Here is a 56797-nt window from a genome sequence, read left to right on the forward strand (position 1 = left end):
ACCTGGGGAGAGGAACAAACCCCCCCCCGCACCAAACCCCCCCTCCCTCCACCCCCCCCCGCCACCCCCCCCCGCCACCCCGGCGGCGTCCCCCTCGCCTGTCCGGCACCGGCGATTCCGGGCCGGCGCCCCGGGACGCCGAGGGGGAGCCGGGGACCGCCCCCGGGGGCTCGGCCGGTCAGGCCAGTCGTGCGGTCCGGTGGGCGCAGCCCCAGGAGACCGTGACGCCGGCGCCGCCGTGGCCGTAGTTGTGCACCAGACGCGCACCGTCCGGCAGTTGTTCGGCCTCCAGCCGTACCCGGGCACGGGCCGGGCGCAGACCCACCCGGTGGGCCAGTATCCGGGCGTTCGCCACCCCCGGGTGGATCCGGGCACAGCGGGCGACGATCGCCTCGGCCGTCGCCGGATCCGGCTCCAGCCCCCAGGCGTGCTCGCGCGCGGTGCCCCCGAGCACCAGCCCGTACGGCTGCGGCAGCGCGTACATCGTGTCCGACGCCTCGCCGTCCGCGGCCACCAGCCACTCCTCCACACCCGGGTTCTCCACCACCACCAACTGCCCCTGCACCGGATGCACCCCGGTGTCCGGCACCAGCTCCCGTGCGCCCAGACCCGTGCAGTTGACCACGAGCGGGGCGGAGCGTCCGGCCTCGGCCGGGGAGGTCACCACGCGCTCCTCGACCGTGCCGCCCGCCGCCTCCAGACGGCGCCTCAGATAGCCGAGGTAGACCGGCATATCGATCAGCGGAACGCGCGCCCGCAGTCCCACCGGGAAGCCCTCGGGCAGCTCCTCGGGGCGCGCCGGGCGCAGCTCCGGCACCTCCGCCGCCCAGGGCCCCAGCTCCTCGACGCGGACACCGGTGTGCGTCCCCCCGGCCAGCCGGACCCCGGTCTCCTCCGGCCGGTCGGCCAGCGCGACCAGGGCGCGCAGCGTGTCGACCGACCAGTCGGCCACCTGCTCCTCCGGTTCGATGCGGTACGGCCACCACAGTCCACCGGCCACCGCCGAAGTGGTGCGCCCGGCCGGGTCGCGGCTCCACACCGCGACCCGGCGGCCCCCTTCGGCCAGCACGATGGCGCTGGTCAGACCGATGACCCCACCGCCGATGACAATCGCGTCGCACGTCATCCCCGGAGGCTATCCCCGGGGAGGGGGTCCGGCGCCAGACCCGTCCGCGCACCGGATGCGCAGCGCACGCGCACCCGGTGCGCACATCGGATTTGTCCCCGATCGACCGTGATACAGGCGCGTCGCGGTATGCGTGCGCCGATGAGTGAATACTTGGGCCATGACCTCCGAGTACGTGACCTTCGGGCTGACACCGGCCGTCCGCGCCGGCGATGTGCCGGCCCACGGTACGTATCAGAAGCACCGTGAGTTCTGGGACTTCGTCGTGGACGGCGGCCCGCTGCTGCCGCGTCTCGCCGACCTCGACGCGGTCTCACCCCTCGCCACCGACCTCGACCCCGCCGTCTTCGCCGAGCAGGTCCGCGGACTGCTGCTGGAGACGGACGCACCGCTCGACGGCGGCCGGTTCGTGCTCTACGGCTGTCCGGAGTGCCCGGGGCTGGAGTGCGGCGCGGTGACCGCCGTCGTCGAAGCGGACGGGCCGGACGTGGTGTGGCGGGACCTCGCCTGGCAGACCGGCCCCACCACCCCGGACCCCGAGCGTGACGGTGTCCTCGGCCTCGGCCCCTACCGCTTCCACGGCGACCAGTACCGCACCGAGCTGAAGCGGCTGCTCACCGAGGACGGCGGCCCGGACGCGCGCCGGGCGCCCCGGGCGCTGCTCATCGGCCGCCGGGCCGCCGTCCTCGCCGAGCTGGCCGCCGCCCTGCGGCGGATCGGCATCGGCGCGGAGATCACCCTCGACGCGGCGGGCGCGCACCCGGACGAGCTGCGCCGGTACGGCGCCGTGGTCTTCGGCCGTACCGTGCCGCAGAGCGAGCGCGACGCCGTACGGGATGCCTTCGCCGGGGCCCGCTCCGACGCGGTCTTCGTCACCGATCCCGGGCCCGTCGTCCGCCTCCTCGTCGCCCAGGTCGAACAGGCCCTGGACCGCACGCCCCGGCAGCACCGCAGACTGCTCCGCCTCACCGTGCGCGGCGGGGAGGCGCTGGTCGAGGTCGCCTCCGAGTGCCGCGTCCGGCTGGTGTCCCACCGCGTGGACCGGCTCACCCGCCCCCACAGCCACGACCTCTTCGACGGCGTACTGGCCCCGGGCCGTCACCGGTTCGCGCTGCCCGCCCGCGCGGTACGGGGCACGGCGTTCGTCGTGGCCCGCACCGGCGACGCGGTCCTGACGGCTCCGGTGGACCACCAGGCGTGACCGTGAGCGACGTCCCCCACGGGATATCCCGTGGGGGACGGACCCGCAGGGCCATTAGGATCGGGCGTCTGATGACTGCCACTCTCGTCGCCAAGGACCTCGCCGCGGGCCACGGCGACCGCACTCTCTTCTCCGGCCTCGACCTCGTCGTCGCCCCCGGCGAGGTCATCGGCCTCGTCGGGGTCAACGGCGCGGGGAAGTCCACCCTGCTACGGCTGCTTGCGGGGCTGTCCGACCCCGAGCACGGCGCGGTCCGGCTCAGTCCGCCGCACGCCACCGTGGGCCATCTTCCGCAGGAGCCCGAGCGGCGCCCGGGGGAGACCGTACGGGCCTTCCTCGCCCGCCGCACCGGTGTGGCCGCCGCACAGGCCGAACTCGACGCCACCACCCAGGCACTGGCGGACGGTGCGCCCGGCGCGGACGACGCGTACGCCGTCGCCCTGGAGCGCTGGCTCGCGCTCGGCGCCGCCGACCTCGACGAGCGCGCGGACGAGGTCGCCGCCTCGCTCGGACTGGACATCTCGCTCGAGCGGCCCATGACCGCCCTCTCGGGCGGGCAGGCCGCCCGGGCCGGACTCGCCTCGCTGCTGCTCAGCCGCTACGACGTCTTCCTGCTCGACGAGCCGACGAACGACCTCGACCTCGACGGCCTCACGCGGCTGGAGGATTTCGTCACCGGGCTGCGCGCCGGGACGGTGCTGGTCAGCCATGACCGTGAGTTCCTCACCCGTACCGTCGACAAGGTGCTCGAACTCGACCTCGCCCAGCAGCGGGTGAACCTCTTCGGCGGTGGCTACACCGCCTATCTGGAGGAGCGCGAGACCGCCCGGCGGCACGCCCGCGAGCGCTATGAGGAGTACGCGGACACCCGCTCCTCGCTGGAGGCACGGGCCCGCACCCAGCGCGCCTGGATGGAGAAGGGCGTCAAGAACGCCCGCCGCAAGGCCCCCGACGGCGACAAGATCGGGCGGAACGCCCGGGTCGAGGCCACCGAGAAGCAGGCCGCCAAGGCGCGGCAGACCGACCGGCTCATCGAGCGGCTGGAGGCGGTCGAGGAGCCGCGCAAGGAGTGGGAGCTGCGGATGGAGATCGCCGCGGCACCGCGCGCGGGCGCGGTCGTGGCGACCCTGCGCGGGGCCGAAGTCCGGCGCGGGGAGTTCCACTTCGGTCCGGTCGACCTCCAGATCGACTGGGCCGACCGGGTCGCGGTGACCGGCCCGAACGGTTCCGGGAAGTCCACCCTGCTGGCCGCGCTGCTCGGCCGGCTCCCGCTGGACGCGGGGGCGGCGGCGCTCGGCCCCGGTGTGGTGGTCGGCGAGGTCGACCAGGCCCGTGCGCTCTTCTTCGGCGGGGAGCCGCTGCTGGACGCGTTCGGCGCGGCGGTGCCGGAGCTGGAGCCCGCGGCGGTGCGGACCCTGCTGGCCAAGTTCGGGCTGAAGGCGGCCCATGTGCTGCGGCCCGCCTCCACCCTGTCCCCGGGGGAGCGGACACGTTCGGCGCTGGCCCTGCTCCAGGCGCGCGGGGTCAACCTGCTGGTGCTGGACGAGCCCACCAACCACCTGGACCTGGCCGCGATCGAACAGCTGGAGTCGGCGCTGGCCTCGTACTCCGGCACCCTGCTGCTGGTCACCCATGACCGCCGGATGCTGGACGCGGTCCACACCACCCGCCGCGTCCAGGTGGCGGAGGGCCGGATCACCGAGGCGTAGCGGGACAGGGCCCGGGCCCGGCGGCCGCCCGACGGTACGCCCTGGACCCGGTGTTGCCCGCCTCGCCCTCCGCGGCCGCGCCGCGATCAGCGCGCCGCACGACCGCACGGCACGGCCCGGCGCCGGAACGGCCGTGGCCCGGCGAGCCGTGCTCACCGGGCCACCTGTCGTCCGCCGTGTCGCGCCGCGTCCGTCAGCGTCGCTTGGGGTCCAGCAGACCCGCCCGCCGCAGCGCGTCGGCCATCGCGCCGTTCGCCGGGGCGGCGTCACGGCCGCCGCCGCGGCCGCCCTGGCGCTGCTGCGGGGCGCCCCGGCGGCCACCGCCGCGCGGTCCGCGCCCGTTGTCGGAACGGCCCTTGTCCGAGCGGCCGTTGTCGGACCGGCCGTTGTCGGACCGGCCCCGGTCCCGGTCGCGGCCACCGCCGCCACCGGAGCCGCCGCCCGCCTCGTCGTCGAGCCGCAGCGTCAGCGAGATCCGCTTGCGCGGGATGTCCACGTCCAGCACCTTCACCCGCACGATGTCACCCGGCTTCACCACGTCCCGCGGGTCCTTGACGAACGTCTTGGACATCGCGGAGACATGGACCAGACCGTCCTGGTGCACCCCCACGTCCACGAACGCGCCGAACGCGGCCACGTTGGTGACCACGCCCTCCAGGACCATCCCGGACGTCAGGTCGCCGATCTTCTCGACGCCCTCCTTGAACGTGGCGGTCTTGAACGCGGGACGCGGGTCGCGGCCCGGCTTCTCCAGCTCCTTGAGGATGTCCGTGACCGTCGGCAGACCGAAGGCGTCATCGACGAACTCGTCGGGGCGCAGACCGCGCAGCACCGCCGTGTTGCCGATCAGCGAGGTGACCTCGCCGCCCGCCGAGCCGACCATCCGGCGCACCACCGGATACGCCTCGGGGTGCACGCTGGAGGCGTCCAGCGGATCGTCGCCGCCGCGGATCCGCAGGAAGCCCGCGCACTGCTCGTAGGCCTTGGGGCCGAGCCGGGACACGCCCTTGAGCGCGGTGCGGCTGCGGAAGGGGCCGTTGGCGTCGCGGTGGGAGACGATGTTCTCGGCGAGCCCGGCGCCGATCCCGGAGACCCGGCTGAGCAGCGGGGCCGAGGCGGTGTTGACGTCCACCCCGACGCCGTTCACACAGTCCTCGACCACCGCGTCCAGCGAGCGCGAGAGCTTCACCTCGGACAGGTCGTGCTGGTACTGGCCGACACCGATCGACTTGGGGTCGATCTTCACCAGCTCGGCCAGCGGGTCCTGGAGCCGCCGTGCGATCGACACCGCGCCGCGCAGCGAGACATCCAGGTCCGGCAGCTCCTGGGAGGCGAAGGCCGAGGCCGAGTACACCGAGGCGCCCGCCTCGGAGACCATGACCTTGGTGAGCCCCAGCTCCGGGTGGTTGGCGCACAGGTCGCCCGCCAGCTTGTCGGTCTCGCGGGACGCGGTGCCGTTGCCGATCGCGATCAGTTCGACGCCGTGCTCACGCGCCAGCCGGGCCAGGGTGGCCAGGGACGCGTCCCACTGGTTGCGGGGGACGTGCGGGTAGATGGTGTCGGTGGCGGCCACCTTGCCGGTGGCGTCCACGACGGCCACCTTCACACCGGTGCGGAAGCCGGGGTCGAGGCCCATCGTGGCGCGGGTGCCCGCCGGTGCGGCGAGCAGCAGATCGCGCAGATTGGCGGCGAAGACGCGCACCGCCTCGTCCTCGGCGGCCTGCCGCAGCCGCAGCCGCAGATCGATGCCGAGGTGGACCAGGACCCGGGTGCGCCAGGCCCAGCGGACCGTGTCCAGCAGCCACGGGTCGGCGGGGCGGCCGCGGTCCGCGATACCGAACCGCCGGGCGATGGCCTGCTCGTAGGAGGTGCGGCCGTCCTCGGGTTCGTCACCCGGACCGGCGGGCTCCAGGGCGAGGTCGAGGACCTCCTCCTTCTCACCGCGGAACATCGCCAGCACCCGGTGCGAGGGCAGCTCGGTGAACGGCTCGGAGAAGTCGAAGTAGTCGGCGAACTTGGCGCCCGACTCCTCCTTGCCCTCCCGCACCTTGGTGGCCACCCGGCCGCGCTCCCACATCCGCTCGCGCAGCTCGCCGATGAGGTCCGCGTCCTCCCCGAACCGCTCGGTGAGGACGGCCCGTGCGCCCTCCAGCGCGGCGGCGGGGTCCGCGACGCCCTTGTCGGCGTCCACGAAGGCGGCCGCGGCGGCGGTGGGCTCCACGGAGGGATCGCCCAGCAGCCCGTCGGCCAGCGGCTCCAGACCCGCCTCACGGGCGATCTGCGCCTTGGTACGGCGCTTCGGCTTGAAGGGGAGGTAGATGTCCTCCAACCGCGCCTTGGAGTCGGCGCCGCGGATCTGGGCCTCCAGGGCCTCGTCCAGCTTGCCCTGGGACCGCACCGATTCCAGGATCGCGGCGCGCCGCTCCTCCAGCTCGCGCAGGTAGCGCAGCCGCTCCTCGAGGGAGCGCAGCTGCGCGTCGTCGAGCATCTCCGTCGCTTCCTTGCGGTAGCGCGCGATGAACGGCACGGTAGAGCCGCCGTCGAGCAGCTCGACGGCGGCTTTGACCTGCCGTTCCCGTACGCCGAGTTCTTCGGCGATCCTGCCTTCGATGGACGTCGTCACGATCACGCTCCGCTTTCGGTCTGCACTGCCTCTGCATTGTGGCAGGTGGCACCGACGAAGCGGTCACGGCCGACGGATTACGGCGGGGCGGACGACTGGTCAGACGTGACGGCGGCGTCCGCCGCGCACCGTGTCCGAGGCACCGCCGAAGAGGCGGGCCACGGCCCGGAAGGGGAGCGTCACCACGGCGGCGAGGGTGGAACCGATGGCGCGGAGCACGTCGGCGATGGCGCGGAACACGAGGATCTCCAATCAGTCGCTGGCGTCGGATCGGCAACCGCCGCCGGGCGCCGCACGTACGCGGGGCACGGGCACTCGCCGGCGTGCGCGGCGCGCGGTTGAGCACCCGGTTCAGGGCGGCCGATCGCGCACATTCATCGGGTATCCCGACCCGGGCGCGACAAACCCCGGCCGTCCGCGACCGGGGTCACGGACGGCCGGGGCAGGGTCGCCGAGGGCGGTCAGCGCTTGCCGATGAGGTCGGCGGGGAAGGCGCCGCGCTCCAGGGCGGTCGTGGTGAGGGCCCCGGCCAGTTCGGTCAGCCGGGCCACGCCCGCCGCGCCGAGGTGCTCGTACGGCGCCGCGTCCAGGCGGTCCGTCTCGTTCTCCAGGGCGGCGCGCAGCTCGGTGCCCGCGTCGGTCAGCTCGTTGTCCGCGGTCAGCAGCCCGCGGTCGCGCAGCCGGCCCTGGGCGGCGGTCCACTCGTCCTCGTTCCAGCCGCGGGTGCGCAGGATCCACTTGGGGGACATGCCCTTGCCGGACGCGGCGTGGCTGGCCAGCGCCTCCACCCCGTCGAGTCCGGCGCCGACCAGTGTCATCAGGTGGCCGTCGCCGCGGTGTTCGCGCAGCAGCGTGGCGGCGTGCCAGAACGCCAGATGGGGTTCGTCCGGGGTGGGCAGGTCGGCGTGCGCCGCGTACAGCGGGCGGGCGGCGCGGGAACACGCCTCGGTGGCGCGCAGGGCCAGCTCGGCCGCCTCGGCCATCTCCTTGGACGCGACGGTCTCGTCGCCCAGCACCCGCCGCAGCACCGAGTCGGCCGCGCGCAGCCGGGCCTCGAGGGCGGCCTCGGGGGAGATCACGTCCCACACCTTGGGCAGATGACGGGCGATGAGCTCGTGTTTGAAGTTGTAGAAGGTGGCGGTGACGACCCCCGCGCCGACCCGCCCGAACGCCGCCGCACGGCTCACGAAGTAGACGGCCCCGCGCTCCTCCATGCCCAGCCGGGCGAGCTCATGGCCGTAGTCCGGGGCGAAGTAGACGGCCGAGTGGAGCGGGTTGACGACGGTGTGGCAGCGGCGTGCGGCGCGCTCGGGGAGTGAGGTCATACGCCGCACGTTACCGGCAGGTAGGGAGCGCCGGAAGGCCGGGTTTCGACGCGGTCGGCGCGGCGCTCAGCCCGCCGGGGGCGTCCAGCGGAACCGGGGAGTCCGGCGGGCGAGGAACGCGGCCACGCCCTCCTCGGCCTCACCGCTCGTCCGCGCCTGCTCCCGCCAGTGGGCCACCCGCTCCGGATCCGCCGGACCGGCCGTGAACTCCTTCGCCGCGGCCTGGGTGAGCGGGGACCGCGCGACCAGCACCCGGGTGAACTCGGTCACCCGCCGGTCCAGACCGCCCGCCGGGAGGACCTCGTCCACCAGCCCGGTGCGCAGCGCCCGCCCGGTGTCGATCAGCTCCCCGGAGAACAGCAGGTACTTCGCGGTCGCCGGTCCGACCAGCTCCGCCAGCCGCCGGGTGGAGCCGGGGGGATAGACGATCCCCAGCTTGGCGGGGGTGATCCCGAACCGGGCGCCCTCCTCCGCGAACCGCAGGTCACAGGCGGCCGCCAGCTGGCAGCCGCCACCCACGCAGGAGCCGCGCACCGCGGCGAGGGTCGGCCTGGGGAAGGCGGCGAGGGCCTCCTCGGCGGGCAGCGCGGCCCCGGTGGTCTCCTCGAAGCTGGTGCTCAGCGCCCCGATGTCGGCACCCGCACAGAAGGTGTCCCCGTCGCCGGTGAGCACCAGCGCGCGGACGGCCGGGTCGGCGGCGAGCCGGGTCAGCAGCGGGGGCAGGGCGTGCCACATGCCGGGAGTCATCGCGTTGCGCTTGGCGGGGTTGCTGATGACGACGGTCGCTATGCCGTCGGCGATCCGGTGGTGCAGGCAGGGCTCCATGCGGCGGATCGTATCCGGGCCGGTCGGCGGGGTTCCGGCGCCCGGGGGCGGCCCCGCGCCGCCCCGTCCGTCCACCGTCCGGATCACCGGATGCCCCGGGTTTCCCGTGATGTCGGGGACGCCCGGACATCCCGGACTAGGGATGTTCACCAGGGTTGGCCCCAGGTGGGCGGGAATGATCCTTCGCGTGACGCTGGCATACGCCAACGATCAAAAGCAGTCGATAGGCGTTAACTTCTATTCAGTTCGCCGGTCCGTACCAACGGATTCCCAACACTCGACGGGAGTGGTGGTCGGGCCGCGGCGATGGGTGGGTATCGGACATGGAGATCGTCGGAAGAATCCCCTCGGAGCAGGGACACGCGCCGCCGCGCAGACCTCCCGTCTACGACGGGGTGTGGCGGTTCACGGCGCCCGCCCTGGACTCCTCCGTACCGCAGGCCCGGCACGCCGTGCGCGACCTGCTGATCCGTCAGCGGGTCCCGGTCCACGGCGAGCTGGTGCCCAATCTGCTGCTGATCGTCTCCGAGCTGGTGACCAACGCGGTGCGGCACGCCGCCCTGCTCTCCCCGGAGATCGCCGTCGAGGTGTCCATCGGCCCGGACTGGATCCGGGTGGCCGTCGAGGACAACCACCCCTACCGCCCGGTGGCGCTGGCCGCCGACCAGGGCGGCACCGGCGGGCGCGGGCTGCTGCTGGTCCAGGCGATCACCGAGGAGACCGGCGGGACCTACGACGTGGACCATACGGCGGACGGCGGCAAGGCGGTCTGGGCCGCCCTGCCGCTGGGCCCCGCGGCGGCTCCTACCAGCCCGCCGACGCCCCGGTGAGCTCACGGATCGCCGGCCGGGCCGCGTCCAGCACCGTCGGGAACCAGGCCGAGAACGGATGGTCCGCGCGCAGCCGTGCCAGCTCCTGAGGGGTGACGAAGGCGGTCTCGCCGATCTCCAGCGGATCCGGGGCGGGTGTCGCCCGGACCACCCCCGCGAAGAGGTGGTTGTACTCCTGCTCCACCAGCCCGGAGGCCGGGTCCGGATGGTTGTAGCGGACCGTGCCCGCCTCGCGCATCAGCGCGGGCGCCACACCCAGCTCCTCACCGGTGCGCCGGGCCGCCGCCACGAACGGCGGCTCACCCGGGTAGGGGTGGCCGCAGCAGGTGTTGGACCACACGCCGGGGGAGTGGTACTTGCCCAGCGCCCGCCGCTGCAGCAGCAGCCGTCCGGCCTCGTCGAAGAGGAAGACGGAGAACGCCCGGTGCAGCCGTCCGGGGGCGAGGTGCGCGGAGAGCTTCTCCGCGGTGCCGATCGTCCTGCCGTCCTCGTCGACCAGCTCAAGCATGATCGGTTCGGTGGAACCGTTCGGCGCGGGGGGCGCTGCGGACTCGGCGGAGCGGCCGTTGGGCGGTGTGATCGGCATGAGCATCCTCGTCGTTGCGACTCTTGAGCGTTCAAGTCTGCCGCACATGTGCCCCGGGTGAGCGTCAGTGGCGCAGCGTCAGTGGCACAGCTTGGCTTCGTGATCAGCATGCCCACCCGGTTCCAGCTGGAACGTGCAGTGTGCGACGTCGAAATGACGTCCCAGACAGCCCTGGAGGGCGTGCAGCATCTCCTCGTGGCCCACCTCGCCCAACGCCCCACGGTCGACGACCACATGGGCGGAGAGCACCGGCATACCGGAAGTGATCGTCCACACATGCAGATCGTGCAGCCCCTCCACACCGGGGAGGGCGAGGATATGGGCGCGGACCGCGTCCATGTCGACGTCCTTGGGCGCCGCCTCCAGCAGCACGTTCAGCGTCTCCCGCAGCAGTCTGAAGGTACGCGGCACGATCATGAGTGCGATCAGCAGCGAGGCGATCGGATCGGCCGTCCGCCACCCGGTGGTCAGGATGATCACCGCGGACACCAGTACCGCCACCGAGCCCAGCGCGTCCGCCAGGACCTCCAGATAGGCGCCGCGGACGTTCAGGCTCTCCCGCCGGCCGCCGACCAGCAGCACCAGTGAGACCGCGTTCGCGGCCAGGCCGATGGCGCCGAAGACGACCGTCAGCCCGCCGTCGGTGGGCGGGGGGTGCAGAAACCGCAGTACCGCCTCGTAGAGGATGTAGCCGCCGACGCCGAACAGCAGCAGACAGTTGCCGAGCGCGGCCAGAATCTCCGCGCGGGCATAGCCGTAGGTGCGGCGCGGGCTGGGCGGACGACCCGCGAAGTGGATCGCCAGCAGTGCCATCGCCAGCCCGAGTGCGTCGGTCGCCATATGCCCGGCGTCCGCCAGCAGCGCCAGTGAGTCCGCGAGCAGTCCGCCGACGACCTCCACGGCCATCACCGCCAGGGTGATCGCCAGTGCGATCCGCAGCCGCCACCGGTGGGCGGCGCCCGCGGTGGCCAGACCGCGGCCGTGGTCGTGACCCGCACCCATGCCTCTACGGCCCTCCTCCCGCACCGCCGTCCCCTGTCACCAGTGAACTACGGCCGGGGGCGGGACCGGCGGTCAGCCGCGCCGCACGGGTCAGCCGCGCGCCTCCGGGTGGTGCAGGCACCAGCCCTCCCACGCCGACTCCACCATCGCGCGGACCCCGTGGCGGGCGTACCACCCCAGTTCCTTGGCGATCAGCTCGGTGGACCCCACGACCGCGGCCGGATCGCCCGCCCGCCGCGGCTCCACCACCGGGCTGAGCTCCGGACGTCCGGTGATCTCCCCGATGAGATCCGCCATCTCGCGCACCGAGACACCCTGACCGGTGCCGATGTTCACGGTCAGATCGCCCGGCTCCGGCCGGGTGGCCAGCCGCCTGGCCACCGCCAGATGGGCCGAGGCCAGATCCTCGACGTGGATGTAGTCCCGGACACAGGTGCCGTCGGGAGTGGCGTAGTCATCGCCGAAGATCCGCGGGGCCTCACCCTGGGTGATCCGCTCGAACATCATCGGGATGATGTTGAACACCCCGGTGTCCGCCAGCTCCGGCCGGGCGGCACCGGCCACATTGAAGTAGCGCAGACAGCCGGTGGACAGCCCATGAGCCCGGCTCACCGCTCTGACCAGCCATTCCCCGGCCAGTTTGGTCTCCCCATAGGGATTGATCGGCGCACAGGGCAGGTCCTCGGTGACCAGTTCCACATCCGGCGTGCCGTAGACGGCGGCGGAGGAGGAGAAGAGGAAGCTGCCGACCCCGGCCGCGACCACCGCCTCCAGCAGCACCGTGAGGCCGTGCACGTTCTCGCGGTAGTAGCGCAGCGGCTGCTCCACGGACTCCCCGACCTGCTTCCTGGCCGCGAGGTGCACCACACCGGTCACCTCCAGCTCGGCGAAGGTGCGGTCCAGCAGCTCGCGGTCGAGCGTGGTCCCGTGTACCAATGGCACCCCGGCGGGCAGCCGGTCCCGGACCCCGCTGGACAGGTCGTCGAGCACGGCCACGGACTCACCCGCCTCGGCCATGGCCCGCACGACATGCGAACCGATGTATCCGGCGCCACCTGTGATCAGCCATGTCATGACCGCACCCTATCCACCGTCGCCGGGGCTCGGGGTTTGTCGTGGACAGCCGCCATCCACCATGATGATCGACGGCGGGGTGGAAGCGATCGTTCCCCCGATCGGGCGATGAATGTGCGGTGAACGGGCGCTTCCCTCGATCCGATAGCCTCTGCCGACGTGCCGCCCGCCCCGCCCGGGGCCGGGGCGTGCGATGTCCGTTGCCCGGAGGGCCCCCGGCCTGTGCCAGACGGCACGGCCACCTCGTCAGCTGCCAAGGAGTGAGTTCGTCTGCCGACCGCGATTCTCACCGGTGACCCGGTCGCGGGCTCGTCCCTCGAGGACGACCTGCGGTCGCTGGGCTTCGATGTGCGCAGGACGACCGACGCGGCCGGAGCGGCGGCGGAGCTCGCCGCCGTCCCGGCGCGCGAGCGGGTCGCCCTCGTCGACGCCCGTTTCGTGGGCCACGTCCACGCGCTGCGCCTGGCGCTGACCGACCCCCGCTTCCCCGCCGCCGCCGTACCCGGTGCGCTCGGCGTCCAGCCCGAGGCCCGCGCCGCGCTCGGCCGGGTGGTGACAACCGCCACTCCCGCCCCGGAGACGGCCGCCGTACCGGCCCTGGAGCCAGCGGCCCCCGGCCCGGCCCCCGCCGACGGTGAGCTCCATGCCGCCGGTGTGACGACGGCCACCGGCGCGGTGCTGCCCGACGACCTCGCCACCGCGCTCGGCGCCGAGGGTGTCACCCCGCACCGGCCCGAGCTCGGTGTGCTCGTCGCCGCGGTGCCGGGGGACGCCCTGGAACGCGCCCGGACCCGGGACGCCGTCGACGCGGTCGATGACGAGCGCGTCCGGCTGCGCACCGCGGTGAAGTCGCGCGACGGCTTCTTCACCACCTTCTGCATCAGCCCCTATTCGCGCTACATCGCCCGCTGGTGCGCCCGGCGCGGACTGACCCCCAATCAGGTCACCACCGCCTCCCTGCTCACCGCCCTCATCGCGGCGGCCTGCGCGGCCACCGGCACCCGGCCCGGCTTCATCTCGGCCGGGGTGCTGCTGCTCGCCTCGTTCGTCCTCGACTGCACCGACGGCCAGCTGGCCCGCTACTCGCTCCAGTACTCCACGCTCGGCGCCTGGCTGGACGCGACGTTCGACCGGGCCAAGGAGTACGCGTACTACGCGGGGCTCGCCCTCGGCGCCGCCCGCGGCGGCGGCCATGACGACGTCTGGGCGCTCGCGCTCGGCGCGATGGTCCTCCAGACCTGCCGTCATGTCGTGGACTTCTCCTTCAACGAGGCCAACCACGACGCCACCGGCAACAGCAGCCCCACCGCCGCCCTCTCCGACCGCCTCGACAGCGTCGGCTGGACGGTCTGGCTGCGCCGGATGATCGTGCTGCCGATCGGTGAGCGCTGGGCGATGATCGCCGTGCTCACCGCGTGCACCACGCCCCGCATCACCTTCTGGGTCCTGATCGTCGGCTGTGCGCTGGCGGCCTGCTACACCACCGCGGGCCGGGTGCTGCGCTCGCTCACCCGCCGTGCCGAGCGCACCGAGCGCGCGGCGCGGGCGCTGGCGGAGCTGGCGGACTCCGGACCCGTGGCCGAACTGATCGCCAAGGTGGCCGCCCGCCGCCCGCGCGGCTTCCTGGCCCCGCTGCTCGCGGCCCTCGGCGCCGCGCTGCTGGTGTCCTGCGCCGCCGCCGCTCCCGGCGGCTGGCTGCCGGTGGCCGCGGCCGGCGGATACGCGCTGTGCGCGGGCCTCTCCGTGGCCGCGCCGCTGACCGGTCCGCTGGACTGGCTGGTGCCGCCGGTCTTCCGCGCCGCCGAATACGGCACCATCCTGGTCCTGGCCGCCCGCTCCGAGGTGAACGGTGCCTTGCCGGCGGCTTTCGGCCTGGTGGCCGCGGTCGCCTACCATCACTACGACACGGTGTACCGCATCCGCGGCGGCACCGGGGCGCCGCCGCACTGGCTGGTACGGGCGATCGGCGGGCACGAGGGGCGGATCCTGGCGGTCACGGTCGCCGCCGCCCTGCTGCACGACCAGAACCACGGTTTCACCCTCGCGCTGACCGCGCTCGCGGCGGCCCTCGCGCTGGCGGTGCTCATCGAGAGCGTCCGCTTCTGGGTGTCCTCCGGAGCACCCGCAGTACACGACGAAACAGGAGAACCCGCATGATCGGCCTCGTGCTGGCCGCCGGCGCCGGACGGCGTCTGCGCCCCTACACCGACACCCTGCCGAAGGCCCTGGTGCCGGTCGACGGGGACACCACCATCCTCGACCTGACCCTCGGCAACTTCGCCGAGATCGGCCTGACCGAGGTCGCGATCATCGTCGGCTACCGCAAGGAGGCCGTCTACGAGCGCAAGGAGGCCCTGGAGCAGAAGTACGGCCTCAAGCTCACCCTCATCGACAACGACAAGGCCGAGGAGTGGAACAACGCCTACTCCCTGTGGTGCGGCCGTGACTCGATCAAGCACACCGTGATCCTCGCCAACGGCGACACCGTGCACCCGGTCTCCGTCGAGAAGACCCTGCTCGCCGCGCGCGGCAACGGCCAGAAGATCATCCTCGCGCTGGACACGGTGAAGCAGCTCGCCGACGAGGAGATGAAGGTCGTCGTGGACCCCGCCAAGGGCGTCCAGAAGATCACCAAGCTGATGGACCCCGCCGAGGCGACCGGTGAGTACATCGGCGTCACCCTCATCGAGGGCGAAGCTGCCGCCGACCTGGCCGACGCGCTGAAGACCACCTTCGAGCGCGACCCCGACCTCTACTACGAGGACGGCTACCAGGAACTGGTCAACCGCGGCTTCAAGGTCGACGTGGCCCCGATCGGCGATGTGAAGTGGGTCGAGATCGACAACCATGACGATCTGGCGAAGGGCCGTGAGATCGCGTGCCAGTACTGACGAGGCTCATCCCCTCGCCGCTTGTCGTCGACATCCGCCGGGGCGCTCTGGACGACCTGGCGGGCGTCCTCGCGGACCAGCGGATCTCGTCCTCCGGCAAGCTGGCCGTCGCGATCAGCGGCGGCTCCGGAGCCGTGCTGCGTGAGCGGCTGACCCCGGCCCTTCCCGGCGCGAGCTGGTACGAGGTCGGGGGCGGCACCCTGGATGACGCGATCAAGCTGGCCGACGCCATGAAGTCCGGCCACTACGACGCGGTCGTGGGGCTCGGCGGCGGCAAGATCATCGACTGTGCGAAGTTCGCCGCGGCGCGCATCGGCCTCCCGCTGGTCGCCGTCGCCACCAACCTCTCGCACGACGGTCTGTGCTCACCGGTCGCGACCCTCGACAACGACGCGGGCCGCGGCTCGTACGGGGTGCCCAACCCGATCGCCGTGGTCATCGACCTCGATGTGATCCGCGAGGCCCCCGTGCGCTTCGTGCGCTCCGGTATCGGCGACGCCCTGTCCAACATCTCCGCGGTCGCGGACTGGGAGCTGGCCCACCGCGAGACGGGCGAGCAGATCGACGGCCTCGCGGCCGCGATGGCGCGCCAGGCGGGCGAGGCCGTGCTGCGGCACCCGGGTGGCGTCGGCGACGACGGCTTCCTCCAGGTGCTGGCTGAGGGTCTGGTGCTCACCGGTATCTCGATGTCGGTCGCTGGGGACTCCCGTCCGGCCTCCGGTGCCTGCCACGAGATCAACCACGCCTTCGACCTCCTCTTCCCCAAGCGCGCGGCGAGCCACGGCGAGCAGTGCGGACTGGGGGGTGCCTTCGCGATGCACCTGCGCGGTGCGCACGAGGAGTCGGCGTACATGGCCCAGGTGCTGCGCCGGCACGGACTGCCGGTGCTGCCCGAGGAAATCGGCTTCACCGTCGATGAGTTCGTACAGGTGGTGGAGTTCGCTCCGAAGACCCGCCCCGGGCGCTACACCATCCTCGAGCACCTCGACCTCTCATCCGACGCGATCAGGGACGCATACGCCGACTATGCCAAAGCAGTCAGTCAAGCCATCAGTGGCTGAACTCCGTCCGGTCGTTCACCCCGCGGGGGTGAAGGACCGGCGGAGTGGTGAGCACTGGGCCGGGCGCCTCTACATGCGCGAGATCTCGCTGCGCTGCGACCGGCACCTGGTGAACACACGGGTCACGCCCAACCAGCTGACCTATCTGATGACCGTCTTCGGCGTCCTCGCCGCCCCGGCCCTGCTGGTGCCCGGGGTCGCGGGCGCCGTGCTCGGTGTGCTGATGGTCCAGCTCTACCTGCTGCTGGACTGCGTCGACGGCGAGATAGCCCGCTGGAAGAAGCAGTTCTCGCTGAGCGGTGTGTATCTGGACCGCGTCGGCGCCTATCTGTGCGACGCCGCGGTGCTCGTCGGCTTCGGTCTGCGCGCGGCCGATCTGTGGGGCTCCGGGCGGATCGACTGGCTGTGGGCCTTCCTCGGCACCCTCGCCGCCCTCGGCGCCATCCTGATCAAGGCCGAGACCGACCTCGTCGGTGTGGCCCGGCACCAGGGCGGTCTCCCGCCGGTCAAGGAGGCGGCCTCCGAGCCGCGTTCGTCCGGTATGGCGCTGGCCCGCAAGGCGGCCGCGGCGCTGAAGTTCCACCGGCTGGTGCTCGGCGTCGAGGCGTCGCTGGTCATCCTCGCGGCCGCGGTCGCGGACCAGGTGCGCGGCGACCTGTTCTTCACCCGGCTGGGCGTTGCCGTACTGGCGGGTATCGCCGTACTGCAAACCCTTCTTCACCTCGTGTCCATCCTCGCGTCGAGCAGGCTCAAGTGAGCGGCGCCACGATGACGGTCGGCGCGGTTGTCCTGACCATGGGCAACCGCCCCGAGGAGCTGCGCGCCCTGCTCGATTCGGTCGCCAAGCAGGACGGCGATCCGATCGAGGTGGTCGTGGTGGGCAACGGTTCGCCGCTGCCCGAGCTCCCCGAAGGCGTACGGACCGTCGAGCTGCCCGAGAACGTGGGCATCCCGGCGGGCCGCAATGTCGGTATCGAGGCGTTCGGACCGGGCGGATCAGAAGTCGATGTACTGCTCTTCCTCGACGACGACGGGCTGCTGCCCGGAGTCGACACGGCCGAACTGTGCCGTCAGGCGTTCAGCGCGGATCCGAAGCTGGGGATCATCTCCTTCCGGATCGCCGATCCCGAGACCGGTGTCACCCAGCGTCGCCACGTACCCCGGCTGCGCGCCTCGGACCCGATGCGGTCCTCCCGGGTCACCACCTTCCTGGGCGGTGCCAATGCGGTCCGCACCACGGTGTTCCAGCAGGTCGGCGGATTGCCGGATGAGTTCTTCTACGCCCATGAGGAGACCGACCTCGCCTGGCGGGCGCTGGATGCCGGCTGGATGATCGACTACCGGTCCGACATGGTGCTCCACCACCCGACCACCGCCCCGAGCAGGCACGCGGTCTACCACCGCATGGTGGCCCGCAACCGGGTCTGGCTGGCCCGGCGCAACCTCCCCGCCCTGCTGCTACCGGTCTACCTGGGTGTCTGGCTGCTGCTCACGCTGGCCAGGCGTCCCTCGAAGACCGCGCTCCGTGCCTGGCTGGGCGGGTTCCGTGAGGGCTGGAGGACCCCGTGCGGTCCCCGCCGGCCCATGAAGTGGCGTACGGTATGGCGCCTGACCCGACTGGGCCGCCCTCCGGTCATCTGACAAGCTCGTAACTGATACGCATCGGGCGCGACCCGGGGCGCCGCCCCTGTCAGCGCACCCTGAGGACGAAAGTGTCAACTGTGAGCGAGATTACGCACGACAGTGCGGTCGCCGTGAGTCCCACCTCACCCGACGACGGCCTGTCCCCGGCCGAGCTGGCCCGTAAGCACGGGCTGGAGGTCAGCGGTGCCCGGGTGGGGCTGGGCGACTACGTCCGGCAGATGTGGGGCCGGCGTCACTTCATCCTGGCCTTCTCGCAGGCCAAGCTCACGGCCCAGTACAGCCAGGCCAAGCTGGGTCAGCTCTGGCAGGTGGCGACCCCGCTGCTGAACGCCGCGGTGTACTTCTTCATCTTCGGTCTGCTGCTGGGCGGCAGGGGCGGGCTGAAGAACGAGCAGTACATCCCGTTCCTGGTGACGGGTGTGTTCGTCTTCACCTTCACCCAGAACTCGGCGATGGCCGGGGTGCGGGCGATCTCGGGGAACCTGGGCCTGGTGCGGGCGCTGCACTTCCCGCGGGCCTCGCTCCCGATCTCCTTCTCGCTCCAGCAGCTCCAGCAGCTGATGTTCTCGATGATCGTGCTGCTGGTGGTGCTGCTGGGCTTCGGGCACTTCCCGGACCTGTCCTGGCTGCTGATCGTCCCGGTGCTGCTGCTGCAGTTCGTCTTCAACACCGGTGTGGCGCTCATCATGGCGCGGATGGGCTCCAAGACGCCCGACCTGGCGCAGCTGCTGCCGTTCATCCTGCGTACCTGGATGTACGCGTCCGGTGTGATGTACCCCCTGGAGCACATGCTCGAGAAGGCCGGGGCGCACTCCTGGGTCTCGGACGTGCTGCTGGCGAACCCGGCGGCGGTCTACATGGACCTGATGCGGGTCGCGCTGATCGACGGCCTGCCCGAGGCCCTGCCCCCGCACGTCTGGGCGCTGGCCCTGGGCTGGGCGGTGCTGGTCGGTGTCGGTGGCTTCGTGTACTTCTGGAAGGCAGAGGAGCAGTACGGCCGTGGCTGAGCAGATTCTCGACAAGGCCGCCAAGGACGGTCCGGCGGACAAGGTGGGCGCAGTGAGCGAGGTCTCTTCGACGACCGCCGCGGGGGAGCGCATCCCCACGGTCATCGCCGATGACGTGCACATCGTCTACCGGGTCAACGGCGGCCCGCGCGGCAAGGGCAGCGCCACCGCCGCCCTGAGCCGGATGGTCCGCCGGAAGAGCGCCCCGGGGATGCGCGAGGTGCACGCGGTGCGCGGGGTCACCTTCGTCGCCTACCGCGGTGAGTCGATCGGTCTGATCGGCTCCAACGGCTCCGGGAAGTCGACCCTCCTCAAGGCCGTCGCGGGGCTGCTGCCCACCGAGCGCGGCAAGGTCTACACCGATGGCCAGCCGTCGCTGCTCGGTGTGAACGCGGCGCTGATGAGCGATCTGACCGGTGAGCGCAACGTGATACTCGGCGGTCTGGCCATGGGGATGTCGCGGGAGCAGATCCGCGAGCGCTACCAGGGCATCGTCGACTTCTCCGGTATCAACGAGAAGGGTGACTTCATCACCCTGCCGATGCGTACCTACTCCTCCGGTATGGCGGCCCGGCTGCGCTTCTCGATCGCCGCGGCCAAGGACCACGATGTGCTGATGATCGACGAGGCGCTGGCCACCGGTGACCGGAAGTTCCAGAAGCGCTCCGAGGCCCGGATCCGCGAGCTGCGCAAGGACGCGGGGACGGTGTTCCTCGTCAGCCACAACAACAAGTCCATCCGGGACACTTGTGACCGGGTGCTGTGGCTGGAGAAGGGGGAGCTGCTGATGGACGGCCCGACCGACGAGGTCATCAAGGCGTATGAGAAGGAGACGGGCAAGTAGCCCCGTCCGCCCGCGGTGTACGACGAGGCCCCGCCGGAATGATCCGGCGGGGCCTCGTCATACGGTCCCCGTCACCCGAACGGCTGAGCCGTGTATCCACGGCGTCACCTGGCGTATCTGTAGGGATGACCCGGACGGGAGGGTGGGCAGTATGACGAGAACGGCAGTACGCCGCAATATGAGTCACGACAACTCAACCAGCTGGTAAAGACGTTGATACACAATGGTGAAGCTGAATGAGTTGTTGTAGATTGAACCGCTGAGATCAGAGGCCGACGGATGTGGTATGGGACGTGCCCACCGTCGTGCAGTTGGGAGCCCTAGCGATGGATCATGAGCAAGCGGAATTGTTGGGACGACTGTCCGATGCTCTCGGTCCGGTGCCCCGTGAGGTGATCGAGAATGCGCAGGCGCTTTTCAGAGAAGGCGCGGCTCGTCGTGATGCGGACGAGAATGCGGGAGACGGGACGGAGGACCTGAAGGACGAGGTCCACGAGAGCCGTTCGGCCCGAGTTTCTCAGGCGTAGTCCGGCGGCTCACCGCATAGGCGCGCAGACCGGCTGCCCGGATGTGGGAGACCAGGGCGGAATCGCTTTTCTCCACCCGGCTCTGCTCTTGGAGGATCTTCTTCAGATGGGCCAGACAGCGCGACCTGATCGGTCCGATGGAACCGCGCGGCATGGCGAGGGTCTCGCTGATCTCGTCGTAGGACATCGGCGGATCCGTCACCAACAGGCCCAGGAGCGCCTGGCACTTCGGTGTGAGTGAGCAGAAGGCCGCTAAGACCTCGTCGTCCCGCTCCCGGGCGAGGGCGGCGTCCTCCGGCTGGGGTGCCGAGGTCTCGGGGCGGTCGAACGCCTCGGCCCCGCCGACCGGAATGTTCCGCCCCGACTTCTCCAGGTGCTTGAGGCTCTCCCGGCGTGCCGAGGTGGAGATCCATTGCGCCAGCCGCTCGGGCGAGCGCAGCTTGTCCAGATGTTGTACGACCCGCATCCAGGTCGCCTGGCTGACGTCCGAGCAGTCGGCCGGACTGAGTCGATGTGATCGGGCGATGGCCCAGATGAGTGGCGCATACCGTTCGACGATCCGGTTCCAGCAGTCCTGATCCCCATCAAGGCAGCCGTCTACCAGATCGTTCAATGACCGTGCGTGCACGTATCCCCCCGCGTCTTCATTTTACTCCTGGCGCAACAGCGCGGAACGAATTTGGAATCCCCGGTTCCGTCCGTTCGTCAGGTGTCGCTAGGTGAGCAAAACTCAAATTCACCTCAGCTACGAGTGTTCACTATAGAGCGGCGACAATGGCGCCTGTCAACTGTTTCATGGCCGGTCACACACGTTGACTGGCGGGTAGCCAGTCTTCCGCTGGTGAACCGGGGGAGGGAACCTCTGAACACATGTCCAGGATGTGGATTTCCTCTCTCGAACTGATTGACGGGGGACGGATGTTGGGGTTCCCGGAGGTGTCGCGGAGCCGTCCGACCAGCCGCCCGGCGGGCCGTGCGGCCGGCCCCGGACGGCCGCCGGGGCGCGGCCGCCCCCATGTGTGAACCAGAGGCACCGCCGCTGCTGCTGTTCACTAAACAGAGGCGCTGTATCGTGTGCCTGTACGCCGGGTTGCCGAGCGGCGGGGGATCAGGGAGGGGGACGCGTGTCGCCAGGGGAAGCGCACGTCGCACCGTATTCACGGCGCGAACGGCTGCGCATCGCGACCATCCGCGAGATCAAGGACGTGGCCCGGACGCTCCTGGTCCAGGAGGGCCCGGAGAACGTCACCATCCGGGCCATCGCGCGCGAGATGGGCATGACCGCGCCGGCCGTCTACCGCTACTTCAGTAGCCGTGATGCGCTCATCCTCCAACTGCGGGTGGACATCTTCGAGGAGATGGCCCGCTTCATGCGCGGTGTCCTCGGCAAGCTCCCGGAGGACGAGCCCGGCCGCAGACTGATCAGCGGCTCCCGGGCGCTGCGGATCTGGGCGATCAAGCACCCCCATGAGTTCGGGCTCATCCTGGGGCCGTGGGCCCCCGGGCTCGGCCGTGAGGAGACCAAGCCCGAGCGCCATATGGGCCTGGTCCTCGGCTCCGTCTTCTCCGATCTGGTCTCCGACCTGTGGCGGCTGCGCGGGTTCCCCGCGCCCGAGGGCTCCGAGCTCGACGCCGGGCTCACCCGTCAGCTGGCCACCCTCAGCGAGGACCAGGACGTGGACATGCCGCCCGGCGCCATCGCGGTCATGCTCCGCTGCTGGGTGCGGCTGTACGGGGTGATCTCCATGGAGGCGCTCGGCCATATGTCCTTCGCCCTGGCCGAGGGGCAGTCCTTCTTCGAGTTCGAGCTGCGCAGCCTGTGCACGGTGCTCGACATCGAGGAGTTCTACGAGAAGGTCGGCTGACGGCCGAACCCCCCCGCGTACCGGGCCCGGCACCGGATCCCGGCCGCGTCCCCGCAACGGGGCGCGAAGGGGGCACATGGGGGTGTACCCCCGTACATCCGTACACCGCGAGGCGTAAGCTGGAGCAATGCCCATCCGGATCATGTCGGCACCGGACCGTTGTCCCCTGATCGGGGGCTCCGGGCCGGACGCCCTTGACGTGGCGGAGCGGCGTGTCCGGATCGTGCCGACCCTGCCAACCGGTGTAGAACGGGGGATGTGACGGCATTGGCTACACGGCCCCTCTCCAGCGCTCCCACGGGCCCCGGTCGCCGGGACCCGCACGGCGTCCTGGGCCTCGCCCGTAACGCTGGCTGTCCACGGTGACCGTCGAGGACGAGCGCAGCCGTTCCTTTACCATGTCGAGCCCCCCGAGCGGCGAGCAGCAGGCCGCCCGCGCCGTGCTCGCCAAGGCCGCGCACGAGAACTTCCCCGTCGCCCCCTTCTTCCTGCCGCGCGCCTGGCGCACCGACCTGATGGCCGTCTACGGCTACGCCCGGCTGGTGGACGACATCGGCGACGGCGACCTCGCACCCGGCGGGGCCGACGCGGAGCTGCTCGGCCTCGACCGGGCCGACGCGGACGACACCCCGGCCCTGCTCGACGCCTTCGAGGCCGATCTGCGCCGGGTCTTCGATCCCGCCGCCACCCCGCGCCATCCGCTGCTGCGCGCGCTGCGCCCCACCGTCCGCGCCCACGGCCTCACCCCGGGCCCCTTCCTCGGCCTGATCGAGGCCAACCGCCAGGACCAGCGGGTCCGGCGGTACGCCACCCACCAGGAGCTCCTGGACTACTGCGAACTGTCGGCCAACCCGGTGGGGCGGCTCGTCCTCGGGATCACCGGCACCGCGAGCCCCGAGCGGATCCGGCGCTCCGACGCGATCTGCACCGCCCTCCAGATCGTCGAGCACCTCCAGGACGTGGCCGAGGACCTGCGCAGGGACCGCGTCTACCTCCCCGCCGAGGACATGAAACGCTTCGGGGTGACCGAGTCCGATCTCACCGCTCCCACCGCGGGCGCATCGGTGCGTGCCCTGGTCGCGTTCGAGGCGGAACGCGCCTGGGACCTGCTGAATGAAGGCACCCCGCTGGTGGGTAGCGTCCACGGCAGACTGAGGGTGCTGCTGGCCGGATTCGTGGCCGGGGGGAGGGCCGCCCTGCGGGCGGTCGCGGCCGCGGGACACGACGTACTCCCTGGACCGCCCAGGCCCACCAAGCTCAGCCTGCTGCGCGAGGTGGGGGCGACACTGCGAAGAGAGGGGTGAGCCGGACCGTGGACGGATCTCCGCACGCGTCCGCGCCAGTGCTCGCGGCGTACCGCTACTGCGAGGCCGTGACCGGGCACCAGGCCCGCAACTTCGCCTACGGCATCCGGCTGCTGCCCACCGAGAAGCGTCACGCGATGTCCGCGCTGTACGCCTTCTCCCGCCGGATCGACGACATCGGCGACGGAGCCCTCGACGCCGACGCCAAGCGCGCCCGGCTCGTGAGCACCCGCACCCTGCTCGGCCGGATCCAGAGCGGCGGGATCGACGAGGACGACACCGATCCGGTCGCCGTCGCGCTCGCCCACGCCGCACACCGCTTCCCGATCCCGCTCGGCGGGCTCGAGGAGCTGATCGACGGCGTGCTGATGGACGTGGCCGGGCGGACCTACGAGACCTGGGACGACCTCAAGGTCTACTGCCGCTGCGTGGCCGGTGCCATCGGACGGCTCTCCCTCGGCGTCTTCGGGACCGTGCCCGCCGCCGGGCACAGCGAGGACGAGCTCGGCCGCGCCCCCGAGTACGCCGACACCCTCGGCCTCGCCCTCCAGCTGACCAACATCCTGCGGGACGTCCGGGAGGACGCGGCCGCCGGGCGGACCTATCTGCCGGCCGAGGACCTGGCCAAGTTCGGCTGCTCCGCCGCGTTCCGCCGTTCCACCGCCCCGCCCGACGCCGACTTCTCCGGGCTGGTCCACTTCGAGGTGCGGCGGGCCCGCGCGCTGTTCGACGAGGGCTTCCGGCTGCTGCCGCTGCTGGACCGCCGCAGCGGGGCGTGTGTGGCCGCCATGGCGGGCATCTACCGCCGGCTGCTGGACCGCATCGCCCGGGACCCGGCGGCCGTCCTGCGTGGCCGTGTGTCGCTGCCCGCCCACGAGAAGGCGTATGTCGCGGTGCGCGGCCTCGCCGGACTCGACGCCCGCGCGGTCGCGCGCCGCAGGACCGGGGGGACGCATCGATGACGGCTCCCCTCATCCGGCCCGGCCACCGGGGCGCGCCCCGGCCGGAGGGCGCCGCGCGCGGCCGTACCGCCCTGGTGATCGGCGGCGGTCTCGCCGGTACCACGGCGGCGCTCGCCCTCGCCGACGCCGGGATGCGGGTGACGCTCCTGGAGGGAAGGCCCCGGCTGGGCGGCCTCGTCTTCTCCTTCCGCCGCTCCTCGGCCGCGGGCGAGCTGACCGTCGACAACGGCCAGCATGTCCATCTGCGCTGCTGCACCGCCTACCAGGGGTTGCTCGACCGGCTGGGCGCGGCCCGACTCGCCCCGGTCCAGAGCCGGTTGGACGTTCCCGTGCTGGACGCCGAAGGCCGCCCCGGGCGGCGTCTCGGCCGGCTGCGCCGCACCGCCCTGCCGGTGCCGCTGCACCTGGCCGCGAGTCTGGCCGGCTATCCGCACCTCTCCCTCGCCGAGCGGGCCCGGGTGGGCCGTGCCGCGCTCGCCCTGGGGCGGCTGGATCCCGAGGACCCGGCCCTGGACGGCGAGGACTTCGCGAGCTGGCTGCACCGCCACGGCCAGTCGCCGCGCGCCGTCGAGGCCCTGTGGGACCTGGTCGGCGTGGCCACGCTGAACGCCACCGCGGCCCATGCCTCGCTCGGTCTGGCCGCGATGGTCTTCAAGACCGGGCTGCTCTCCGAGGCGGGCGCCGCCGACATCGGCTGGGCCCGCGCCCCGCTCGGCGAGCTGCACGACACCCTCGCCCGCGCCGCGCTGGACACCGCGGGCGTCCGCACCGAGCTGCGCACCCGGGTGACCGCCGTCTCCCGCACCCCCGAGGGCCGCTGGCGTCCGCACCCCGCCGAGGGGGCCGCCGCCACCCGGCCGCTGGACGACGCCGACGCCGTGGTGCTCGCCGTACCGCAGCACGACGCCCACGCCCTGCTGCCCGACGGCGCCCTCGACGACCCCGGCCGGCTGCTGCGCATCGGCACCGCGCCCATCCTCAATCTGCATGTGATCTACGACCGCACCGTGCTGCGCCGCCCGTTCTTCGCCGCCCTCGGCAGCCCCGTCCAGTGGGTCTTCGACCGTACGGGCGCCTCCGGGCTGCGGCAGACCCCCGGCGCCGGGCGCAGCCAGTACCTCGCGGTGTCGCAGTCCGCCGCCCATGAGGACATCGACCGTCCGGTGGCCGAGCTGCGCGCCCGCTATCTGCCCGAGCTGGAGAGGCTGCTGCCCGCCGCCCGCGGTGCGTCGGTGCGGGACTTCTTCGTCACCCGGGAGCGCACCGCCACATTCGCCCCCGTCCCGGGCGTCGGCCGGCTGCGGCCGTCCGCCCCCACCAACGCGCCCGGCCTCTACCTGGCCGGTGCGTGGACCGCCACCGGCTGGCCCGCGACCATGGAGGGCGCCGTGCGCAGCGGGCTGTCCGCCGCCCGCGCGGCCCTCACCGACATCGGCCGCCCGCATGTGAATCACCTCCCCGCCCCGGGTGGGGAGACGCCCGAGGAGGCGGCATGAGCACCACCACAGAAAACAGAGGAGAGCCCGTGACCCCGGCGACCCCAGCTGTCGACACCGCGAGTGTGAACGCGCTGCTGGAGCGCGGCCGCACGCTTGCCACGCCGGTGCTGCGCGCGGCCGTGGGCCGGCTCGCCCCGCCCATGGACACCGTCGCCGCCTACCACTTCGGCTGGATCGACGCCGAGGGCCACCCCACCGCGGGCGACGGCGGCAAGGCCGTCCGCCCCGCGCTGGCCCTGCTGTCCGCCGAGGCCGCCGGCGCCGCCCCCGAGACCGGGGTGCCCGGCGCGGTCGCGGTCGAGCTGGTCCACAACTTCTCGCTGCTCCACGACGACCTGATGGACGGCGACGAGCAGCGCCGCCACCGCGACACCGTCTGGAAGGTGCACGGTCCGGCCCAGGCCATCCTGGTCGGGGACGCCCTGTTCGCCCTGGCCAACGAAATACTGCTGGAACTGGGCACCGCGGAGGCCGGGCGGGCGACCCGCCGGCTGACCTCCGCCAGCCGGGACCTGATCGACGGTCAGGCCCAGGACATCTCCTACGAGCACCGTGAGCGGGTGACGGTCGAGGAGTGCCTGGAGATGGAGGGCAACAAGACCGGTGCGCTGCTGGCCTGCGCCGCCTCCATCGGCGCCGTCCTCGGCGGGGCCGACGACCGCACCGCCGACGCCCTGGAGCGCTACGGCTACCACCTCGGGCTGGCCTTCCAGGCCGTCGACGACCTGCTCGGCATCTGGGGCGACCCGGAGGCCACCGGCAAGCGCACCTGGAGCGATCTGCGGCAGCGCAAGAAGTCGCTGCCGGTGGTCGCCGCCCTGGCCGCCGGCGGACCGGACTCCGAGCACCTGGCCCAGATCCTGGCGGCCGACGCGCACAAGCCGGAGGCGGAGTTCGCCGACTTCTCCGAGGAGGAGTTCGCCACCCGCGCCGCCCTGATCGAGCAGGCCGGGGGCCGGGACTGGACCTCGCAGGAGGCCCGCCGCCAGCACGCGACCGCGATGGAGGCGCTCGGCGCGGTGGAGATGCCCGCCGCCGTCCGGGCGCAGTTCGTGGCGCTCGCCGACTTCGTCGTGGTCCGGGAGAGATGATCGTCACCGACCGCGCATAGCTCGCAGTCGCCGGCCGGCACCCAGTCGGGTGCCGGCCGACGGAGGCCCCAACGACGGCAGATCACACTGCAGAGGGGAAGCCATGACAGCGACCACCGTCCAACCCTCCGAGTCACCCGAGTCCGAGACGTTAGGCGCCGCGCGGAAGGCGACGGCCCGCGCGGTCGACCACCTGCTCTCCCGCCAGGACGAACAGGGCTGGTGGAAGGGCGACCTGGAGACCAACGTCACCATGGACGCCGAGGACCTGATGCTCCGGCAGTTCCTCGGCATCCAGGACGCCCGCGTCCTCGACGCCGCGGCCCGCCACCTCCGCGCCGAGCAGGGCGAGGACGGCACCTGGGCCACCTTCCACGGCGGCCCGCCCGAACTCTCCGCCACCGTCGAGGCGTACGTCGCCCTCCGGCTGGCCGGGGACGAGCCCGACGCCCCCCATATGGCCGCGGCCGCCGCCTGGGTGCGCGCGGAGGGCGGCATCGCCCGCAGCCGCGTCTTCACCCGCATCTGGCTGGCCCTCTTCGGCTGGTGGCGCTGGGAGGACCTGCCCGAGCTGCCACCCGAGATCATCTACTTCCCGAAGTGGCTCCCGCTCAACATCTACGACTTCGGCTGCTGGGCCCGGCAGACCATCGTCCCCCTCACCATCGTCTCCGCCCACCGGCCCGTGCGCCCCGCGCCGTTCCCCCTCGACGAACTGCACACCGACCCCCGGCGGCCGAGACCCCCGAGCCGCCCCGCCCCCGTGGCCTCCTGGGACGGCGTCTTCCAGCGGCTGGACCGGGCCCTGCACGCCTACCGCAAGGTCGCCGTCGGACCGCTGCGCCGGGCCGCGCTGCGCTCCTGCGCCCGCTGGATCGTCGAGCGGCAGGAGAACGACGGCTGCTGGGGCGGCATCCAGCCGCCCGCCGTCTACTCCCTGATCGCCCTCCACCTCCTCGGCTACGACCTCGACCACCCGGTGATGCGCGCCGGGCTCGCATCGCTCGACCGCTTCGCGGTCTGGCGCGAGGACGGCAGCCGCATGATCGAGGCGTGCCAGTCCCCGGTCTGGGACACCTGTCTGGCCACCATCGCGCTCGCCGACGCCGGACTGGAGCCCGACCACCCCGCGCTGCTCAGAGCCGCCGACTGGATGCTCGCCGAGCAGATCGACCGGCCCGGCGACTGGTCGGTGCGGCGGCCCGCGCTGCCCTCCGGCGGCTGGGCGTTCGAGTTCCACAACGACAACTACCCCGACATCGACGACACCGCCGAGGTCATCCTGGCGCTGCGCCGGATCGACCACCCCGAGCCCGAGCGGATCGAGACGGCGGTGCGGCGCGGTATGCGCTGGACACTGGGGATGCAGTCGAAGAACGGGGCCTGGGGCGCCTTCGACGCGGACAACACCAGCCCGCTGCCCAACCGGCTGCCGTTCTGCGACTTCGGGGAGGTCATCGACCCGCCGTCGGCCGATGTCACCGCACACGTCGTGGAGATGCTCGCCCACGAGGGCCGGTCCTACGACGCCCGCACCCGGAGCGGTATCGCCTGGCTGCTGGCCGAGCAGGAACCCAGCGGGGCGTGGTTCGGCCGCTGGGGCACCAACTACGTCTACGGCACCGGCTCGGTCGTCCCGGCCCTGGTCGCCGCCGGGGTGCCCGCCTCCCACCAGGCCGTCCGCCGCGCGGTGCGCTGGCTGGAGAGCGTGCAGAACGAGGACGGCGGCTGGGGCGAGGACCAGCGCTCCTACCCCGACCCCGAGTGGGTCGGCCGGGGCGCCTCCACCGCCTCCCAGACCGCCTGGGCGCTGCTGGCGCTGCTGGCGGCGGGGGAGCGGGAGAGCAAGGCCGTCGAACGCGGGGTGGACTGGCTCACCGTCACCCAGCGGGCCGACGGTTCGTGGGACGAGCCGTACTTCACCGGCACCGGTTTCCCCTGGGACTTCTCCATCAACTACCACCTGTACCGGCAGGTCTTCCCCCTCACGGCACTCGGACGGTTCGTCCATGACGAGGCCACCGGGGCACGGCCGCGGAGATCCTGATGTCCGCCGGACCGGCCCCGGACCCCGGGCGCCCGCCGCTGCTGATCGCCTGCGCGCTCGGCATCGAGCGGTTCGCCCTGCGGGGAGGCGACGCGGACGCCGCCGGGCCGGTGACGGTGCTGCGCACCGGTATGGGTCCGCAGGCCGCCGAGCGGGCGGTGGCCCGCGCCCTGTCCGGGGACTCCGCCCCGGAGGTCCCCACCGCCGTCCTCGCCACCGGCTTCTGCGCCGGACTCGTCCCCGGGATGCACCCGGGGGACCTGGTGGTCGCCGACGAGACCCGTGACCCGGCCGGGCGCACCGTGTGTGCCGGTACCGCGTTCCTCGCCGACGCCCTGGCGGAGCTGGTACCGCCGGGGCCGCGGCGCGGTCCGCGGCGGACCGTGCACATCGGCCCGCTGGCCGGATCCAACCATGTGGTGCGGGGCGCGGAGCGGGCCGCGCTGCACACCACCGGAGCCATCGCGGTGGACATGGAGTCCGCCGCCACCCTGCGCTGCGCCGCGCGCCGGGGCGCCCGTCCCGTTGCGGCCGTACGGGTGGTCGTGGACGCCCCGGAACATGAACTCGTCCGGATCGGCACACTGCGCGGTGGAATATCGGCCTTCCGGGTACTACAGACCGTTCTTCCGGCTTTCTTCGACTGGCACCGTAAAACGCTGCTCCCAGGAGGTGAGCTAGATGGCCATGCCTCTCCGACAGACCATCCGGGTCGCGACGTATCTCTTTGACCAGAAGGTGATCAAGCGCCGGGACAAGTTCCCGCTGATCGTGGAGCTCGAGCCGCTCTTCGCCTGCAATCTCAAATGCGAGGGCTGCGGAAAGATCCAGCACCCGGCCGGGGTGCTGAAGCAGCGGATGCCGGTGGCCCAGGCGGTGGGCGCGGTACTGGAATCCGGGGCGCCGATGGTGTCCATCGCGGGCGGCGAGCCGCTGATGCACCCCCAGATCGACGAGATCACCCGGCAGCTGGTGGCACGGCGGAAGTACGTCTTCCTGTGCACCAACGCGATGCTGCTGCGCAAGAAGATGGAGCTGTTCACCCCCTCCCCGTACTTCGCCTTCGCGGTGCACATCGACGGGCTGCGCGAGCGGCACGACGAATCCGTGGCGAAGGAGGGTGTCTTCGACGAGGCGGTGGCGGCCATCAAGGAGGCCAAGCGGCGCGGCTTCCGGGTCACCACCAACTCCACCTTCTTCAACACCGACACCCCGCAGACCGTCATCGACGTGCTCAACTACCTCAACGACGACCTCCAGGTGGACGAGATGATGATCTCGCCCGCCTACGCCTACGAGAAGGCGCCCGACCAGGAGCACTTCCTCGGCGTGGAGCAGACCCGCGAGCTGTTCAAGAAGGCGTTCGCGAACGGCAACCGCCGTCGCTGGCGGCTCAACCACAGCCCGCTGTTCCTGGACTTCCTCGAGGGCAGGACGGACTTCCCGTGCACCGCGTGGGGCATCCCCAACTACTCGCTCTTCGGCTGGCAGCGCCCCTGCTACCTGATGAGCGACGGCTACGTACCCACCTACCGTGAGCTGGTGGAGGAGACCGACTGGGACGCCTACGGCCGGGGCAGGGACCCGCGCTGTGAGAACTGCATGGCCCACTGCGGCTACGAGCCCACCGCGGTCCTGGCGACCATGAGCTCCCTCAAGGAGTCGCTGCGCGCCGCGCGGGAGACCGCCTCCGGAGGCGGATGAGGAAAACCGCAACCGGACAGCGAGGACAACGGGGTTCCCCCGGGTACTCCGGACAACGCCGTGAGCCGACACACCAGGAGGGGATCCGAGCATGCCGTCGTTGGAGAACATCCGGGGCCCGCACGACCTCGCCGCGCTGTCCGGGGAGGAACTGGCCGCGCTCGCCGCGGAGATCAGGGAGTTCCTGATCACCGCCGTGGCCAGGACCGGGGGCCACCTCGGCCCCAACCTGGGCGTGGTCGAGCTGTCCATAGCACTGCACCGCGTCTTCGACTCACCGGTGGACCGCATCCTGTGGGACACCGGTCACCAGTCCTACGTCCACAAACTGCTCACCGGCCGCCAGGACTTCTCCAAGCTGCGCCACAAGGGCGGGCTCTCCGGCTATCCGTCGCGCGCCGAGTCCGAGCACGACGTCATCGAGAACAGCCATGCCTCCACCGTGCTCGGCTGGGCCGACGGCCTGGCCAAGGCCAATGAGGTGTACGGCCGGTCCGACCGCCATGTGGTCGCGGTCATCGGCGACGGCGCGCTGACCGGCGGGATGGCCTGGGAGGCACTCAACAACATCGCCGCCGCGCGGGACCGGCCGCTGATCATCGTGGTCAATGACAACGAGCGCTCCTACGCGCCCACCATCGGCGGTCTCGCCGGCCACCTCGCCACCCTCCGCACCACCGACGGCTATGAACGCGTCCTGGCCTGGGGCAAGGATGTGCTGCGCCGCACCCCGGTGGTCGGTGAGCCGCTGTACGGATCGCTGCACGGCGCCAAGAAGGGGTTCAAGGAAGCCGTCGCTCCGCAGGGCATGTTCGAGGACCTGGGGCTGAAGTACGTCGGACCCGTCGACGGGCATGACACCGAGGCCGTGGAGTCCGCGCTGCGCCAGGCGAAACGGTTCCACGGCCCGGTGCTGGTGCACTGCCTCACCGAGAAGGGCCGTGGCTACCGGCCCGCCCTGGAGGACGAGGCCGACCGCTTCCACACCGTGGCCGCCATGGACCCGCTCACCTGCGCACCGCTCCTCCCCGCCGGCGGCCGCTCATGGACCTCGGTGTTCGGCGAGGAGATGGTGCGGATCGGGGCCGAGCGCCCCGATGTGGTCGCCCTCACCGCCGCCATGCTGGACCCGGTCGGCCTCGGCGGCTTCGCCGAGAGGTATCCGGAGCGGGTGTGGGACGTGGGCATCGCCGAACAGCACGCCGCGGTCTCCGCGGCCGGACTCGCCACCGGTGGTCTCCACCCCGTCGTCGCCGTCTACGCCACCTTCCTCAACCGGGCCTTCGACCAGGTGCTGATGGACGTCGCCCTGCACCGGTGCGGGGTCACCTTCGTCCTGGACCGGGCCGGTGTCACCGGTACCGACGGGCCGAGCCACAACGGCATGTGGGACATGTCGGTGCTCCAGGTGGTGCCGGGGCTGCGGATCGCCGCCCCGCGCGACGCCGACCAGCTCCGCGCCCAGCTGCGCGAGGCCGTCGCGGTGGACGACGCGCCGACCGTCGTCCGCTTCCCCAAGGAGGCGGTGGGCCCGGCGATCCCGGCGCTCGACCGGATCGGCGGGATGGACGTACTGCGCCGGGACGACCCGGACGGCGGCGATGTGCTGTTCGTGGTGGCCGGGGCGATGGCCGCCACCGGGCTGCGCGCCGCCGAGCTGCTGGCCGAGCGAGGGATCCACTGCACGGTGGTGGATCCGCGCTGGGTCAAGCCCGTCGACCCCGGCCTTCCCGGACTCGCGGCGCGCCACGCGGTGGTGGCGGTCGTGGAGGACAACGTGCGCACCGGCGGGGTGGGCGCGGCGGTGGCGCAGGCACTGCGGGACGCCGATGTCGACCTGCCGGTGCGGACGTTCGGGATTCCCGAGGAGTTCCTGCCGCACGCCAAACGCGCCGAGCTGCTCGCCGAGATCGGGCTGGCGCCCGCCGAGATCGCGGGCCGGACCGGCGCGGCCCTGGCCCGTACCGACGCCGGGCGCGGCACCCGCCCCGCCGCTTCCGAGGAGAGCCGGACATGACCTCAGCCGAGCAGCGCAAGGGCTTCGACCTCGGCCGGCTCCTGGCCGAACGCTCCGGTGAGCGCTACGACCTGCACGCCCGCCACCTCAATCACCAGCTGCCGCGGATGCTGCGCACCATCGGCTTCGACAAGGTCTACGAACGGGCCGAGGGCGCCTACTTCTGGGACGACGAGGGCCAGGACTACCTGGACATGCTCGCCGGGTTCGGGGTGATGGGCCTGGGCCGCCACCACCCGGTCGTGCGCAAGGCGCTGCACGATGTGCTGGACGCCTCGCTCGCCGATCTGACCCGCTTCGACTGCCAGCCGCTGCCCGGACTGCTCGCCGAGAAGCTGCTGTCCCACGCACCCCATCTGGACCGGGTGTTCTTCGGCAACAGCGGCACCGAGGCGGTGGAGACGGCGCTGAAGTTCGCCCGCTTCGCCACCCGGCGGCCACGCGTCCTGTACTGCTCGCACGCGTTCCACGGGCTGACCACCGGAGCCCTGTCGGTCAACGGTGAGGAGGGTTTCCGCCGGGGCTTCGCGCCGCTGCTGCCGGACACCGCGATCGGGATGGGCGATCTGGAGGCGCTGGAACGGGAGCTGGCCCACGGGGACGTGGCCGGTTTCATCGTCGAGCCCCTCCAGGGCAAGGGGGTCCACCAGACGCCGCCGGGCTTCCTGCGCGCGGCCCAGGAACTGCTGCGCCGCCACAAGGCCCTGCTGATCGTGGACGAGGTGCAGACCGGTCTCGGCCGCACCGGTGAGTTCTTCGCCTACCAGCACGAGGAAGGCGTCGAACCGGATCTGGTGTGCGTGGCCAAGGCACTGTCGGGCGGCTATGTCCCGGTCGGGGCCACCCTCGGCAGGGAGTGGATCTTCAAGAGGGTCTATTCCTCGATGGACCGGGTGCTGGTCCACTCGGCCAGCTTCGGGTCCAACGCCCAGGCGATGGCGGCCGGGCTCGCCGTGCTGTCGGTGATGGAGGACGAGGGGATCGTGGCCAACGCCCGGCGCACCGGTGATCTCCTGCGCGAGCGGCTCACCGCCCTGGTGGACCGCTACGAGCTGCTGCACGACGTACGCGGCCGCGGCCTGATGATCGGCATCGAGTTCGGCAGGCCCTCCTCGCTCGGACTGCGCGGCCGCTGGTCGATGCTCCAGGCCGCGCGCAAGGGTCTGTTCGCGCAGATGGTCGTGGTCCCGCTGCTCCAGCGCCACCGCATCCTCACCCAGGTCTCCGGTGACCACCTGGAGGTGATTAAGCTGATTCCGCCGCTGATCATCGGCGAGCGGGAAGTGGACCGTTTCGTCGGGGCGTTCACCGCGGTCATGGACGACGCACACGGGGGCGGCGGTCTGATGTGGGAGTTCGGACGGACTCTCGTCAAGCAGGCGGTGGCCCACCGCTGAACCGACGGGGGACAGCGACATGCTGGACGCGCACGCGATACGGGCCGTCAACACACTGAGCGCGCGCTGGGCGCGGGAGGCCGTGGCGGACGAGGGCACCGTCTTCACCGGCGCCGGGGTGTGGGCGCTGCTGGCCCTGCTGGCGGGCGGGTCCGGCGGTCCGGCCCGCGCCGAGCTGGAAGGCGCGCTCGGGGTGAGCGCGGACGGCGCGACGGAGCTGGGCCGTGACCTCGTCGGGACGCTGGCCTCGATGGACGGTGTGGACGCGGCCACCGGGCTGTGGACCCGTCAGGACCTCCCCATCAGGCCCGAGTGGGAGGCGGAGCTGCCGCCCGGGGCGCGCGGCGCGCTGACCGGCGACACCGATCGGGACCGGAAGGAGCTGGACGGCTGGGCGTCCCGGCAGACCCGGGGCGAGATCGCGCGGATGCCGGTCCCGCTGAGCCCGGACACCGTGCTGGTCCTCGCCGGTGCGCTGTTGCTGAGGACCACGTGGGTGCAGCCGTTCCGCGTGGGCTGGATGCACCCCTCCGGCGGGCCCTGGGCCGAGCGCTCGCTCGCCGGACTCACCCGCCGTACCGCGGATCTGGACGGCACCCTCAAGGTCGTTCCGGACACCCCGTCCGGACCGCTGACCTTCTCCGGGGTGGCGGGTGACAACGGCCTGGATGTGCATCTGGTGCTCGGTGGCGAGGACGTCGGCGGCGCCGAGGTGCTGGAAGCGGCGATCACCGCGGTCGGACGGTCCGGACTGCCCGGTTCGCGGCTGCCGCTCGGCGCCGCGGGCCCCGGCGTCGAGGTCCATGAGGTCACCGGATTCGACCCGACACCCCAGTTGGTGCTCAACACCCCGCAGTTCACCGTGCGGGCCGAGCACGATCTGCTGCGCCATGCCGAGGTGTTCGGGCTGCGGTCCGCACAGAACGCCTCCCGGGGGCACTTCCCCGGGATCAGCGCCATCCCGCTGGCGGTCTCCTCCGGAGGCCAGTCCATGACGGCGTCGTTCAGCCGCGAGGGCTTCTTCGCCGCCGCCGTGACCGCGTTCTCGATGGAGGTGGGCGGAATACCGCAGCAGAAGGCGAAGATGATCAGCGTCAGCTACGACCGCCCGTTCGGATTCCTGGCCGTGCACCGCGCCACCGGGCTGGTCCTGGCGGCGGGCTGGGTGACCGAGCCCGAGGCGGCTGCGGAGAGTCGCTTCGCGCCGCGGCCGCGATTCCGGCCGGGCACCTGAGCCGGTGGGCCGGGGAAGCCCCGGCCCCATCGCCCGCCCCCCCGCGCGGTCAGCCGGTGAGCAGCCGCTCCCGCAGCCGCTCGCGCTGCGGGGCGGTGAACCCGAGCCCCTCGGAGAGGTAGCGCTCGGGGTCGCCCCAGGTCTCCTCGATGGTGGTGAACGCGGCCGCCAGGTACTCCAGGCGGGCGTCGAACAGCGGGAGCAGCAGCGCCAGCACCTCCGGTGCCATGGTGTCCTCGCCCCCGCCCTTGCGCCAGATCTTGTAACGGCGGTGGGCGGCGGCCGACTCCAGGTAGTCGGCCTCGATCACGTCCCGTTCCACACCGAGGGCGAGCAGGGTCACCGCGATCGACAGACCCGCCCGGTCCTTGCCCGCGGAACAGTGCATCAGCACCGGTGAACTGTCCTCCGCGATGGCGCTGAGCATCCGGCTGTGCTCAGCGAGCCGACCGGTGATCAGAGCCCGGTAGGAATTGATCATCCGCTGCGCGGCGCGCCCCTCGTCCAGCAGCTTCCGCAGGGTGTTGAGGTCGCCCTCGCGCACCATGGTCCAGAACCCCGCGCCGTCGGCCGGGTCGGACAGCGGCAGATTGACGTTGCGCACGCCCCGCAGTGTGACGTCCGGCCCCTCCAGCTTGATGTCGGCGGCGTTGCGGAAGTCGAAGACCGTGTGCAGCTTCAGCGCGTCGAGGAAGACGGTGTCCTCCTCGGTGGCGTGGGCGAGATGGCCGCTGCGGAAGAGCACACCCTCGCGCACCCGGCGCCCGTCAGCGGCCGGCAGCCCGCCCAGATCGCGGAAGTTCCGTACCCCCACCAGTGCGGTCTCGGTCTGGGGGACCTGCGGGGGCTGCTGCGTCACGGGCGCTCCTCGGGTTCGGCCGCCTCGGCGCCTCCGGGTGGCGGGGCGGGCTCCGCCGACCCTACGACATGTGTTCCCAGGGCAATCAGTCCACGGATGCGCGCAGGGCCATTGCCGTACCGGGCCACCTCCCTGATCCTGTTGGCACCTGTTGAGAATTGGGGAAGTGTGATGATCGATGTCGGCGGAAACGGTCGGATCTGGCTGCTGTCAGGACGCCGCAGCAGCTATGCCCTGCACCTCACCGACCACGATGAGCTGCTCCATCTGCACTGGGGCCCGCGGATCGCGATCGAGGACGCCGAGGCCCTCGCCGCCGAGCCCGGACCCCCGGAGCGGGGCTTCGAATCACCGCTGGACGGGCGCGAGGAGTATCCGGTCGAGGGCGGCCCCCGTTTCGTCCGCCCCGCCCTGTCCGTACGCACCCCCGGTCTGAGGGGCACCGAATGGCGCTACGAGGGGAGCGGCACCGATGACGGCACCCTGGAGCTGCGCTTCCATGATCCGCTGCACCACCTCGGGATCACCCTCCACTACCGGATGCGCGAGGACGGCGATGTCCTGGAGCGGTGGACCACCCTGGTCCACACCGGCACCGCGGACCATCCGCCGCTGGACGTGCTGCGCGCCGACTCCGCCGCCTGGTCGCTGCCGGCCCGGGACCGCCGGCGGCTGACCCATCTCTACGGGCGCTGGGCCGCCGAGAGCCGGATCGCCCGCACCCTCCTCACCCCCGGGGAGAAGGTGATCGGCAGCCGCCGGGGCCACACCAGCCACCACCATCTGCCCTGGGTGGCGCTGGACGGCGGGGACGCCACCGAGGAGAGCGGTGAGGTCCACAGCTGTGCGCTCGCCTGGTCCGGGTCCTGGCGGATCGCCGTCCAGCGGCTCTCCGACGGGGCCGTCCAGGTGGTCGGCGGGATGGGCCACGACGACTCCGGCCAGCTGACGCTGGCGCCGGGGGAGTCCTTCACCACCCCGGTCTTCGCGGGGCTGTGGACCGACGGCGGGTTCGGTGCCGCCAGCCGGGCCTGGCACTCCTGGCAGCTGGCCCATGTCATCCCGGACGCCGGCGCCGAGCGGCCGGTGCTCTACAACTCCTGGGAGGCCACCGGGTTCGACGTCCAGGAGGGGCAGCAGCGCGAGCTGGCCCGGATCGCCGCAGGCCTCGGCGTGGAGCTGTTCGTCGTCGACGACGGCTGGTTCGGGGCGCGGACGGGCGACCGGGCCGGGCTCGGCGACTGGACCCCCAGCCCGGACCGCTTCCCGCACGGTCTGAAGCCGCTGGCCGAGGAGGTGCGCGCGCACGGGATGCGGTTCGGCGTCTGGGTCGAGCCGGAGATGGTCAACGCCGACAGCGACCTCTACCGGGCCCATCCCGACTGGGTCCAGCACCACCCCGGCCGGACCCGCACCGAGTTCCGCCATCAGCTCGTCCTCAACCTGGCCCGCCCCGACGTCCGCGCGTACCTGTGGGAGTCGATGGACGCCCTGCTCCGCAGCGCCCCCATCGACTACGTGAAATGGGACTTCAACCGCTCCTTCACCGACGCGGGCTGGCCCGGCGACGGCTGTCCGCAGCGGTTGTGGGCCGAGCACGTCCACGGGCTGTACGCCCTGCTGGGACGGCTGCGCGCGGCCCATCCCCAGGTCGCCTTCGAGTCCTGCGCGGGCGGCGGCGGCCGGATCGACCTGGGCGTTCTGCGTCTCACCGACCAGGTGTGGACCTCGGACAACACCGATCCGCTGGACCGGCTCGCCATTCAGCACGGCTTCGGCCAGCTCCACCCGGCCCGGGTGATGGCGGCCTGGGTCACCGACAGCCCCAACGCCATGGGCAACGCCCGGGTCTCCTCGCTGCGCTTCCGCTTCGTCAGCGCGATGGCCGGAGTGCTGGGCATCGGCGGGGACCTGCTCCGGTGGAGCGAGGCCGAACGTGCCGAGGCCCGCGACTGGGTGGCGCTCTACAAACGGGTGCGGCCGGTCGTCCAGCACGGCGAGCTGTACCGGCTGCTGCCCCCGGACGGCGACCGGCTCACCGCCGTCCAGTACGTCCGTGGCGAGGAGACGGTGGTGCTGGCCTGGCTGCCCGCGCAGCACTTCGGCGAGGCGCAGCCGCCGGTGCGGCTGCGCGGTCTGGACCCGGCCGCCCGCTACGAGGACCGGGCCACCGGTGAGGTCCACCGGGGCGCGGTACTGCTCCACCGGGGGCTGCGGACCGGGCTGCGCGGCGATCTCGACGCCGCCGTATTCCACCTGTGCCGGATTTGACTAGTGGTATACATCACCACTCGTCAACCCCTGGTTACGATGGCGTAAGTCACGTATTGAGGTGAATGATGTCCTGACGTGGCAGACGATTCGAAGATAGTGAACAACGGTGGGATCGGGTCGTACGCAGCCGTCGGCGACAGCTTCACCGAAGGCGTCGGCGATCCCGGTCCTGACGGGGTGTTCGTGGGATGGGCTGACCGGCTCGCGGTCCTGCTGTCCGACCAGCGGCCCCAGTACGATTTCCGCTACGCCAACCTCGCCGTGCGCGGCAGACTCCTCGACCGGATCGTCGAGGAACAGGTGTCACGCGCGATCGAGCTCGGCCCCGATCTGGTCACCTTCTGCGCGGGGGGCAATGACATCCTGCGGCCCGGCAGTGACCCCGACGATGTCGCCACCCGCTACGAGACGGCCGTCTCCGAGCTGGTGGCGAACGTCGGCACGGTGATGCTGTGCACCGGTTTCGACACCCGGGGCGTCCCGGTGCTGCGTCATCTGCGCGGCAAGATCGCGACCTACACCGCCCATGTGCGGGCGATCGCCGACCGCTACGGCTGTCCGGTGCTCGACCTGTGGTCGCTGCGCTCGGTCCAGGACCGCCGCGCCTGGGACGACGACCGGCTGCACCTGTCGGCCGACGGACACACCCGGGTGGCGCTGCGGGCCGGTCAGGTGCTCGGCGTCCCGGTGCCGGCCGACCCCGACCAGCCGTGGCCGGAGGAGGGACAGCGCAGTCCGGCCGAGGTGCGCCGGGACAACATCCACTGGGCGCGCGAGTACCTGGTGCCGTGGATCGGACGACGGCTGCGCGGGGAGTCCTCGGGCGATCATGTCGAACCCAAGCGCCCCGACCTGTTGCCGCTACGGCCCTGAGTGGTCCCGAAGGAATAGGGGCAGACCCCCGTTGGCGCCGCGCTCATCGCGGCGGCGCTGTCGCTGTCCCTATTCCCTCGGCACCGCTCGTGCCGTGCGGTGGTCCCGCGTTTCCCGGCCGGATGCGCGGCCCTAGGCCAGATACGCCCAGACGGCCCGGCCCGTACCGCCGTGTTCGGCCCGTACCCCCCATGCCTCCGACAGGGCCTCCACCAGCATCAGCCCCCGGCCGCCCTCCTGGTCGACCCCTACCGACCTCGCCTGCGGCACCGACCGGGCGCACCCCTGGTCGGCCACTTCCAGCCGCAGGCGGGTGCCTATGAGCTGGAGGGAACAGCGGACCTCTTCACTGGAGGTGTGGCGGACGGCGTTGGTGAACAGCTCGGAGACCACCAACTCGGCGCTGTCCCGGGTGTCCTCGACGACGCCCCATGAGCGCAGCCGGAACACGACATGCCGTCTTGCCTCCGCGACGGAGGTGCTCAGCGCCGGGAGACAGAACGCGTCCTGGAGGCACGAAGCGACCATGGTGCCGCCGCGCCCTAACCGGAGAGCCTCGTAGGAAGGAGCCACGTCGACACTATGCTCTGTGAGACTCGCGCATGGCAAGGTTCAATCTGTAAATTACAGAATCGCAAGCGCAGGCTGTTCGGGAAGCTGAGCCCATGCCAGACTGCTGTGCTGTGAAGGTACTTGGAGGGGGACGATAGTGGCGGATGCGCGGGCGGGCGGAGCCCCGACCGTCCTGCGGGTCGTGCTCGGCAAACGACTGCAGGACCTTCGCGAGAAGGCCGGGCTGTCGTTCGAACAGGCCGGCCGCGCCCTCGACGTCACCCATGCCACCATCCGCCGGATGGAGAAGGCCGAAGTCGGCCTGAAGCTCCCCTATGTCGAGAAGCTGCTGCGCACCTACGGCGTGGACGACCCCGAAGAGGTGGAGGGCTTTCTCGCGCTCGCGCGCGAGGCCAACAAGAACGGCTGGTGGCACCGGTTCCGCGATGTGCTGCCGGAGTGGTTCAACACCTTCGTCAGCCTCGAGGTCGAGGCCAATCTGATCCGCGCCTACGAACCGCACTACATCCCCGGGCTGCTGCAGACCGAGGATTACGCCCGCGCGGTGCTCCGGGCCGGAATGCCGCACGCCCCCGAGTCCGAGATAGAGCGCAACGTCGCCCTGCGGATGGAGCGCCAGGCGCTGCTGACCCGGGACAACCCGCCGATGCTGTGGGTCGTCATGGACGAAACGGTGCTGCGCCGCCCCATCGGCGGGTCCGCCACCATGCGGGCGCAGATCGCCCGCCTCATCGAGGCCGCGGAGTCACCGCAGGTCCGGCTGCAGGTCATGCCGTTCGACGCCGGTCCGCACCCGGCGATGTACGGCCCCTTCCATATCTTCCGGTTCCCGATCCCGGAACTGCCCGATATCGCGTATACGGAGACGCTGGTCAGCGGCTCCTACTTCGACCACCGCGATGACGTCTCGGCGTTCCTGGAGGCCCTGGACCGGATGTGCGCGCAGGCCGCGCCTGCACAGACCACTCAGGCCATTCTGAGTGGCATTCGCAAGGAGATCTGAACGATGGATCGCATATGCGACAGCCGTGTCTACAGCGGTATGCCGGCGAGGGACCTCGGCAGCGAGGGCTGGCACAAGCCGTGGAGCGGTGGTAACGGGGGAAGCTGCGTCGAAGCGATGAGGCTCAAGGACGGACGGGTGGCGCTGCGTCAGTCGACCGATCCCGACGGCCCGGCACTCATCTACACCCACTGTGAGATGAAACGCTTCATCCAGGGGGCGAAGGCCGGGGAGGCCGACTTCCTGCTTCTGTGACGCCTGATCGCGGCCCATGGGGGCCTTGAGGGGGAATGGTGTGACCGACCTGCGATTCTCCGCCGAGGAGATCGACACCAGCAGACCGCATCCGGCCCGGATGTACGACTACTACCTGGGGGGCCGGGACAACTACGAGACCGACCGCGAGGCCGCCGAGCGGATCATCGCGGTCTCACCGGACATCGTCGACAGCGCCCGCGCCAACCGTGACTTCATGGCGCGGGCGGTACGTGCCGTGGTGGCGGACGGGGCCCGGCAGATCATCGACATCGGGACCGGGATACCGACCTCGCCCAACACCCATGAGGTGGCACGCGGGATCGCCCCGGACACCCGGGTGGTGTACGTCGACAACGACCCGATCGTCGCGGCCCACGCCGACGCCAAGCTGACCGGCACCCCCGGCACCGGCTTCGTGGTCGGGGACGTCCGGACACCGGAGAAGATCCTCGCCGAACCGGTGGTCCGGGAACTGATCGACTTCTCGCGGCCGGTGGCGCTGCTGCTGGTCGCGGTGCTCCACTTCGTCACCGACGAGGAGGATCCGACCGGGATCGTCGGCGCCCTGACCCGGTCGGCGGCCCCGGGCAGTCATCTGGTCATCAGCCATGGCACCGCCGACTTCCACGGCCGCAACCAGGTGGCCGACGAGGTCTACCGGAAGTCCACCGCCCGGCTGAGCCTGCGCCGCCACGAGGAGATCCAGCCGTTCTTCGACGGCTGGGACCTGCTCGAACCGGGCCTGGTGAGGGTGGCCGGATGGCGGCCGGATCCGGCCGTCGGCGACCCCGAACGGCGCGGCCCCATCGGGGTCTACGGCGGGGTGGGCCGCAAGGGCTGACCTCCCGGGGCGGCGGGCCCGGTCCAGCCGGCCGGGATCCGCTCCAGCACCCCGCCCGCGAACACGTCGTACAGCGGCAGCGACTCCAGGTGCACATAGCCGATGTGGCAGTCGCACCGGGTCAGCGGACACGGGCGGGGGCGCAGCGCCGCGCGGTACGAACCGTCGTAGAGATTGCCCAGCTCCTCGGTGACGAAGTGGCAGCGGCGCACCGTGCCGTCGCCGTCCACCGAGATCACCGAGGCGCCGGTCCGGCATGGCAGACCGGCGCTGCGGTGCGGATGGCGGCTGTAGCCGAAGAGCGGGTCCAGCGCGGTCCACCGGGCCGCCTCGGCGTCGGTGTAGGTGTGGCCCTCGGCCGCGTTCACCCACAGATAGACCCGCTCCGGGAGGTCGTCCCGCAGTCGGCGCGCCGCGTCGAGGTGCTCCGGGAGCCCCACGATGCCCACGCTGTGGCGCACCCCGCGTCCGTCCAGCTCATGGCACTTGGCGAGGAACCGGTCGTAGGGCGTCTGGCCCGGATGGTAGGTGCACCACAGCGCGAGGGTGTCCGGATCGGCCCGTTCCGTCCAGCCGGTGCGGCCGCTGAGATTGGTCTGGATCGCCACCCGCCGGATGTGCGGCAGATGGCTCAGCCCGATCAGCGCCTCCCGGTACCAGGAGCGCACCAGCCCCTCGCCCCACGGGGTGAACAGCACCGAGAGCCGGTCCCCGGTCCGCTCCGCCGCCCACGCGGTGAAGCGCTCCAGCGCCGCCCGGTCCGCCCGCAGCCGCCGCGGATCGTCCCGGCGCTTGGCGAACGGACAGTACGGACAGTCGTAGTCGCACGAGGTGAGCGGACCCCGGTACAGGATGGTCAGATCCATGCCGTGCTCCGTCACTTGAGGTCGTACGCGGCCATATCGGCGCGCACCGCGGGTGAGAACAGCTCCGGGCCCAGCGCGTCGGAGTACGCCAGCCCCTGCGCCGACAGCCGCAGCCGGTCCGGTCCGGCGGCGGGGTCCAGCCAGCCGCGCTCGGCGAACCGCGCCAGCTCGGCCGGGAAGTCCTCGGCCGGATCGCCGCCGAACCGGGTCCGGTAGTCCTCCAGCGGCATCCCCTCGGCCTGGAGCACCGACTGCAGCAGATGCCGGCGGCGCCTCTCGTCCCCCGTCATGGCGCGGCCGTGCTCGGCGCGTGCGAAGTCGGCCGCGGGCCGGGACACGTAGTCGTCGATGATGCCGCGTATCTGCCGCATGTCGACGGCGTAGTCGAAGGAGTAGTGCAGTCCGGAGGTGTAGGAGCGGGCGCCGCAGCCCAGGCCGATCATGCCGTCGGTCTGGCAGACGTGGTCACCGCCCCCGGTGGCGGGCGCGTCCGCGCGGCGGAACATCCGCATGGACACCTGCTCATAGCCCCGGGACAGCAGGTGGTCCCGGCCGAGGGCGTACAGCCGCAGCCGTCGCGCGTCCCACTCCGCGTCGGTCTCCGGGACGCCCTTGCGGCCGAGTCCGGTCAGCGGACGGACGTACAGCGGGTAGAGGTACAGCTCCTCGGGGTGCCAGGCCAGGGCAGCGTCCAGGGAATGCCGCCAACTGCGTTCGGTCTGCCCCGCGATGCCGTAGATGAGGTCGATGTTGAGCACCGGGATCCCAGCGTCCCGGACCCGGCCGAGTGCCGCCTCGACATCGGCCCGGGCTTGCGGCCGCACCGCCGAGCGGGCCTCGTCGTCCACGAAGCTCTGCACCCCCAGGCTCAGCCGGGTGGTGCCGCGCCGGGCCAGTACCGCGAGCCGGTCGGCGGTGGCGGTGGCCGGGGACGCCTCGACCGACAGGGGTACGGCCCGCAGATCGGCGCCCATCCGCCGCTCGGCGATATCGCACAGCCGCTCCAGCTCGGGCGCCTCCAGGAAGGTCGGAGTGCCGCCGCCGAACGCCGCGCCCGCGAACCGGGCCCCCTCGCCCAGCGCGTCGGCCACCGCCCCGGCCTGGCGCTCCAGGGCGTCGAGGTAGGCCGTGGTCAGGCCCTCGGGCGCACCGATCCGGGTGAACAGATTGCAGAAGCCGCAGCGCACCTCGCAGAACGGGATGTGCAGATAGAGCGAGAGCGCGTCCTTCGGCTCGTCCGCCCACAGATCGCGCAGACCGGGCCGTCCGGCCAGCGGCCGGTACGCGGTCTTGTGCGGATAGGCGTAGACATACGCCTGGTAGGGGCGGACGGGCGCGGGAGCGATGGTGCCGGGGTTCATCGGGCCTCGAGGAAGAAGTGGGTGTACGGCACGGTCCAGACGACCTCGTGGCCGATCCGGTGGCCGGTGTGGCCGTCCTCGCCGTACGCCGTGCCGTGGTCGGAGCAGACGATCGCGAACGCGGGCCCCCGGCCGCCCACGGCGGTGAGGAGGCGGCCGATGTGGCGGTCCACGTACTCCAGCGCGGCGGCGTGGGAGTCGCGGGTGTCACCGCTGTCGCGGGTGGCGCCGGGCAGATGGAACCAGTTGGGCTGGTGCAGCGCCGACACATTCAGGAACAGGAAGAGCCGTCGCTCCGGATCGAGTCCGGCGATGACCTTCTCGGCACAGGCCACCTGCGCCTCGAACGAGGTCGGCGAAGGTACACCGAACTCCGGTTCCCAGTGGCTCTCCTGGAAGAGCCCCGGCAGCACCGATCCCAGCGCGCCCTGCTTGTTGAAGAAGCCGACGCCCCCGACGCACACCGTGTGGTACCCGGCGGCGGCCAGCCCCGACACCAGGTCCGGGGTGTCGAAGACATAGGTGCCCCCGGCGGTGGTCTCACTGCCCGCGAACCGGGCCGCGAACAACCGCCGGTGCCGTCCCGGCGCCACCGGAGTGGGCAGGAAACCGGCGAACATCGCCTGGTGGGAGGCGTAGGTGAAGCTGCCGGGGGCGTGCCGCTCGTCCCAGACGCCATCGGGCAGACGTCGGGCCAGATGCGGGATCCGGCCCGCGGCGGCCAGTTCGGCGGCCACGTCGTACCGCAGGGTGTCAAGGGTGATCAGCAGCAGGTCATGGCTGCCCACCACCTGGTTCATATCCGGTTCAGCCAGCGGCATCGCGGGGGTGCTCCTCGGGGTCGTTCCAGTGGGCGCGGGTGCCGTTCGCGCGGGTGCGCACCACGGCGGCGATCTGTGCGGCGTAGGTGTCCAGGCCCTCGGCGCCGCTGCCGGGCAGTCCGGTCAGCCGCGGCAGCAGATCGCCGAACGCGTTGACCTCGCCGACCGCGAACCGGCGCCAGCCGGTGGTGGGCAGCAGATCCACCCCCACGCACAGGGTGCCGGGGAAACGGGCCGCGGCGCGCTCCGCCGTGCCCAGCACGGTGCTCCACGCCACCCCGGCCGCCTCGGCGGCGGCGCGGGCGGCGGCCAGATCGCCCCGGACGCCGCCGAGATGGAGATTGGTCATGGGGGAGCGGCTGGTGCGCACCACGGCATGGGTGGCCCGGCCGCCGACCACCACCACGCGCAGATCCGCCGCCCGCTTGTCCTGGGACGCCTTGGGCAGCCAGTGCTCGATATGCAGTCCGTCGGGTGCCAGCGCGTCGACGATCGCGGCGACCTCCCGCTCGGTGCCGTACCGGCGCACCCGCAGCGAGTTGAACAGCCGGCCGTCCTCGGTGCGCTCCACGGAGGTGGTGGCCCGCACCCGCCCCGGCCCCGCCGTCTCCACGGCGAGCACCCCGGACGCGGACGAGCCGTGCGCCAGCTTCACGAACGCACGGCGCATCCCGGAGCTGCCGAGCGCGGTGCGCACCTCCTCCCAGTCGCGCACCGGCGGCGCCTGCGGCCCCGACGTCGGCGACGGCGGCACGGGCACCCCCGCCCCGTCCAGCACCCCGTGGCACAGCCGCTTGTCGAACAGCACGGCCAGCTCGGCCGGATCGTCCAGCAAGGCCGCGCCCGCCGTGCGTGCCGCCGCCCCGATGCCCCGTACGGACTCGGTGAACCGCGCGTACCAGCGGGCGGTGCCCTCCACCCGGGTCGGATCGGAGGTGCCGCGCAGCAGCCACTCCACCTCGTCGTCCTCGCCCGGGGAGTCGATCCGCACGGTCTCCCCGCGGTGGAACTCCGGTCCGTCGCACAGCACGTCGTGCCACGGCAGGACACGGGGCGCGGGCAGCCCGGCGCTCCGCGCCGCCTCGGTGAACATCTCCACCCGGCGGTTGCGGGGATTGCCGATCACCGCGAACCGGACACCGTCGCCGGGCCCCGGCACGGACGGCGGCATGGCGGTACTCCTCTCGTCATCGCCGGGGGCGGGGGCTCCGGTCACTCGGCGACCGCGGTGTACCGGAAGACCTGGTCCCCCTCCTCGTCCTCGTCGCCCCGCTCGTCCAGCTCCACCCGCACCCCGGACGGCTCCAGGGCGTCCCGCAGCCGCTGGGCCATGGACGGGGAGAAGTAGTTGTGGTCGAGGCCGAGGCGCGAGAGGTGGGTGAGCGGCTGGCCCTCCAGCAGCGCCTGGCCGCCGGTGTCGGTGAGGACGCCCATGGACAGGTCGAGGGAGGTCAGCTGGGCGACGACGGGCGCCGAGGCCACGGCCGCCGCGATCTCGTCCTGTATCTCGCTGTTCTGGAGCCCCAGATGGCGCAGGGCAGGGAACCGGCCGCCCGCCAGCAGCGGCGCGAGGTCGGCGGCGGTGGAGTCGCCTCCGTAGTTCTCGACTCCGAGCCACATCTCCAGGGACTCCAGAGCGGGCAGGGTGCTGCCGCCGACCCCGCGCACCACCTCGCCGGGCAGCCCGCCGGTCTCGAAGCGCAGGGTGCGCAGCCGCTCATGGGTGACCGGCGGGAACTCCAGCCCGGTGCCACCGCGTACGCCCAGCTCGACCAGGTTCGGGAAGGCGTGCAGCAGCCGGCTCACATCGGACTGCTCGATCCAGGAGATCTCCTGCTCATCCGGCTCGATATCGCCGATGAACAGCGCCTCCAGGGAGGTGAACCGGTCCTTCGCCGCGACCAGCGGATCGATGACCGAGCGGGAGTCGTCGCCGTACTCCCCCCAGACGCCGGTGATCACCGCACGCACCCGGGAGACGTCCACCGTGTCCAGGAACCGCTGGAACCGCGGGCCGTAGTCCTCTTCGTCGTCGTCGTACGGATCGGCGCAGAACCGCCAGGCCACGCCCTCGGGTTCGGGCAGGGCGGCTCGCTCCTCCTCGGACGGGAAGTCGAAGGCCGGGAGGCCGTGCAGTTCCTCGAGGTCGGGCATGGGGGGTCTCCTGGAACGGTCGAGTGGATACGCGATGCCGGATGGCGTGTGCGAAGAGTTCTACCAAGCGTCACCGACAGCCGGGTCGGCGGACGTTGTCAGACCCTTGCCCTAGCGTCCTGACCACCGGCCGGACCGTGGTGTCCGGTGGGCCACCGACCGCTGCGCCGAGGGGAAGAGCATGTACCGACAGGGGGACGTCCTGATCGTGCCGGTGACACCGGAGGAGCTGCCGCCGGGCACCGGCACCCTGCCCGCCGTGCCGAGGGACGGCCGGGGGCGGCTGGTGCTGGCCCTCGGCGAGGTGACCGGACACGCCCACGCGGTGGTCGGGCCGGGCACGCTGGTGCGCGAGACGAGCACGTTCGGCGTCGCGTACCTCCATCTCCCCGAGGGCGGGCGGGTGGTGCACGAGGAGCACGCCGCGATACCGCTGCCCAAGGGGTGGTACCGCGTGGTGCGCCAGCGGGAGTACACGCCGGGCGCCGTGCGCGTCGTGGCCGACTGAGAGCGGGGGAGCGATTCGATGACCACGGAAGCCACGGAAGCCACGGACACCATGGGGACGATGAACGGCGCGGACGGGGAGGCCGCGGACACCGGGCGGACCGCCCACTGGCGGGCGGTGGCCGCCGCCACCGGCCCGGCCGACCGCGCGGCGGCCGAGGCGGGGGTGCGGCTCGCGTACGCGTCGGCGGGGCTGGCCCCGCCGGAGGCGTTCGTCTGGGCCGGCTCACCGCTCGCGGGCACGGCTGCCGCGCTGCTCCTGGCGGGGTGGCAGGAGCTGCTGCCGGGGCCGTTCGCGGAGCGCGCGGCGGACGCGCTGGCGGCGGCCGGAGTGCTGCCGGAGCCGGGGGCCGCGGGCGCCTCGGTGCGGGAGGCGGTGCGCACCCTGCCCTGGGAGCGCGTCCGGGGTGAACTCCTCACCGCCCTCGGGCCGTCCGGCTGGGCGGAGCGCTGGGCCCGTACGGCCGCGCCGCTGTGGGACATCACCCGCGGGCTCACCGAGCGCATCCGCACCGGGCTGACCGAAACCCTCACCGAGGGCTCGGGCCAGGCGGAACCGGAGGTGCGGCTCGCCGCGCTGGAGGCCGTGGCCGGGCAGCATGACGCGCCCTGGCTGGCCGCGGTCAGCGCCGACCCCGGCGGCGCCGGGCCGGATCCGCTGGCCGGGGTGGCCGCGGTCGCCCGCGCCGCCGGATGGTGGTGGCCCTACGAGAAGGCCGTGATCATCTCCGAGCGGCCGGTGGAGCTGCACCGCGACGAGGCCGGACGGCTGGACCGCGCCGACGGACCCGCGCTCGCCTTCCCCGACGGCTTCGCGCTGCACGCCTGGCGCGGCATGCCGGTGCCCGCCGGCTTCCTCCGGCAGCTCGGCGAGCTCACCCCGGACCGCATCCGTGCCGAGGAGAACGCCGAGCTGCGCCGGGTGATGCTGGAGTCCTACGGCTACGAGCGCTATCTCGCCGAATCCGGCGCCGAGCCCGTGCACCGCGACGCGACCGGCGTGCTGTGGCACATCCAGCTTCCCGACGACGAACCGGTGGCGATGGTGGAGGTGGTCAACTCCACCCCCGAGCCGGACGGTACGCACCGCACCTACTGGCTGCGGGTGCCACCGCGGGTGGCGACCGCCCGGGAGGGAGTGGCCTGGACCTTCGGACTGGACGCGGACGCCTACGCGCCGGAGCGCGAGACCTGACCGGCGGCGGGGTCCGGGGCGGCCGGGAGGTCACAGCTGTCCTTGAACCCCTGGCTGGTCAGCCCGAGCGCCGAGTTGATCCGCGAGCGGAGGTTCTCCACCGCGACCATCGCGGTCAGCTCGACCAGCTGCGCCTCGTCGAGGTTCCGGCGCAGCCGCTCCACGAGGGCGTCGTCCACGGTGGGCGGGTTGGCGGTCATGGCCTCGGCGTACTCCATCACGTCCCGCTCCAGCGGGGTGTAGACATCGCTCTCCCGCCACATCGGCACATCGTGCAGCTTGCGGTCGTCGATGCCCTGGCCACGGCTGATCCAGTAGCCGAAGTCCATGCACCACGAGCAGCCGATGGAGGAGGCCGAGGCCATCTCGGCGAGCGCCTTGAGCCCGGGGTCCAGGGAGTTCCACTTGCTCAGCGACTGCTCGAAGCGGAGATAGCTGAAGAGCACCCGCTGGTTGTGGGCGAGTGCCTTGCCCGGGTCGAGGACCTTCCCGTAGGTGCGCTTCGAGTACCACTCCATGACGCGGTAGAAGAGGGTGCGGCGCGGGGTGAGCGAGATACGTGACATGACGGGTGCCTCCGGGTGGGGCTGTGGTGCCGCGGCGGTCTCTGCCGCCCTTCCACGCGTACGACGGAGCACCCCGCGGCGGATGTGACACGGACGGATGTGGGCCGCATCACGACTTCCAGCGTAGGCACCGGCGGGCGGGGGCCGGAGCCGTGCGGAAACGGAGCCGCGCGGAAAACGGGGTGCGCCGGCGGAGGGGCGCGGGCCAGCCTGGAGCCCATGACATGGACGACGACGGACGACCTGGACGCGTTCCTGGCCGCGGCGGGCGGTTTTCTGCGGGGACGCCCGGCCGAGCACACCGTCCTGCTGACGGTGGCCGCCTCGCTGGCGGCGGCGGGCAGCGGCCGGTACGGGGAGCGCCCGCCCCGCTACGGCTGGTGGCGGCCGGAGCCGGGGGCCGGCGAAGAGGGGGACGGGGCCGTCGGCGGGGCGTTCCTGTGCACCCCGCCCTATCCGCTGGTGCTCTCCCCGCTGCCCGACGGGGCCACGGAGGAGCTGGTCCGCGTCCTGGGGGAGTCCGCCCCGGAGCACGGCCCGCTGCCGCCGGTGACCGGGGTGAACACCGGACGGCGTACCGCCGAGACCTTCGCCGCCGCCTGGGAGCGGCTGACCGGGGCCACCACCGAGGTGGAGCAGACCCAGCGGCTCTACCGGCTGGGCGCCCTCACCCCGCCCGATCCGGCGCCGCCCGGCCGGGCCAGGGCGGCCACCGCCGCCGACCGCGCGCTGCTGCTGACCTGGTACGAGGGATTCGCCCGGGACACCGGGGCGCTGGAGGGCGATGTCTCCCGGGCGGTGGACGACCGGCTCGGCCACGGCGGGATCACCCTCTGGGAGGCGGACGGCGCACCGGTCTCATTGGCGGCGGTCAGCCGCACGGAGGCGGGCATGGTCCGGGTCGTCCGTGTCTACACCCCGCCCGAGCTGCGCGGACGGGGGTACGCCGGGGCCGCCACCGCCGCCGCGAGCCGGGCGGCGCGGGAGGCCGGCGCCGAGGAGGTGCTGCTCTTCACCGATCTGGCCAACCCCACCAGCAACGCCCTGTACCAGCGGCTGGGATACCGGCCGGTGGAGGACCACCTCCAGCTGTCCTTCACGGCACCAGGAACAACAGCACCCGTCGAGTGAGTTGTGTTATTGCAGTACAGCAGCGCACCCGCGCAGGCCGCGGGGTGACCCGCCACCCCCTCACCCTGGAGGTCCAGTGACCGGCTCCCGTCCGCACCGTTCCCGGCTCGCCGCCGCCTTGCGCCCCGCCGCCTTCGGGGCGGATCCGGCCGGGGAGCGGCTGGAGCGCATCCGCCGGTCGCCGAACTTCCGGGACGGCGTCTTCGTCAATCCGGAGGGCGCCCGCACCAGGCCGTCCGGTTCCATGCTGGCGTTCCTCCCCACGTACTTCCGCAAGGAGGAGCGGATCCGCCGGGCCCCGGCCGGTCCGGTGCCGGTGCACCCCACGACCCTCGCCGACCTGGCCGCCCCGCCTGCCTCGGGGCTGCGGCTGACCTGGATGGGCCACTCCACCGTGCTGGCGGAGATCGACGGCCGCCGGGTGCTGTTCGACCCGGTGTGGGGCAGCCGCTGTTCGCCCTTCGCCCACCTGGGCCCCAAGCGGCTGCATCCGGTGCCGGTGCCGCTGCGGGAGCTGGGCCCGGTGGACGCGGTGGTGATCTCCCACGACCACTACGACCACCTCGACATGCCCACCGTCCGGGCGCTGGTCCGCACCGGCACCCGGTTCGTGGTGCCGCTCGGCGTCGGTGCCCATCTGGAGCACTGGGGTGTTCCGGCCGACCGGATGACCGAGCTGGACTGGCACGAGTCCACCGAGGTGGCCGGGCTGACGCTCACCGCCACCCCCGCCCGCCACTTCTGCGGCCGCGCCCTGCGCAATACCCAGCACACGCTGTGGGCGTCCTGGGTGGTGGCCGGGCCCGAGCACCGCGTCTACCACAGCGGGGACACCGGGTACTTCTCCGGCTTCGCGGAGATCGGCGCGGCGTACGGGCCGTTCGACGCGACCATGATCCAGATCGGCGCCTACAGTGAGTTCTGGCCGGACATTCATATGACCCCCGAGGAGGGCATGCGCGCCCATCTGGACCTCCAGGGCGGTGAGTCCACGCGCGGGATCATGCTGCCGATCCACTGGGGCACCTTCAACCTCGCCCCGCATCCGTGGGAGGAGCCCGCCGAGGGCACGGTCACGGCGGCCGAGGCCGCCGGGGCCTCGGTGGCCGTTCCACGGCCGGGGCTGCCCTTCGAACCGGAGCGCGGACTGCCGCTGGACTACTGGTGGCGGGCGATCGCGGCCCGGCCCGCGGCCGGTGCGCCGGACACCACGGCGGTCTCCGCGGAGCCCCCGGCGCCCGCGGCCACCACCGGCGGCACCGATCCCGCGGTCCCGGTCCCGCAGCCATGACCTGCGCCCGATCCCGGTAGCGACAGGGCCCGTTGCGGTGATGCGACCGCAACGGGCCCTCGTACGTCCCACCCCCGGTCGTCAGGGAACGAAACGGAGTCCTCATGTCCCAGCGCATCGGCCTCGCCGCCGTCGCCGTCGCCGTGGCGGTACCGGTAGCCCTCGTCCTCACCGGTTGCGGATCCGGGCAGGCGTCCGGCCATCCGCCCGCCGTGCGCGGACACCACTCCGCCCACAAGGCCGGCGCCACGGCCGGGGCCGGCCTGGACGATCCGGCCAGGAAGGAGATCGCCATGAAGCTGGTCTCCAGCGCCGAGAACTCCTCCCTGGACTGGCGCGCCCAGTTCGGCTACATCGAGGACATCGACGACGGCCGTGGCTACACCGGCGGCCTCATCGGTTTCTGCTCCGGCACCGGTGACATGCTCGACCTCGTCGAGTACTACACCCTGCGCAAGCCGGACAACGTCCTGGCGAAGTACCGGCCCGCGCTGCGCGAGGCCGACGGGAGCGACTCCCACGACGGTCTGGACCCCGGATTCACCCGTGACTGGAAGAAGGCCGCCGCCGACGAGGTGTTCCGGGACGCCCAGGAACACGAGCGCGACCGCGTCTACTTCACCCCCTCGGTCCAGCGGGGCAAGGACGACGGCATCGGAGCGCTCGGCCAGTTCATCTACTACGACGCCACCGTGATGCACGGCCCCGGCGACGGCGCCCACAGCTTCGGCGGTATCCGCAAGGCCGCGATGCGCCAGGCCAGGACCCCGGCCCAGGGCGGCGACGAGGCCACCTATCTCCACGCCTTCCTCGACGCCCGCAAGGAGGCCATGCGGGCCGAGGAGGCCCACAGCGACACCAGCCGGGTCGACACCGCGCAGCGGAAGTTCCTCGACGAGCGGAACTTCGATCTGACACCGCCGCTGAAGTGGCGGGTCTACGGCGACCCCTACGAAATCAACTCCGGGACGGACGGCTCCCGTTGACGGGGGCGCACGCACCGTCCCCGTCAACGGGGTTCACCGTGCCGCGGCGACCAGCGCCTGCATGACCCGCAGGTCGTCGCCCGCCTCCGGATGCCACTGCACCCCGAGGACGAACCGGTCGGCCCCGGGCAGTTCGGCGGCCTCGATCATGCCGTCGTCCGCCGCGTACGCCGAGGCGACCAGACCCTTGCCCAGCTCGTCCACCACCTGGTGGTGGAAGGTCGGCACCGACAGCGGCTCCGGCAGCACCTCGCCGAGCAGTGTCCCCGGTACCGGCTGCACCAGATGGCGTTCGAAGACCCCGGGTGCCCCCGCGTGGCCGTCCAGGTGCTGGATCAGCGTGCCGCCGAGCGCCACGTTCAGCAGCTGGTGGCCACGGCAGATGCCCAGCAGCGGGGTGCCCGCGGCGAGGGCCGCCTCGATCAGTGCCAGCTCCCAGGTGTCGCGCTCCCGCGCGGGCGGGCCGGTGCGCTCATGGGGTTCTGCGCCGTAGCGCACCGGTTCCACATCCGGCCCGCCGGAGATCACCAGCCCGTCGAGGCGGGAGACGACGCGGGCCGCCGCCTCCGGGTCCTCGTCGGGCGGCAGCATCGCGGCGAGTCCGCCCGCCTGCTGCACCAGCCGGTGGTAGCCGACGGGCAGCAGTGCCGCAGGGAGGTCCCACACACCCCAGCGGGCCGAGGACTCCAGATAGGTGCTGATACCGATCAGGGGCTTGGACAACGGGGACATCCTCTTTCTCGGTCGCTTTCTCTCGGTCGTGCCCGCTCAGTCGCGGGACAGTTCCGCCTCGGCCTCCGCCAGCGCGGCGAACTCCTCCTCGGGGGCCGCGGCCACCAGACGGTGACGGCTGTAGAAGGCGAAGTAGGCGAGCGCCACCGCGTAGACGCCGAGGGCGATGAACGCGGCGTCCTTGTCCACCAGGAAGGTGGCCACCAGCGCCGAGCAGGCGAGGACGAAGGCGATCGACGACGTCACCGTGCCGCCCGGGGTGCGGTAGGGCCGCTCCAGATGGGGTTCGCGGCGCCGCAGCACGATGTGCGAGAGCGACATCAGCGCGTAGGAGATGGTGGCGCCGAAGACCGCCACGTTGAGCATCCGGGCCCCGTTGCCGGACCAGGCGGCCAGCGCGAACCCGATGGCGCCCGGGACCAGCAGCCCCAGGTAGGGGGCCTTGCGGCGGCTGGTCAGGGACAGGAAGCGGGGCAGGTACCCGGCGCGGGAGAGGGCGAACAGCTGCCGGGACCCGGCGAAGATCAGGGAGAAGAAGGAGGCCACCAGACCGGCGAGCCCGGCGTAGTTGACGATGCGGGAGAGCACCGTGGCCTTGCCGTCCGGCTGGAGCGCCTCGACCAGCGGGTTGCCCGCGCCCTGCACCGCGTCGGAACCGCGGGCGCCGGTGGCGGCGAGGAAGGTGATCAGGGCGAGCAGCAGCAGGATGCCCATGGACCAGGCCATGGCCTTGGGCAGGGTACGGGCCGGGTCGCGGGTCTCCTCGGCGGCCAGCGGCACCCCTTCCACCCCGAGGAAGAACCACATGCCGAACGGGAACGCCGACCAGATGCCGAGCAGACCGAACGGCAGCCAGGAGTTGGCGCCGAAGGCGGAGTGGTCGACCTTGATGTCGTTGAGCGAGGCGGAGTCGAAGTCGGTGAAGGCGGCGACGGCGAAGATCAGCAGCGCGGCGACGGCTATCGCGGTGACGATCAGGCTGAACCGCAGTGCCTCGCCCACGCCCCACAGGTGGATGCCGATGAAGATCACGAAGCACGCCAGGTAGACCGGCCAGCTCGATTCCAGTCCGAACAGTCCCAGTGACTCGACGTAGTCGCCGATGAAGATGGAGATCGCGGCGGGGGCCAGGACGTATTCGATGAGGATGGCGGTACCGGTGAGGAAGCCGCCCCAGGGGCCGAGCGCCCGCCGGGCGAAGCCGTAGCCGCCGCCCGCGGTGGGCAGGATCGCCGCCAGCTCCGCCAGGGCGAACACCATGCAGGTGTACATCAGGCCCATCAGCACCGCGGCGATGGCCAGACCGCCGAAGCCGCCCTCGGCCAGTCCGAAGTTCCAGCCGGAGAAGTCGCCGGAGACGACATAGGCGACCCCGAGGCCGGTCAGCAGCAGTGGACCCGCGCTGCCGCGCCGCAGGGTGCGGCGCTCCAGATAGCTGTCCTCGGGGGACGCCGGACCGCCTGGCGGTGCGGCGCTGAGGGAGGTACGGGCGGAGTCTGTTCCGTCGGCCATGGGGTGCTCCTGCTCCACACGAGGGGGTGGCAAAGGTGTGGGGCCATACCTTTGTCTGCCCTGGGGCGATGCGCAAGCCCTCTGAGTAAAAGGATCGTTAATGAGGTTCCCGGGGAGGGTCCGCGGGGCCGCGCTAGACGAGGAAACCGCGCAGCAGCGACGCCGTGCCCTCGCAGTGCTCGCGCATCACCTCGCGCGCGCCCTCCGCGTCCCCGTCGAGCACCGCCTCGACCAGCGCGGTGTGCTGGGCCTGCGAGTGTTCCAGATTGCGCACCAGGAGCGGAATGCAATCCAGCAGATCATTCACCGACGCCCGCACCGCCGCGTACTGGGCGGCCAGTGTGGGGGAGCCCGCCAGCTCCGCCAGGGTCAGGTGCAGCATCGTGTCCAGCCGCCGGTAGTCGCCCAGCGGCGCGTCCCGGGTGGCGTCCAGAGCCGCTCGCAACCGCGTGACCTGCGCGTCGTCCAGTCCGTGCGCGGCGCACAGCCCGGCCGCGCCGACCTCCAGCACCTCCCGGAACCGCAGGGTGTCCTCCAGGTCCACCGCCTCGACCCGGCGCCGCAGCTCGTCCTCGCCGCCCGCGGCGGGCTCGGGGCGCGCACGGACGAAGGTGCCGCCGTACCGTCCGCGGCGGCTCTCCACCAGCCCCTGGTCCTGGAGCACCTTGAGCACTTCGCGCAGGGTCACCCGGCTGATCCGCAGCCGGTCCGCCAGCTCCCGCTCGGCCGGGAGCCGCCCGCCGTCCGGGACCAGTCCCAGCCGGAGCACCTGGAGTATCTGCTCGAGCGCCTCCTCGAAGCCGTTCCCGGCGCGCACCGGGCGCAGCACCGGGGCCAGCCGGTCGCCGATCCGGTCGCCCGACGTGACCTCGCCGTCCCCGCTCTGGCTGTCGCTCATCGAACCTTCCGCACCTACTTCCCAATCAATGGTCTGCGGTATTACCTTATGGCCTTCCGGCGCTGCAATCTTCGCAGGAGGACCACCGTGGCAGACCGCAAATCCCCGCTCTCGGTCGATGAACTGACCAGACTCGTGAACGCCGGGGAGATCGACACCGTCGTCCTGGCCTTCACCGATATGCAGGGAAGGCTGCAGGGCAAGCGGTTCGCCGCCCGCTTCTTCCTGGACGACGTCCTCGATCACGGCACCGAGGGCTGTAACTACCTTCTCGCCGTCGACACCGATATGAACACGGTCGACGGTTTCGCGATGTCCTCCTGGGAGCGCGGCTACGGCGACTTCGCCATGCGCGGCGACCACGCCACGCTGCGCCACACTCCCTGGAACCCCGGCACCGCGCTGATGATCGCCGACCTCGGCTGGCACGACGGCTCACCCGTGGTGGCCTCACCGCGCCAGATACTGCGGCGGCAGCTGGACCGGCTGGGCGAGCGCGGCTGGACCGCCTACGCGGGCACCGAGCTGGAATTCATGGTCTTCAAGGACACCTACGAAGAGGCATGGAACTCCGGGTACCGCGGGCTCACCCCGGCCAACCAGTACAACGTCGACTACTCCGTCCTCGGCACCGGCCGGGTCGAGCCCCTGCTGCGCCGCATCCGCAATGAGATGGGCGCGGCCGGGATGATCGTCGAGTC

Annotated in this window: 52 protein-coding genes (1 of these 52 running past the window's edge); 32 read left to right on the top strand and 20 right to left on the bottom strand. The window is 72.1% G+C overall.

Annotated elements, in window-relative coordinates; all coding sequences use genetic code 11:
- Positions 1–178: 178 nt before the first annotated feature.
- Entirely contained in the window at positions 179–1126 is a 948-nt protein-coding gene (locus AC07FT_RS22340) for an FAD-dependent oxidoreductase (protein WP_479177784.1), read from the bottom strand.
- Positions 1127–1286: 160 nt separating this feature from the next.
- Between AC07FT_RS22340 and AC07FT_RS22345 the strand changes: the two genes are divergently transcribed.
- Both AC07FT_RS22345 and AC07FT_RS22350 read left to right on the top strand, forming a co-directional pair.
- Positions 1287–2327, top strand: a complete 1041-nt coding sequence (locus AC07FT_RS22345) for an oxidoreductase (RefSeq protein ID WP_479177785.1) — start codon at positions 1287–1289, stop codon at positions 2325–2327.
- Positions 2328–2398: 71 nt separating this feature from the next.
- The gene (locus tag AC07FT_RS22350) at positions 2399–4036 is read left to right on the top strand and encodes an ABC-F family ATP-binding cassette domain-containing protein (RefSeq protein ID WP_479177786.1); all 1638 of its coding nucleotides are present in this window, start codon (positions 2399–2401) and stop codon (positions 4034–4036) included.
- Between the two features lie 193 nt (positions 4037–4229).
- On the opposite strand, the gene AC07FT_RS22355 is transcribed toward AC07FT_RS22350, so the two are convergent.
- The 4 genes from AC07FT_RS22355 to AC07FT_RS22370 all read right to left on the bottom strand — a co-directional run bounded on the left by AC07FT_RS22355 (position 4230) and on the right by AC07FT_RS22370 (position 8809).
- The gene (locus tag AC07FT_RS22355; RefSeq protein ID WP_479177787.1) at positions 4230–6659 is read right to left on the bottom strand and encodes a Tex family protein; all 2430 of its coding nucleotides are present in this window, start codon (positions 6657–6659) and stop codon (positions 4230–4232) included.
- 99 nt (positions 6660–6758) lie between these two features.
- Positions 6759–6899 carry an LPFR motif small protein gene (locus tag AC07FT_RS22360; protein ID WP_471205556.1) on the bottom strand — a complete coding sequence of 47 codons (141 nt, stop codon included), beginning with the start codon at positions 6897–6899 and terminating at the stop codon, positions 6759–6761.
- Positions 6900–7120: 221 nt separating this feature from the next.
- Complete coding sequence (locus tag AC07FT_RS22365) at positions 7121–7984, bottom strand: SCO6745 family protein (protein ID WP_479177788.1); 864 nt, start codon at positions 7982–7984, stop codon at positions 7121–7123.
- 66 nt (positions 7985–8050) lie between these two features.
- On the bottom strand, positions 8051–8809 hold the full coding sequence (locus AC07FT_RS22370) for an enoyl-CoA hydratase/isomerase family protein (protein ID WP_479177789.1): 759 nt from the start codon (positions 8807–8809) through the stop codon (positions 8051–8053).
- A 323-nt stretch (positions 8810–9132) separates the two neighbouring features.
- Between AC07FT_RS22370 and AC07FT_RS22375 the strand changes: the two genes are divergently transcribed.
- Positions 9133–9639, top strand: coding sequence for an ATP-binding protein (locus AC07FT_RS22375; protein ID WP_479177790.1), 507 nt, complete (start codon positions 9133–9135; stop codon positions 9637–9639).
- On the opposite strand, the gene idi is transcribed toward AC07FT_RS22375, so the two are convergent.
- The 3 genes from idi to galE all read right to left on the bottom strand — a co-directional run bounded on the left by idi (position 9614) and on the right by galE (position 12301).
- The gene (gene idi, locus AC07FT_RS22380) at positions 9614–10225 is read right to left on the bottom strand and encodes an isopentenyl-diphosphate Delta-isomerase (protein WP_471205563.1); all 612 of its coding nucleotides are present in this window, start codon (positions 10223–10225) and stop codon (positions 9614–9616) included. The genes AC07FT_RS22375 and idi overlap by 26 nt on opposite strands.
- 78 nt (positions 10226–10303) lie before the next feature.
- On the bottom strand, positions 10304–11227 hold the full coding sequence (locus AC07FT_RS22385; protein WP_479177791.1) for a cation diffusion facilitator family transporter: 924 nt from the start codon (positions 11225–11227) through the stop codon (positions 10304–10306).
- Positions 11228–11317: 90 nt separating this feature from the next.
- Positions 11318–12301 carry a UDP-glucose 4-epimerase GalE gene (gene galE / locus AC07FT_RS22390; RefSeq protein WP_479177792.1) on the bottom strand — a complete coding sequence of 328 codons (984 nt, stop codon included), beginning with the start codon at positions 12299–12301 and terminating at the stop codon, positions 11318–11320.
- 270 nt (positions 12302–12571) lie between these two features.
- Between galE and AC07FT_RS22395 the strand changes: the two genes are divergently transcribed.
- The 7 genes from AC07FT_RS22395 (at position 12572) to AC07FT_RS22425 (ending at position 19748) form a co-directional block, all read left to right on the top strand.
- Positions 12572–14458 carry a DUF5941 domain-containing protein gene (locus tag AC07FT_RS22395; RefSeq protein WP_479177902.1) on the top strand — a complete coding sequence of 629 codons (1887 nt, stop codon included), beginning with the start codon at positions 12572–12574 and terminating at the stop codon, positions 14456–14458.
- Complete coding sequence (locus AC07FT_RS22400) at positions 14455–15192, top strand: phosphocholine cytidylyltransferase family protein (RefSeq protein WP_471205568.1); 738 nt, start codon at positions 14455–14457, stop codon at positions 15190–15192. Before AC07FT_RS22395 ends, AC07FT_RS22400 begins: the two co-directional genes overlap by 4 nt.
- Positions 15180–16253, top strand: coding sequence for an iron-containing alcohol dehydrogenase family protein (locus AC07FT_RS22405; RefSeq protein WP_479177793.1), 1074 nt, complete (start codon positions 15180–15182; stop codon positions 16251–16253). The genes AC07FT_RS22400 and AC07FT_RS22405 overlap by 13 nt, the downstream gene beginning before the upstream one ends.
- The gene (locus AC07FT_RS22410) at positions 16219–17010 is read left to right on the top strand and encodes a CDP-alcohol phosphatidyltransferase family protein (protein WP_471205572.1); all 792 of its coding nucleotides are present in this window, start codon (positions 16219–16221) and stop codon (positions 17008–17010) included. The genes AC07FT_RS22405 and AC07FT_RS22410 overlap by 35 nt, the downstream gene beginning before the upstream one ends.
- 11 nt (positions 17011–17021) lie before the next feature.
- Positions 17022–17894: a glycosyltransferase family 2 protein gene (locus tag AC07FT_RS22415; RefSeq protein WP_471205707.1), complete on the top strand. Its 873-nt coding sequence runs from the start codon at positions 17022–17024 to the stop codon at positions 17892–17894.
- 80 nt (positions 17895–17974) lie between these two features.
- Positions 17975–18904, top strand: coding sequence for an ABC transporter permease (locus AC07FT_RS22420; RefSeq protein WP_479177794.1), 930 nt, complete (start codon positions 17975–17977; stop codon positions 18902–18904).
- Positions 18905–18947: 43 nt separating this feature from the next.
- Entirely contained in the window at positions 18948–19748 is an 801-nt protein-coding gene (locus AC07FT_RS22425; protein ID WP_479177903.1) for an ABC transporter ATP-binding protein, read from the top strand.
- A gap of 417 nt (positions 19749–20165) precedes the next feature.
- On the opposite strand, the gene AC07FT_RS22430 is transcribed toward AC07FT_RS22425, so the two are convergent.
- Positions 20166–20903 (bottom strand): RNA polymerase sigma factor, encoded by a 738-nt coding sequence (locus AC07FT_RS22430; RefSeq protein ID WP_479177795.1) that lies wholly within the window; start codon positions 20901–20903, stop codon positions 20166–20168.
- A 496-nt stretch (positions 20904–21399) separates the two neighbouring features.
- Here AC07FT_RS22430 and AC07FT_RS22435 point away from each other — a divergent pair, with 496 nt between their 5' ends.
- From AC07FT_RS22435 to AC07FT_RS22485, 11 genes are all read left to right on the top strand, one after another.
- Complete coding sequence (locus AC07FT_RS22435) at positions 21400–22140, top strand: TetR/AcrR family transcriptional regulator (RefSeq protein WP_479177796.1); 741 nt, start codon at positions 21400–21402, stop codon at positions 22138–22140.
- 440 nt (positions 22141–22580) lie between these two features.
- Positions 22581–23444: a squalene synthase HpnC gene (gene hpnC / locus AC07FT_RS22440; RefSeq protein ID WP_471205711.1), complete on the top strand. Its 864-nt coding sequence runs from the start codon at positions 22581–22583 to the stop codon at positions 23442–23444.
- Positions 23441–24406: a presqualene diphosphate synthase HpnD gene (gene hpnD, locus AC07FT_RS22445; protein ID WP_479177797.1), complete on the top strand. Its 966-nt coding sequence runs from the start codon at positions 23441–23443 to the stop codon at positions 24404–24406. Before hpnC ends, hpnD begins: the two co-directional genes overlap by 4 nt.
- Positions 24403–25902 carry a hydroxysqualene dehydroxylase HpnE gene (hpnE, locus tag AC07FT_RS22450; protein ID WP_479177798.1) on the top strand — a complete coding sequence of 500 codons (1500 nt, stop codon included), beginning with the start codon at positions 24403–24405 and terminating at the stop codon, positions 25900–25902. The genes hpnD and hpnE overlap by 4 nt, the downstream gene beginning before the upstream one ends.
- Positions 25899–26996: a polyprenyl synthetase family protein gene (locus AC07FT_RS22455; protein ID WP_254742486.1), complete on the top strand. Its 1098-nt coding sequence runs from the start codon at positions 25899–25901 to the stop codon at positions 26994–26996. Before hpnE ends, AC07FT_RS22455 begins: the two co-directional genes overlap by 4 nt.
- Before the next feature lie 103 nt (positions 26997–27099).
- Positions 27100–29043, top strand: a complete 1944-nt coding sequence (gene shc, locus AC07FT_RS22460) for a squalene--hopene cyclase (protein ID WP_479177799.1) — start codon at positions 27100–27102, stop codon at positions 29041–29043.
- Complete coding sequence (locus AC07FT_RS22465; RefSeq protein WP_479177800.1) at positions 29043–29774, top strand: phosphorylase family protein; 732 nt, start codon at positions 29043–29045, stop codon at positions 29772–29774. Before shc ends, AC07FT_RS22465 begins: the two co-directional genes overlap by 1 nt.
- A complete protein-coding gene (gene hpnH / locus AC07FT_RS22470) occupies positions 29725–30747 on the top strand; it encodes an adenosyl-hopene transferase HpnH (protein WP_479177801.1) in 1023 nt (340 codons plus the stop codon). Before AC07FT_RS22465 ends, hpnH begins: the two co-directional genes overlap by 50 nt.
- 91 nt (positions 30748–30838) lie before the next feature.
- Positions 30839–32764 (top strand): 1-deoxy-D-xylulose-5-phosphate synthase, encoded by a 1926-nt coding sequence (gene dxs / locus AC07FT_RS22475; RefSeq protein WP_479177802.1) that lies wholly within the window; start codon positions 30839–30841, stop codon positions 32762–32764.
- Positions 32761–34161 (top strand): aspartate aminotransferase family protein, encoded by a 1401-nt coding sequence (locus AC07FT_RS22480; RefSeq protein ID WP_479177803.1) that lies wholly within the window; start codon positions 32761–32763, stop codon positions 34159–34161. Before dxs ends, AC07FT_RS22480 begins: the two co-directional genes overlap by 4 nt.
- A 19-nt stretch (positions 34162–34180) precedes the next feature.
- Positions 34181–35395, top strand: coding sequence for a serpin family protein (locus AC07FT_RS22485; RefSeq protein ID WP_479177804.1), 1215 nt, complete (start codon positions 34181–34183; stop codon positions 35393–35395).
- A 49-nt stretch (positions 35396–35444) separates the two neighbouring features.
- On the opposite strand, the gene AC07FT_RS22490 is transcribed toward AC07FT_RS22485, so the two are convergent.
- The gene (locus tag AC07FT_RS22490) at positions 35445–36254 is read right to left on the bottom strand and encodes a tyrosine-protein phosphatase (RefSeq protein ID WP_471205594.1); all 810 of its coding nucleotides are present in this window, start codon (positions 36252–36254) and stop codon (positions 35445–35447) included.
- A 171-nt stretch (positions 36255–36425) separates the two neighbouring features.
- Here AC07FT_RS22490 and AC07FT_RS22495 point away from each other — a divergent pair, with 171 nt between their 5' ends.
- A complete protein-coding gene (locus tag AC07FT_RS22495) occupies positions 36426–38525 on the top strand; it encodes an alpha-galactosidase (RefSeq protein ID WP_479177805.1) in 2100 nt (699 codons plus the stop codon).
- Between the two features lie 78 nt (positions 38526–38603).
- A complete protein-coding gene (locus tag AC07FT_RS22500; RefSeq protein ID WP_471205598.1) occupies positions 38604–39401 on the top strand; it encodes an SGNH/GDSL hydrolase family protein in 798 nt (265 codons plus the stop codon).
- Between the two features lie 132 nt (positions 39402–39533).
- Here the strand turns inward: AC07FT_RS22500 and AC07FT_RS22505 are convergent, their stop codons facing one another.
- The gene (locus tag AC07FT_RS22505; protein WP_479177806.1) at positions 39534–39974 is read right to left on the bottom strand and encodes an ATP-binding protein; all 441 of its coding nucleotides are present in this window, start codon (positions 39972–39974) and stop codon (positions 39534–39536) included.
- A 136-nt stretch (positions 39975–40110) separates the two neighbouring features.
- Here AC07FT_RS22505 and AC07FT_RS22510 point away from each other — a divergent pair, with 136 nt between their 5' ends.
- From AC07FT_RS22510 to AC07FT_RS22520, 3 genes are read left to right on the top strand one after another with little or no spacing between them, the layout of a single operon-like run.
- Complete coding sequence (locus tag AC07FT_RS22510) at positions 40111–40977, top strand: helix-turn-helix domain-containing protein (RefSeq protein WP_479177807.1); 867 nt, start codon at positions 40111–40113, stop codon at positions 40975–40977.
- Positions 40978–40980: 3 nt separating this feature from the next.
- A complete protein-coding gene (locus tag AC07FT_RS22515; RefSeq protein WP_254742450.1) occupies positions 40981–41232 on the top strand; it encodes a DUF397 domain-containing protein in 252 nt (83 codons plus the stop codon).
- Between the two features lie 16 nt (positions 41233–41248).
- Complete coding sequence (locus AC07FT_RS22520) at positions 41249–42076, top strand: SAM-dependent methyltransferase (protein WP_479177808.1); 828 nt, start codon at positions 41249–41251, stop codon at positions 42074–42076.
- Here the strand turns inward: AC07FT_RS22520 and AC07FT_RS22525 are convergent.
- Genes AC07FT_RS22525 through AC07FT_RS22545 form a run of 5 tightly spaced genes read right to left on the bottom strand, consistent with a single transcriptional unit; the run spans position 42049 to position 47278 of the window.
- Entirely contained in the window at positions 42049–42942 is an 894-nt protein-coding gene (locus tag AC07FT_RS22525) for an STM4011 family radical SAM protein (RefSeq protein WP_479177809.1), read from the bottom strand. The genes AC07FT_RS22520 and AC07FT_RS22525 overlap by 28 nt on opposite strands.
- A gap of 11 nt (positions 42943–42953) precedes the next feature.
- The gene (locus AC07FT_RS22530) at positions 42954–44303 is read right to left on the bottom strand and encodes an STM4012 family radical SAM protein (protein ID WP_479177810.1); all 1350 of its coding nucleotides are present in this window, start codon (positions 44301–44303) and stop codon (positions 42954–42956) included.
- Positions 44300–45103 carry an STM4013/SEN3800 family hydrolase gene (locus tag AC07FT_RS22535; protein ID WP_479177904.1) on the bottom strand — a complete coding sequence of 268 codons (804 nt, stop codon included), beginning with the start codon at positions 45101–45103 and terminating at the stop codon, positions 44300–44302. The genes AC07FT_RS22530 and AC07FT_RS22535 overlap by 4 nt, the downstream gene beginning before the upstream one ends.
- Positions 45104–45110: 7 nt before the next feature.
- The gene (locus AC07FT_RS22540) at positions 45111–46295 is read right to left on the bottom strand and encodes an STM4014 family protein (RefSeq protein ID WP_479177811.1); all 1185 of its coding nucleotides are present in this window, start codon (positions 46293–46295) and stop codon (positions 45111–45113) included.
- A gap of 41 nt (positions 46296–46336) precedes the next feature.
- Positions 46337–47278, bottom strand: a complete 942-nt coding sequence (locus AC07FT_RS22545; protein ID WP_479177812.1) for an STM4015 family protein — start codon at positions 47276–47278, stop codon at positions 46337–46339.
- Positions 47279–47459: 181 nt separating this feature from the next.
- Here AC07FT_RS22545 and AC07FT_RS22550 point away from each other — a divergent pair, with 181 nt between their 5' ends.
- Complete coding sequence (locus AC07FT_RS22550; protein ID WP_479177813.1) at positions 47460–47786, top strand: hypothetical protein; 327 nt, start codon at positions 47460–47462, stop codon at positions 47784–47786.
- 60 nt (positions 47787–47846) lie between these two features.
- Entirely contained in the window at positions 47847–48980 is a 1134-nt protein-coding gene (locus AC07FT_RS22555; RefSeq protein WP_479177905.1) for a DUF6745 domain-containing protein, read from the top strand.
- On the opposite strand, the gene AC07FT_RS22560 is transcribed toward AC07FT_RS22555, so the two are convergent.
- The gene (locus tag AC07FT_RS22560; protein ID WP_479177814.1) at positions 48956–49546 is read right to left on the bottom strand and encodes a carboxymuconolactone decarboxylase family protein; all 591 of its coding nucleotides are present in this window, start codon (positions 49544–49546) and stop codon (positions 48956–48958) included. The genes AC07FT_RS22555 and AC07FT_RS22560 overlap by 25 nt on opposite strands.
- Before the next feature lie 219 nt (positions 49547–49765).
- Here AC07FT_RS22560 and AC07FT_RS22565 point away from each other — a divergent pair, with 219 nt between their 5' ends.
- The 3 genes from AC07FT_RS22565 (at position 49766) to AC07FT_RS22575 (ending at position 52954) form a co-directional block, all read left to right on the top strand.
- On the top strand, positions 49766–50677 hold the full coding sequence (locus AC07FT_RS22565; RefSeq protein ID WP_479177815.1) for a GNAT family N-acetyltransferase: 912 nt from the start codon (positions 49766–49768) through the stop codon (positions 50675–50677).
- A gap of 76 nt (positions 50678–50753) precedes the next feature.
- Positions 50754–51968: an MBL fold metallo-hydrolase gene (locus tag AC07FT_RS22570; RefSeq protein ID WP_479177816.1), complete on the top strand. Its 1215-nt coding sequence runs from the start codon at positions 50754–50756 to the stop codon at positions 51966–51968.
- Positions 51969–52072: 104 nt separating this feature from the next.
- Complete coding sequence (locus tag AC07FT_RS22575; protein WP_479177817.1) at positions 52073–52954, top strand: chitosanase; 882 nt, start codon at positions 52073–52075, stop codon at positions 52952–52954.
- Between the two features lie 33 nt (positions 52955–52987).
- Here the strand turns inward: AC07FT_RS22575 and AC07FT_RS22580 are convergent, their stop codons facing one another.
- From AC07FT_RS22580 to AC07FT_RS22590, 3 genes are all read right to left on the bottom strand, one after another.
- The gene (locus AC07FT_RS22580) at positions 52988–53686 is read right to left on the bottom strand and encodes a gamma-glutamyl-gamma-aminobutyrate hydrolase family protein (RefSeq protein WP_471205635.1); all 699 of its coding nucleotides are present in this window, start codon (positions 53684–53686) and stop codon (positions 52988–52990) included.
- A 36-nt stretch (positions 53687–53722) separates the two neighbouring features.
- Positions 53723–55198 (bottom strand): ethanolamine permease, encoded by a 1476-nt coding sequence (gene eat / locus AC07FT_RS22585; RefSeq protein WP_479177818.1) that lies wholly within the window; start codon positions 55196–55198, stop codon positions 53723–53725.
- A gap of 133 nt (positions 55199–55331) precedes the next feature.
- A complete protein-coding gene (locus AC07FT_RS22590) occupies positions 55332–56096 on the bottom strand; it encodes a FadR/GntR family transcriptional regulator (protein ID WP_471205639.1) in 765 nt (254 codons plus the stop codon).
- 87 nt (positions 56097–56183) lie between these two features.
- Between AC07FT_RS22590 and AC07FT_RS22595 the strand changes: the two genes are divergently transcribed.
- Positions 56184–56797, top strand: the start of a protein-coding gene (locus AC07FT_RS22595) for a glutamine synthetase family protein (protein ID WP_479177819.1). The gene runs 754 nt beyond the window's last position; only the first 614 of its 1368 coding nucleotides appear in the window; it begins with the start codon at positions 56184–56186; the stop codon falls past the right edge of the window.

It is taken from the genome of Streptomyces sp. NPDC045899 (assembly GCF_056431485.1).

Coding starts and splice junctions, on each gene's coding strand:
- AC07FT_RS22340 (WP_479177784.1), bottom strand. CDS start 1,126: ATGACGTGCGACGCGATTGTCATCGGCGGTGGGGTCATCGGTCTGACC.
- AC07FT_RS22345 (WP_479177785.1), top strand. CDS start 1,287: ATGACCTCCGAGTACGTGACCTTCGGGCTGACACCGGCCGTCCGCGCC.
- AC07FT_RS22350 (WP_479177786.1), top strand. CDS start 2,399: ATGACTGCCACTCTCGTCGCCAAGGACCTCGCCGCGGGCCACGGCGAC.
- AC07FT_RS22365 (WP_479177788.1), bottom strand. CDS start 7,984: ATGACCTCACTCCCCGAGCGCGCCGCACGCCGCTGCCACACCGTCGTC.
- AC07FT_RS22370 (WP_479177789.1), bottom strand. CDS start 8,809: ATGGAGCCCTGCCTGCACCACCGGATCGCCGACGGCATAGCGACCGTC.
- AC07FT_RS22375 (WP_479177790.1), top strand. CDS start 9,133: ATGGAGATCGTCGGAAGAATCCCCTCGGAGCAGGGACACGCGCCGCCG.
- idi (WP_471205563.1), bottom strand. CDS start 10,225: ATGCCGATCACACCGCCCAACGGCCGCTCCGCCGAGTCCGCAGCGCCC.
- AC07FT_RS22385 (WP_479177791.1), bottom strand. CDS start 11,227: ATGGGTGCGGGTCACGACCACGGCCGCGGTCTGGCCACCGCGGGCGCC.
- galE (WP_479177792.1), bottom strand. CDS start 12,301: ATGACATGGCTGATCACAGGTGGCGCCGGATACATCGGTTCGCATGTC.
- AC07FT_RS22400 (WP_471205568.1), top strand. CDS start 14,455: ATGATCGGCCTCGTGCTGGCCGCCGGCGCCGGACGGCGTCTGCGCCCC.
- AC07FT_RS22410 (WP_471205572.1), top strand. CDS start 16,219: ATGCCAAAGCAGTCAGTCAAGCCATCAGTGGCTGAACTCCGTCCGGTC.
- AC07FT_RS22415 (WP_471205707.1), top strand. CDS start 17,022: ATGACGGTCGGCGCGGTTGTCCTGACCATGGGCAACCGCCCCGAGGAG.
- hpnE (WP_479177798.1), top strand. CDS start 24,403: ATGACGGCTCCCCTCATCCGGCCCGGCCACCGGGGCGCGCCCCGGCCG.
- AC07FT_RS22455 (WP_254742486.1), top strand. CDS start 25,899: ATGAGCACCACCACAGAAAACAGAGGAGAGCCCGTGACCCCGGCGACC.
- shc (WP_479177799.1), top strand. CDS start 27,100: ATGACAGCGACCACCGTCCAACCCTCCGAGTCACCCGAGTCCGAGACG.
- AC07FT_RS22465 (WP_479177800.1), top strand. CDS start 29,043: ATGTCCGCCGGACCGGCCCCGGACCCCGGGCGCCCGCCGCTGCTGATC.
- hpnH (WP_479177801.1), top strand. CDS start 29,725: ATGGCCATGCCTCTCCGACAGACCATCCGGGTCGCGACGTATCTCTTT.
- dxs (WP_479177802.1), top strand. CDS start 30,839: ATGCCGTCGTTGGAGAACATCCGGGGCCCGCACGACCTCGCCGCGCTG.
- AC07FT_RS22480 (WP_479177803.1), top strand. CDS start 32,761: ATGACCTCAGCCGAGCAGCGCAAGGGCTTCGACCTCGGCCGGCTCCTG.
- AC07FT_RS22485 (WP_479177804.1), top strand. CDS start 34,181: ATGCTGGACGCGCACGCGATACGGGCCGTCAACACACTGAGCGCGCGC.
- AC07FT_RS22495 (WP_479177805.1), top strand. CDS start 36,426: ATGATCGATGTCGGCGGAAACGGTCGGATCTGGCTGCTGTCAGGACGC.
- AC07FT_RS22515 (WP_254742450.1), top strand. CDS start 40,981: ATGGATCGCATATGCGACAGCCGTGTCTACAGCGGTATGCCGGCGAGG.
- AC07FT_RS22520 (WP_479177808.1), top strand. CDS start 41,249: ATGGGGGCCTTGAGGGGGAATGGTGTGACCGACCTGCGATTCTCCGCC.
- AC07FT_RS22525 (WP_479177809.1), bottom strand. CDS start 42,942: ATGGATCTGACCATCCTGTACCGGGGTCCGCTCACCTCGTGCGACTAC.
- AC07FT_RS22530 (WP_479177810.1), bottom strand. CDS start 44,303: ATGAACCCCGGCACCATCGCTCCCGCGCCCGTCCGCCCCTACCAGGCG.
- AC07FT_RS22535 (WP_479177904.1), bottom strand. CDS start 45,103: ATGAACCAGGTGGTGGGCAGCCATGACCTGCTGCTGATCACCCTTGAC.
- AC07FT_RS22540 (WP_479177811.1), bottom strand. CDS start 46,295: ATGCCGCCGTCCGTGCCGGGGCCCGGCGACGGTGTCCGGTTCGCGGTG.
- AC07FT_RS22545 (WP_479177812.1), bottom strand. CDS start 47,278: ATGCCCGACCTCGAGGAACTGCACGGCCTCCCGGCCTTCGACTTCCCG.
- AC07FT_RS22550 (WP_479177813.1), top strand. CDS start 47,460: ATGTACCGACAGGGGGACGTCCTGATCGTGCCGGTGACACCGGAGGAG.
- AC07FT_RS22555 (WP_479177905.1), top strand. CDS start 47,847: ATGAACGGCGCGGACGGGGAGGCCGCGGACACCGGGCGGACCGCCCAC.
- AC07FT_RS22560 (WP_479177814.1), bottom strand. CDS start 49,546: ATGTCACGTATCTCGCTCACCCCGCGCCGCACCCTCTTCTACCGCGTC.
- AC07FT_RS22565 (WP_479177815.1), top strand. CDS start 49,766: ATGACATGGACGACGACGGACGACCTGGACGCGTTCCTGGCCGCGGCG.
- AC07FT_RS22575 (WP_479177817.1), top strand. CDS start 52,073: ATGTCCCAGCGCATCGGCCTCGCCGCCGTCGCCGTCGCCGTGGCGGTA.
- AC07FT_RS22580 (WP_471205635.1), bottom strand. CDS start 53,686: ATGTCCCCGTTGTCCAAGCCCCTGATCGGTATCAGCACCTATCTGGAG.
- eat (WP_479177818.1), bottom strand. CDS start 55,198: ATGGCCGACGGAACAGACTCCGCCCGTACCTCCCTCAGCGCCGCACCG.
- AC07FT_RS22590 (WP_471205639.1), bottom strand. CDS start 56,096: ATGAGCGACAGCCAGAGCGGGGACGGCGAGGTCACGTCGGGCGACCGG.